We start from the raw sequence: 56,820 nt of genomic DNA, 5'->3' as shown, positions 1-56,820 counted from the left end.
CAGAGTACTGGGCACTCTGGAGGGTCTGGCGTTGCAGCGGAGCGGTGGCCTGTCCAGCCTGCGCCTTGATGTCCTTGACGGTGGGCAACTGGCCTTGTTGGGCAGCAGCAATCGCAGCAGGGGAGGCGTCGATCATGGCCAGAGAACCATCGGTGGTCACGATGAACAGGCGCTCGTTCAGGTACTGCATGGACAGGGCCGAGCCGCAGCCAGAGTTCAGTTTCCACAGGCGGGTGCCGTCTTTGGAGAAGGCATAAATGGCGCTGGAGTTGTCGCCAGCAAAGATGTACTCGCCGTCCGGACTGGAAGCGCAGGAGAACACCGCAGAGTCGCACTTGTAGGTTTGTTCCAGATTGCCTTTTTTGTCGAAGCGCTGCACAGCACGCATGGCAGTGGCGGCATACACGTGGGTTTCGTCCTGCCAGCCGAAGAGCACCGAGCCGTTGGTTTTGGCTTTCCAGAGTTCGATTCCGCTCTGGAGATCGTAAGCGGCCACGCCACCAGAGTGACCGTGGTACACCCCTGCATCGTCCATGCGAACCATCCAGCCTGCACTGCCGTTCTGGGAGATGTTGCCCCACTGGTTTTCGCTTTCAGGGTTGAAGGCATACACGTTTCCGCGTGAGTCAGAAACCCCGAGCACACCGTTGTGGATGTCCAGCCAGTAGATGTCCACGCTTTCATCGATGTTGTAGGCCACAAAGGGGATTTTTCCGGTCAGGTCGTACACGTTGCCGTCATCGCAGCCTGCGTACATGAACATGCCGTCGCTGACCAGACACTTGACCCCCTCGGGAAGCTGGAAGGTGCTGAGGGTTTCGCCGGTGTGGTCCACTGCGATGACTTTTCCGGCCTGGTTGCCCACCCAGACCCGCTCGGTGTCAGCATAAATCCCGAAAGCACTGGAGCCGGTTTTCATGCGCCAGAGCACCGGAGCCCGGTTGGTGGAGGTGGCTGGTCTGACTTCCTCCACGCTGCGCCGGGTGATGGAGCGCTTTTGGCGCACCCCCTGAACGGCGTCTTCGTAGCCTTTGCGTTTTTTCTCTTTGATTTTTTTGTCGGCCTCGGCTTTGGCTTTTTCGAAGCTCGGGAAGGCTTTTTGCTGGCTCTGTCCATCGGTGCCGATGCGGCCATAGCGGATGGTCAGATTGACATCGTCAATGGTGACTTCATAAAACTTGTGTTCTGCGCCGTTGGGGTCGGAATACTCGAGGTAGTGTTTTTCCATGGTTTTAAACTCCGTTGACTTCTGTGGATGTGGAATCCTTCAGATTACGAAATGGTAACATTTCTTGCTGTGGTTGTGCACAGGTAAAAATCCGCGTAAATCCTGCTTTGATTACGATTATAACATAACACGAGGACAAAAAGAAAGGAGGGCCGAAGCCCTCCCATTCGAACAAAGAGGATTACTCTTTGCCTTCTTCTTTCTTGCCACCGATGCCGAACTGGGCAAACAGGTCGGCGTACACGTCGCCGAGCTTGGTGGAGATTTTGCCGCTGGAAGCACTGGTGGTGCTTTCTTTGGCGTAGCTGTAGTCGTAGTCAAAGCCATCGCGCTTGCGACGGTTGCCGCCACCTTGACCACCGCGGTTGCCACCGGTGCCCATGGCACGGTCGCCACGCTCGCCGCCACCTTGTTTGGTGTAGTCGCGGGCAGGGCCGTCGTAGGGAATGGTGCGCTTGCGGCTCAGGCTGGCACGCTGCTCAACGGGATCGATGTTCAGGATCACAGCGTCGATCTCGTCGCCACGCTTGAACAGTTCAGCGGGGTTGGTGACGCGGTCGTGGCTGAGTTCGCTGATGTGGATCAGACCCTCGATGCCTTCTTCGATCTCCATGAACACACCGAAGTCGGTGATGCCAGTGATCTTGCCCTTGACGGGGGTGCCGGGGGGCAGACGGTCAGGCAGGGTGGACCAGGGATCTTCGGTGGTCTGGCGCAGACCGAGGCTGATGCGACGGTCTTTGTTGTCGATGCGCAGGACAACGGCCTCGACGGTGTCGCCGACTTTGACCATTTCCTGGGGATGACGGATGCGCTTGGTCCAGCTCATTTCGGTGACGTGGATCAGGCCTTCGAGACCGGGCTCGAGTTCCACAAAAGCGCCGAAGTTGGTCAGGTTGGTGACTTTGCCAGAGACGCGCTCACCAATCTGGTACTTCTCAACAGCACTCTGCCAGGGATCGTTCTGCAGGGACTTCATGCTGAGGTTGATGCGCTCGCGGTCGCCATCCAGATCAATCACTTGAACTTGGACTTTGTCGCCGAGTTTGACCACTTCTTTGGGGTGGTTGAAACGGGCGTGGGTCAGTTCGCTGCGGTGCACCAGTCCGTCCAGACCGCCGAGGCTGACGAACACACCGAAATCGGTGATTTCGACCACTTCGCCTTCGAGGACAGCGCCAGATTCCAGTTTGCCGAGGGTGTCGGCTTTGGCTTTGGCTTTGCGGTCTTCCATGATGGAGCGGTGGGAGATGATCACACGGTTGCGTTTTTTGTTGAGCTCGATCAGCTTGACTTCGAGGGGTTTACCCACGTAAGGGCTGAGGTCGTTCACGCGACGGGTGTCCACCTGAGAAGCAGGCAGGAACGCACGGATGCCTTCAATGGAAGCCACCAGACCGCCACGGACTTTCTCGAGGATGTCAACGGTGAATTCCTTGCCATCTTTGAACAAGTTATCCAGCACGCGCCAGCCGCGATCCTGATCAGCGCGACGTTTGCTCAGCACAATGGTGGAGTTGGGCAGATCCACGCGAACCACGTAGGCTTCGATTTGGTCGCCTGCTTTGAAGAGCTCCTGTGCTTGCTCTTGGGTGATGGGTTCATCGTGAATCTGGCTGAAGGGAATGACACCTTCAACTTTGGCCCCAACATCCACATGGATACCTTCGCTGGAAATGAACACCACGGTGCCATTCACCACGTCGCCGCGCTGGGGCTCTTTGTATTGAACTTCGGTGCTCAGCACGTCTTCCATGGTCATGGCGGGGTATTCGCGAGTGGTATCGGTGGTCTGAGCGGTCTCGTTGACCGGGGTCTGAGTAGCCTTGTCTTCCATTAACTATGTTCCTCCTTAAACCATCCTGGCCCAAAAGCCACAAATGGCAACATCTCATTGTACACAGTTGGACCCCCCTGAGTAAAGCCCTTTGCCCATGTGTACGCAAAATCTTCTCATTTGTAACAGAAAACCAAATTCGTCTGGAACAGAACGCCAGAGGACATTTGCCCGAACCATCCAGAGTAAATTGAAGCCACAAGAGGGCAGACAGGTCGGACCCTTTCCCTTCTCCCGACCTCGCAGGCAGTCACTCTCTTGGTAACATTGCATGCAACACCTCCTCGCGCAGGCAACACCCTCAGGTTCTCTGGGGGTGTTGCTGTTTTGGAGTCAGCTGTATTGACTTATCAAATCACCATTGCCATTGAACCCTTGCAGTATCATGACCGTACTTTCTGGAGGAGACCTTCTATGGAACACTACGACATCATCATCATTGGCGGCGGACCCGCAGGACTGACCGCCGGAATTTATGCCGGTCGCGCCAACCTCAAAACCGTGATCATCGAAAAAGGCCAACCCGGAGGCCAGATCGCCCAGACCGAAGAGGTCGAAAACTACCCCGGCTTCCCCGAGCCCATCAGCGGCTTTGAACTGTCCCAGCGCATGGTCCAGCAAGCAGAGCGTTTCGGCAGTCCTCTGGTCATGGACGAGGTTCAGGGCATCGAGAAAGTGGATGGTGGCTTCAAAGTCACCGGCTACGACACCACCTACTTCGGAAAAATGGTGATTGTGGCCACCGGAGCCAATCCCAAAGCCCTCCATGTCCCCGGAGAAGAAAAATTCTGGGGCCGTGGTGTGTCCACCTGCGCCACCTGTGACGGTTTCTTCTACCGTGGCAAAAACGTGGTGGTGGTGGGCGGAGGAGACGCCGCCGTAGAGGAGGGTCTGTTCCTCACCAAATTTGCAGACACCGTCACCCTGATCCACCGCCGGGACACCCTGCGTGCCAACAAAGTGGCCCAGCAACGTGCCCTGAACCACCCCAAAATGCGCTTCATCTGGGACACCGTGGTGGAAGAAGTCCTCGGGGATGAAGTCGTGAACGGGGTGCGCCTCAAAAACCTCAAAACCGGCGAAGTCTACGACCACCTGACCGATGGGGTTTTCGTGTTCATTGGTCACGTTCCCAACACCGCGTTCCTCGGAGATCTGGTGAAACTGCGTGAAGATGGATACATCGAAGTGAAAGACGACATCTTCACCTCCACCGACGGGGTGCTGGCCGCCGGAGACGTGAGCGATTACATCTACCGCCAATTGGCCACCAGCGTGGGTGCCGGAACCCGAGCCGCCATGACCGCAGAGAAACTGCTGGCCCACCTCGAAGTCGAACACGCCTGACCCTGAATGCTGATCTGAAAAGACCTCCTCTGAACCAGAGGGGGTCTTTTTTGGATGTGTGATGCGTGCAATCACGCTGGAATCATGCAGGCTTTTGTAACCTCTGGTCACTGCTGGAGATGGTGTCTGGCACAAAAAGAGGTGAATCGTGTCCATCAACGTGTTGAACAACAAAACATTCATGCTGGCTGTCCTGCTGTGTTGTGGGATGGGTCATGCACAGAAACAACCAGGACCTGGAACGGTGCAAGGACAGGTTCTGGATGCCCAGGGCCATCCTGTGGAAGGGGCACAGATCTGGATCAAGCCAGTGGTGACCACAGGTGTTGCTGAAGCCCTGACCGATGAAAAAGGCAGATACCGCATCGAGGGTTTGCCTCCGGTGGGGTATCGTGCTTACGCCTGGATGGAAGTGCCTTACCGGGGCAAAACATTTTGCGTCCGTCTGGCCCAGACCAGCACTGCAGAATACAACCCATTCAATCCACGAGAGGGTCTGGTGCGCAATTTCGTCTGGAAGACCTCTGGACGCATTCCCGATGTCGAACTTTACGACGACATGGGCTACTTCGGAGGCAGCATGCCCTTGATGGCGGCCTTCGGACAGGAGCGTTTTGCCACCCAGAACGACCAGATTGAAGTGGTGTTGACACCTGTGGCTCCCTTGTTGGATGGAAGTCAGGGAAAAACCCTGACCAGAGTGGCGCCAGCGAGGGGCTATGTGCTGGATGTGCCTGTGGGGCCTTACCGCGTGCAGGCGACTTTTATCTCTGCCAAAGGCAAACGTGAAGCGCTCGATGTTTCTGGGGCTGACGGCGATTATGAAAGCCAGACCGTGGTGGAATTCAAACCTGCTCCTGGTCCCTGCAAAGGCAACACCAGCAGTGGCGCAGGTCGTGCATACATTTACTGGAAATTCAGAAATTGAGGTCATGGGATGAAAAAGAGCCTCTTGCTTGTTTGCTTGCTGGTGGGTGCTGCACAAGCCACCCGATACGCCAACAACCTTTCCTTGCTGCAACCCTCTGAGGTTTGTGTTGGATTGCCCATGTTTTACATGGATGGTCGGTACACTTCGAATCCCACCCTCTCTGCGGAAGTGCAACGCATCCTGAGGGGAGAGGCCACCCGTTTGCAAATCAACATTGCAGCCACCCCAGAGGAAGATTGTGTCGGTTATGTCTACCTGACCGTCAACGTGCAAAAAACCATCCGGGGATTCATTTATGTGGCCCATCTGGATCTGGTGTTGCAACAGGCCCAGTTGAATGACCTCACCAGTGCCTACATGAAGACCACAGGCTCTTCTGGAAAAGCCATGTATGCCGACCTCTGGAACGTGGAACAAATGGGCATTTATGAACAAGAAAGCATGCTCAGACCCCTGACCATTGCAGACAGCCTGAACCTGTTTTCCCTCTTTGCAGAGGACTGGAAGGCGGTCCATGCATTCTCAGACCATGACCCTTTATGATGTTTTGAATGCTCGGGAAACTGAAGCGCCTTTCCAAATCGATTTCTGCTGCTCAGGCCCAGCCTGAAGACCAGTGGGCCAAAAGCATCCTCACCCCAGAGGAGTATGGGGTTTACATCCAGATGGACCCCAGAGACCGGGAACATGGCACCCGTGTGGCCCGCACCTTACAAAAGGACCATCCAGAGGCAGAAAATCCGCTGATCGCAGCAGCCATCTTGCACGATTGCGGAAAAAGCATTCGGCCTTATCGGGTGCTGGAACGTGTGCTGGTGGGGCTGGTGCCTTATCGACTGTCCAAATATGTGGCTTCAGAAGGGGTGAAAGTGCGTTTTGCCCACCCTGAAATGGGGTCGGACATGCTTCAAGAGGCTGGTGCCAGACCCGAGGTGGTCCGTCTGGTGCGCTTGCATCACCATCCAGAGTCAGATGCACAGGCTGCACTGCTGTACCAGTACGACCATCTGGAGTGAGCCACTGGAGCAGGGGTCAAAGGCCAAGGGCTTTTTTCAGATGGGTGAACACCTGACCGTGGCTGGCAAAGTGTTTGGCCGGAACCACAGAAGGATGGATGGGAATTTGAAACCGGGTGCCCAGCACATGGGTGCCTTTTTCCATGCCCAGAGCATCTGGCACAGGATCACCATCCACCACAAAATGCTGGAACCTTGAAAGAAGCTCGGGTTGGAGCAGTTGTCGTTCCATGGCTTCCTTCAAAACCAGTGTTCCCAGAGGTGCAGAGCTGAACCCAGTCACTTTGTTTCCTGTGATGAGGCCCGCCATCTGGGCCAGACCTCCACCCAGAGAGTGACCCACCAACTCCACATCGCCAAGTTGATGGTGGATGGTTTGGGCCAGCAAAGCAGCGGTCTGGTAACCGATGGCGTTCCATCCAAGGGTTTCTGCAATGTCCACCCCCGCCTGCAACAGGGCAGAGGGCAGGGTCAGCCACTGCTTTTCGCTGATGCCGCTGTTGGTGCCTCCAAAAACCAGTTTGGTCCTTCCCGTGATGCCACTGCGCACCAGCGTGAAAGCGGTTCCGGTTCCAAAATAGAGGTTCCAACCTGTTCTGCGAGAAGCCACCACCTGCGCTCCCAGCTTCAGGTTTTTGGTGGTCAGAAACATGCTGCCAAATTGCTCTTCCACCTGCGCTCTGGAGGGCATGCCGTACGTCTTTTTTTGCCACGCGGGATAACCTCCCATGCTGAGGGCACAGGACTCCAGAAGGTCCAGCTTCTCGACCAGAGCCCATTTCTGAAAGTGCAAAGAAAGGTGTTCACTGGACACCTGTTTGCAGACTGCAAAAAAAACATCTTGGTGGGGATCTGAAGCAAGGGCCATGTTCTGAGGTCCATGTTAGAGCATTTGACAGAAGCATCAGAGGTTGTCTTTCTGGAAATGGCTTTTTGAAATGGGAGGATTCAAACGAATCCTCCCATTTCACTGATAAACGCAGCAAAGGCTTTGTGTTGGAGGGTTCTTTTGCAGAGGCCTTGAGGGAGCCTCTGAACTTGAGGGTGACCTCAAACCAAACACCAACTTCCTTTTCTGGATTGGCTCCAGTGGGTTTGTGCACAGACATGGACAAAGGGGCAGTTGGATGCTTTTTGAGCTTGGCCTCTGGTCGTCTTCAGGGGGGGTTTACAAAACTCAAATTATTGTGTATCCTTTTTCTCGCCTTGAAGGGGGCCTATGGATGGCCCCATCGTCTAACGGTTAGGACACTACCCTTTCAAGGTAGCGATACGGGTTCGAATCCCGTTGGGGTCACCAAACAGCCCGCCAGCAATGGCGGGCATTTTTTTGTTTCTCGGGATTGGGGTTTTGGATTCAGCAAAAAGCCACCTGCAAAGGTGGCTTTTGTGTTTGAATGGGATGGGTTTTGCACCACGATCCACGATCAGTCGAGGGCTTTGACTTTCATGGGATCATCGTAGCGCTTGCTTTTGAAGGCCCAGATGGCAATGAAGGCCCCGAGCAACATCATGAAGGCCGCCACAAAGAAAGGCATGCCGGGAATGTAAGGGTTTCCAGCCTTCTGGTTGGTGAAGTAAGCGAAGATGCTGGTGGCCAGAATCGGACCAAAAATGCTCACCAGACTCCACAGGCCAGAGAGCGCCCCTTGAATGGCCCCCTGTTCTTTTTCAGAAACATGGCGGGAAACCAGACCCTGAATGGCAGGACCTGCAATGCCCCCGATGGCTCCAATCACGATGATGGCGTACACCATCCAACCCTGAGTGGCCAGACCGTAAGCCACAAACTGGGCCACCCCGATGAACAGGCCAATCAAGATGGCCCGTTTCTCGCCCAGTTTGGGAATCAGCAAGCCCACCAGCACCCCTTGCACCACTGCACCCACCACACCCACAGCCGTCAGGGAGAAGCCGTTGGCTTGAGGCCCCCAACCGTAACGCTCAGCGGTGTAAAGCACCCACACGTTTTGCAGCAACTGGTTGGCCAGGTTGGTCAGCAGGAACATGCCTGTCAGGTTGAACACCACAGGGTACTTCTTCAGCAACTTCAAAGAAGCCAGAGGGTTGGCATTGCGGATGTTGAAGGGTTTGCGGTTTTCGGGCTTGTGGGACTCTGGCAGGATGAAAAAGCCATAAAGCCAATTCAGGAAAGCCAGACCTGCAGCGAAGAAGAAGGGCAGTCGGGTGCTGTATTCACCCAGAAAGCCCCCCACCGCCGGACCGATGATGAAGCCCAGACTGAAGACGGCCCCCATCATGCCGAAGTTCTTGGCGCGGTCCTCGGGTTTGGACACGTCTGCAATATAAGCGGTGGCTGCGGTGATGTTGGCAGCGGTCATGCCTGCAATGATGCGGCCCACCCAGACCCAGCCCAGAGAAGGGGCAAAAGCCAGCAACAGGTAATCCAGTGCAAGGCCAAACAGAGAAACCAGCAAAATGGGTCTGCGTCCGTACTGGTCTGAAAGTCCTCCCAGAATCGGAGAGAAAATAAACTGCACCAGAGAAAACACCGCCACCAGATACCCCAGGGTCAGGGCAGCGTGGGCGGTGTCTTCATGGGCCACTTCTTTGATCAGCTCTGGAAAAATGGGAATGATCAGGCCAAAGCCCAATACATCCAGCAGCAGTGTGATCATGATGAAAGTCAATCCAGCCTGTCGCTTCATCCCTCCAGTACACCACATTATGGTCACAACATCTTGCGCCAATCAGCTTATGTAGGGAAATGGGTGCAAAGTCGAACATGTTTTGCAGGGGATGCTGTGCCTCAAAGACATCTGAATCGGCACCGTTTCAGTCCTGTGGTCTTTTGCTTTTTGCTTGTCTCAGGCCACTTTGAGCGTTCTCTTCCTGAAGCATGGCTGATGTTCGGATGCTTGTGTTAAACTCCCTACAGCCATGCGTGATCGTTTAATGCACACCACAGGTCACCTCGAAGTGATCGTTGGACCGATGTTCTCTGGCAAATCCGAGGAGTTGATCCGCCGGGTGACAAGGGCCGTGATTGCCCGCCAGAGCGTTGCCGTTTTCAAACCCGCCATCGATGACCGTTACCACCAGACACAGGTGGCGAGTCACAATGGGCGCAGCATCGAAGCGCATGCCGTGCAGTCCAGTGAAGACATCCGCAATCTGGTTTACGGAAACACCCCACTCTTGCCTTCAGAGACCGCTTTGCCAGATGTGATTGCCATCGACGAAGCCCAGTTCTTCGATGCCGGTCTGGTCCCTCTGGTCAATGAATTGGCCGATCAAGGGGTCCGGGTGATTCTGGCCGGTCTGGATCAAGATTTTCGCGGTGAACCTTTCAGCTTCATCCCGGAAGTGCTGGCCCGTGCCGAAGTGGTGGACAAACTGACCGCCATTTGTGTGGTTTGTGGAGGTCCAGCCACCCGCACCCAGCGCCTGATTGGCGGCAAACCTGCCCGTTACGATGATCCCATCGTGCTGGTGGGGGCCAGTGAGTCCTATGAAGCCCGTTGCCGTGCCCACCACGAAGTGTTGCAGGCTGTCCTGAGGTAAGCATGTTTTTTCAGCGCAGCAATGCCAGCAAAGATTCGGTCAAGCGCTTTTTGATGCAGGTGCTGGCACAGGACTGCAACACCGTTCCGCAGGCTTTTTCCACAGATGCCCTGATCGTCTGTGAGGCAGGACTGACCCCTGGACGCAGGCGTTTCCCGTTCAGGGACCCTTATTTTTTGATGGTCACTTGCGGTACAGGCACGGTGGTTTCCACCGTGGCCCCCAGAATTGCTGTGGTGCGCCGGATGCTGGAAGGCCTGCACCGAGATGAAATTTTCTCTGGAAAGGGCATGCATCTGCTTTCAGAGTTGGTGGGTCTGGATGGACAGTTTCTGGCCGGACCGGACCTCAAATTCAGTTGCTCCCAGCAGGATTTCACCCCCTGTAAGCCCCCCAGAGGCTTGCGCATGGAGGTGCTGCAAAACAGTGCCATCCACCAGCTTTACCAGACAGATGGGTTTCGCCATGCCCTCAGGTACTCAGAGCATTCCAGCAGACCAGACACCATTGCAGTGGCAGGTTACCTCGACAATGACCTGATCGGGGTTGCCGGGGCCTGCGCCGACACAGATGACCTCTGGCAAATTGGTGTGGATGTGCTGCCCGGCATTCAGGCCAAGGGGGTTGGGAAAGCACTGGTCAGCGAACTGACCCAGAAGGTGCTCAAAGTGGGCAAAATCCCTTATTATTCCACCAGCATTGCCAACCTCCACTCCAGGAATCTGGCCCATGCTCTGGGGTATTTTTCAGTCTGGACCGAGATTTACGCTGTTGCAGAGAAAAAACTGGAACCTGTGACCCGTCTGGGTAGGTACTGAACCAAAGGCATCATCCAGCAGCTCTGGCTTTTTGTGCGTGTTGTGTCTGGTGAATCCACAGGGCCATTTCGCAAAGCATTCCAGAGGCAAAAAACACTTCACCTCTGGGGTTTCTGGCTTTATTTTTTCTCTGCTGCCTGGTACTGTTCCAGCCCTCCAGCTTTGACAAATTCAGCCTGAAGGTCTTCCAGCTTTTGTGTGGGCTTGCTGCTGGGATCACCGGGCAGGGTGTGGGCGTACACCTCCAGAGCATCCCCATAACCATCATCATCGCTGTCGAGGTCCTTGGCGAGCACCAGATACAGGGCATCTGCCATGCTGCTGCTCGGGTTTTCCCTGAGGGTCTGCCTGAGGTTTTCGCCAAAGGCATTCCAGGGTGCACCTCCAGCATCTTTGACGTGGCAGAAGGTGCATCCCATGGTGCTTTTCTTGAGGGGACTGCCTTTGTAATGGAATTGCTTGATGGCCTGCAAGCGGTATTGGGGCAGGGCAAAAGCACTGCCCACCAGCAAAGCCCCGGTGCCCATCAGCAAGCAAAACCGGAGGAAGGGGCCAGAGGGATCAAATGAACGCCGGGCCATCGAAGTCCTTGCCCAGCACCTCTGCTGGATTGAGGTTCAGCCAGTTTTTCAGGGTGCGGGCATACACCCCACGGAAATCCACCTTGTAGCGCACATCCCCATCATCGAGGTTTTCCAGATCGGGGCTTTCACCGTGGATGCCCCCTTTGACCCCTTTGCCAAAGGCGAACATCACGCCACCCTTGCCGTGGTCGGTGCCTGCGGAGTTGTTCTCGTGGACCCGTCTGCCGAACTCACTGAACGCCAGCACCATCACCTTGTCGTACAGACCCTGCGCCATCAGATCGGCACGGAAGGCCGTCAGCCCTTCAGAGAGGATGGTCAGCAATTCATCCTGTTCGGCCCTCTGGGCAGCGTGGGTGTCAAAGCCCCCCAGAGAGGTGTACAGGATGCGTCCTGCCTCGCCCGAGGCAATCAGTTTGGCCAGATCCTGCAAACGGCTGGCAAACTTGTTGTCCGGGTATTTGGCCCCTGTGCGGTACTTTTTGAGGTTTTGCTGGGTGGCTCTGGTGTGTTGAAGCATGTTGAGGGTGCTCTGCTGGATGAATGCAGCCTCACCGCCCCTCCTCAGTTTGAGGAGCGTCTGGTATTCGTCTTCAAGGCCAGAGGGGAGGGTCACCTGATAGGTGTCGGGATCGTCCACCACAGGCAGGGTCAGGGTGTCGCTGCGCACGGCCAGAGGGGGAATGTCGCCCAAATAGGTGGCACAGAAAGGATCCCCGATGGTTTCAGCAATGCGGCCAATCCAGCCTTCTCTGGAGGCCCCTGTGGGATCTGCGGTGTGCCAGATCGCCATGCTGGCAAAGTGGCTGCGGTTGGGGTTGGGGTAGCCCACATTCTCAATCCATGCGAATTCATCATTTTCCAGAAGCGGCAGGAAGCTTCGCAGGTTTGGATTCATGCCCAGCACATCGGTGATGGGCAGCACGTCTTTTCTGGGAATGGCGATGTTGGGCCTTGCAGCGTAGTAGGCGTCGTTGCCATAGGGAACAAGGGTGTTCAGGCCGTCGTTTCCGCCAGAAAGCTGAATCACCACCAGGGTTTTCTCGCCTCCAGCCTGCGTGGCCGCTCTGGCCAGAAATTGTGGCATGCCCGAGGTGATCGCAAGGGCCATGCTGGTCATTTTCAGAAAGTCGCGTCTTTGCATTGTTGCTCCTTGATGGCCTCCCTGCACTGCAAGGAGGAAAGCGCAGTGGAAAGGGAGGGATGAAAGGTCAGGCCAACTGGTACTCGGGCGAGACCATCAACAGGTAAGCCTGTTTGTCGGCGGGCAAATCACGGATCAGGTTTTCCACTGCTGGATTGTTTCTGCCCATCAGGGCAAAATGCAGGTCTTTTTTGTTTTTGAGTGTCTTGCTGACCTGTGCAGCAAACCGCATGCGGGTGAGCAGGGTGGCATCGCTGATCCAGTCCCGGCCTCCGTGCCATCCGCTCACATCCGGAGGGGAGAGCGGCAGTTGCCCGAGGCGGGCCAGGGTTTTCAGCAAGGTCTCGTAATACTTGTCGTTCTCTGCGGGTGGTGTGTTGGCGGTTCTGAGGGTGCCCACAATGTAATCGATGGGTCCCTTGATGCGGCTTTCTCTGGCTTTCTGGCTGAAAAAAGCTTCGCTGAGCAGCACCTCCCGAATCACGGTCTTCAGATCGCCCCTTGTGCGGATGAACGTCTCGGCCAGAGCCCGCACATCCGACTCCTCGGGGGTGTCTGATACAAAATGGCGCAGGATTTTTCTGCTGATGAAGGTGGCGGTGGCAGGATGGGCACTGGCCATTTCGACGATGTCCTCACCACTGAAGTTGCCGGTTTTCCCGAGGTAGGTTTTGGTGCCTGTGTCGTGCTTGTTTTTGGCGTACACGAACTCTGCCCCTTCTTCAGGGGTGCCTTTGCCCACCCGTTTGATGGACCATCCGGTGAGGGCTCTGGCCCCCTCCTGAATGTCTTTTTCGGTGTAGTTGCCGATGCCCACTGTGAACAGTTCCAGCAGTTCTCGGGAAAAGTTTTCGTTCGGGCGGCCTTTGACGTTCATGTCGTTGTCCAGATACCGCAGCATGGCCGGGTGTTTGGAAACGGACAGGGTGAGTTCCGTGAAGTTGCCCAGAGCATTTTTGCGCAGGGTGTCCAGATAACTGGTCAGCACAGCTCCCGATTTCACCTTGTCGGTGGCCACCACAAAATGGTTGTGCCACATCAGGGTCAGGTTTTCCCGAAAAGGCTGGGGTCCGTGCAGCATCTCAAAAAGCCAGTTCAGTTGGGTGAGTTGAAATCCCCGTCCTGGATTGATGGAATCACGGTAATCAAAAGGATTTTTCTGGGCTGTGCCCCCTCTGGGGTTCAGCAGGTCATCCACGGTTTTCTGGAGGCCCTGTTCGGCAACCTGCTGGACGCGGGCCAGAGGTGCACCCCAACAGGTGCGTCTGAGCAGATGGGCCGCTTCCTCTGGTCGGAAAGGCCCTGCATGGGGTTTCAACATGTCATTCTCCTGTGTCTGGAAGTTGATCGGTCCTGATGTCTTTCAGATGCTCAATGATGTTCAAAAGTTCCATGTCCGGAAATTTGGCCACCACCCACACAAACTGCTGTTTCAGTTTGACCACGGCAACCCCTTCGGCCTTCTGGACCCCTTTGGAGGCAATGATCACAGGAATCAAATTGATGCCATCTGAAAGGTAGATTTCGGTGCTCTGGACATCCCGGAACTGGGTGGCTTTCAAACCCACCACCCGGTAAGGCTGGGGCAACTTCAAACCCGGCAGTGCCTTCAGGATGCTGGATTCGAGGGCTGCGTTGTACCGCAACTCCTGCTTGAAGGGGGTCTTCAGCCTTGTCAGGGTGCCTTTGAAGCTCTGGAAGGCTGCACGCCTGAGCACATTCCCCTCCAGATCCTGTTGCTGGTAGGCCACAGGGACCTGCCAGAGGTCATCGACCCAGATGGTCCATGCATTGGACAGGCGGTTTTTGGGCGACAGGGTGTACATGGTGCTGCTGCGTCCTGCCAACATCTGGCTTTCCTCAAAGGCCAGTTCAAAATTTTTGCGAACCAGTCCGGGCAGGAAACTCAACTGGGGCAGGTCTTTGCGGCTGCGCACAGGGTTGGCACTGGGTGGAAAATTCACCACCACCTCCACTGTTCCAGCAGGCATGAAGTTTCGGCCTTTTTGCATGGCTTTCAGCAAAGTGTCCCAGTCTGCGGCGTGGGCCATGCCAGAGACCAGCATCAGGAACACCAGACCCTTGATTCTGTTTTTGGTTAGGGGGTTCACCATGCGCCATTCACCTGACTGTAAGCCTCGTAAGCCACTGTGTGGGGCAGAGGTGCCGTTTGCTGTTGATACATGAAAGCCCCTCCGATCAATGCAAAGCATGCTGCTGCTGCGCTGAAGGTGTACCACAAGCGGTTTCTCTGGGCCTTCAAACGGGCATTGAACAGGGACAGGGCACGTTCACTGGCCTCCACATCTCGGGCACTGACTTTCAGGTGTTCTTGGAACAATTCATCCCACGGGTCCATAACCTGCTCCTAGGGTTTCACTCCACGCTGGAGGAGAAATTGCTTGAGGGCCTGCTTGGCCCGGTTGATTCTGGATTTGACCGTTCCGAGTTGCACCCCGAGCACATCTGCAATCTGCTGGTACTCCATGTCCAGAAATTCCCGCAAAGAGAAGGCTTCCCGTTGTTCTGCAGGCAGGGACTGCAAACCTTCCTGAATCAAATCCCGGACCTGCTGGTGTTCTGCGTTCGCTGCCACATTCTGTGGTGAGGCCGGATCCAGATCGTCCAGAGGGGTGATGTCGGCTTGGGGTTTCCTGAGGGCCTGATAACAGGCGTTCATGGTGATGCGGTACACCCACGTTGAAAACTCTGCATCCCCCCGAAAATTCTTGAGGTTGCGGTAGGTGCTCCAGAGCACTTCTTGCAGCACATCTTCAGCGTTGCTCTCTCCGACGATGCCACAGGCCACCGCATGCATTCTGGGCAGGTGTCTGCGCATGAGGGCCTCGTAGGCACGGTGGTCACGCCTCGCAAGGGGAAGAAGTTGTTGATCGCTCAGATGCTCGTACATGACCTCTGTACCCCTTAGAGTGCAGCTCCTGCCGAAAAGTTCCATGGTCTTTTGCAGAGGGTATGCTGTTCCCATGTTCACGCCCGAAATGGTCAAAATCAAGATTCACCTGAAATTGGAAAAGCTTGCTCAGCCTGTGTGTTTGCTCAGTGCCCTCAGCCAGTGGAAGCCCTCAGAGGCATTTGAGTTTGCATGGACCCCCTCTGGATATGTGCTGGAGTTTGAAATGCTGCAAGGTCAAATTCTGGAATGCCGCATCAGCAAAGGAGAACTGGAAGAAGTGGGGCCAGAGGGGCTCAAACGTTACCCCAGAGCCATTGCGGCCCAACAGGATCAAGAGCTGAATTGGGAGGTTCTGGGCTTCCTGACCGCTCTGGACCCTGAACACACCCGCTCGGGTCACATCGAAGAACACACCCTCTTTTCACCAGAGCTGGAAGCAGAGGTGAAGTTGCTGGTGTATTTGCCTCCGCAACACTTCACAGAGCCTGATCGGGTGTTTCCGGTGGTGTATCTGCATGATGGTCACAATGTCTTTGACCGGGCCACCAGCAGCTTTGGGTTTGAATGGCAGGCCGATGAAACCGCCGAACACTTCGCCCGAGCAGGACATCCGGTGGTTCTGGTGGGCATCTGGACCCCTGCTGAGAAACGCAACCAGTATTACGTGCCTTTCCATTCCAGACTGCACAACGGACAGGAACAGGGCACAGCATACGTCAGGTTCATTGCCACCACCCTGAAAACCCACATCCAGCAGCACTTTCCGGTCAGCAAAGAGACCGCCCAGACTGCCATTTGTGGATCAAGCCTTGGCGGATTGATCAGCATGTATGCCACCCTGCACCATCCAGAAGCTTTTGGTGTGGCTTGCCTCATGAGTCCTGCCCTCTGGGTCGGTGAGTATCTGGCCTTCGAGGAGGTGCAAAAACTCCCTCCTGCTGTGCGTTACTTCATCGACATGGGGGATCTGGAAACCGACACCCTCGAAGGGGCAGCCCTGCTGGTCCGGCAAGCCAAACAATTGGCCTTGCTGGTCTCCCAGCAAGGCTGTGATGTGGAACTTCTGATCGGACAGGGTCACCTCCACCATGAATCTGCGTGGGCAGAGCGTTTCCCTGCATTCCTGAAATTCTTCTTGCAGGTTTAAGCGTTTTTCAGGGCCTGTTCAATGTGGGCCAAATGGTGCTCGCTGTGCCACGCATAAAGCCCAGCCACCTGCCAGAGCGGCAATACACCCGACTCGGGGTGCTTGAAGGTGCGTTCAAATTGCTCTGGGGTCAGGCTGCGCAGCAGGTGCACCCAGCGGGTGTGAATGGCTTCCAGCATCACCAGAGAAGGTTCTACGGGCAGGCTGTAGTCGGCAAGGTGGGCCCAGGCGTGTTCATCGTAAGGTTTGATGGTGGGCTGGTTCTCGGTGAGGGCCAGCTTGAAACGGGTGTAAGCCTGTGCGTGGCTGTCTGGAACGTGGTGCACCACCTGACGGATGGTCCAGCCCCCTTCACGGTAAGGCAGGTCCAGAGCGGCTTCGGACAACTGTCCGGCCAGAGCCCGGTATTTGGCTGGAGCGGCTGCAATGGTGTCAATCCAACTTTGAACTTCCACAGGATTCTGGGATGCACTGGAGATGAAACGGCCAATGGGATATCTGCTGTCCATGCTGTATTTTGTCACATCCACTTGCAAAATCTGGAAGCAGTTGTTCTGATGCCTCTGAAAACATCCACTTTTGGGCCTTTCTTTTACATGGCCTCAGTCCAGACAGCCTGCCTGGAAACGCTCACAATCTTCAGTGGACGGTGTTATGATCGGCCCTATGGCACAGTTGCCCCCCCAGATTTCCAGACTGCTTGTGGTTGCCTGCATTTCTTTTCCTTTGCTGGGTGCCGTTCAGGCCCTGCTGGGTCCTTATTTTTCGGTGATCATGCAGCAATATGAAGTGAAGCAAGACGTGGTCAGTCAGGTGGTGAGCAGTCAATTCGCAGGGGTTGCTCTGGGAATGCTGCTCAGCATTGCAGCCCTGAGATACCTGAAAGCCAGAAAGACCCTGCTGTTCAGTGCTTTGCTGATGGTTCTGGGTCTGCTGGGCATGGCCTACAGCCCCACATGGACCATTCTGCTGCTTTCAGCTTTTGGGTTTGGGATTGCTTTTGGCCTGCATGCTTCTTCTGTGAACACCCTTCTGTCCCAGTATGGGGTGGCTGCGGCTCCCGTGCTCAATGCTGTGAACGCCACTTTTGGTGTTGGAAGCGTGCTCGGGCCACGTTTGATTCTCCTTTTTGAAGGGTATGGTTTGCCCTTTGTCATTTTGGGTGCCTGTGCCGTGGTGGTTGTGCTGCTCAGCCTGAGGGTGCAGGAACAGGAGTTGCCTCCCAGACCCAGAGCCGCCCCCGCAGGGTCTCTGATGGTGGTGGTTGCCTTGTTTGCCCTCAGCACGTTTGCCTACGTGTCTGCCGAAGTGGGTCCGAGCAACTGGATGGTCACCCACCTGACGGGCCTGTATTCGGCTTTCTGGGTGGGATGGGCACCCAGTCTGTACTGGGGTGCTCTGGCTCTGGGCAGGCTGGTTTTTGCACCGCTCAGTGCACGGCTCCGACCCAGTTATCTGGTGATGCTGGGCAGCATCGGGGCCACTCTGATGCTGCTGGGAACCCACAATCCCGGTCTGGCCCTTTACGCCTACACGGCAACAGGTTTCTTTCTGGCTCCCATTTATCCCACTTTGCTTGCATGGCTCGGTGAAATCCTCAAGGAACGCAGCCAGATTTTCACGCCCATTGTGAGCATGGTGGGTGCTTTTGGACCAGTGGTGACAGCCCCTCTGGTGGGATGGATTGTGAAAAATGCTGGCAATGACAGCATCCCCACCACCTTGACGGCTCTGGCAGGATTTTTGTTTTTGATGCTGTTGGTGACCTGGCTTACAACCCGGAATGTCGCGCGTGCACAGTGAAATAAGCACTGTGACTTATGCAATGTTTTTTTTCAAAAGCTTTTGTATACTGGTTTTACCACACAAAGGGGGTGATCCAACTGTTAAGAAAATGCGTTGGTGGAGGTACCCGAGCAGGGTAGTTTTAACAGAAGCAGTACCCTGAGACCCAACGGGTACCGGATCCCCCCGAGTGTACACTCGGGGGTTCTACATTTTCCCCTCACTGAGAAACCAGTCACCAAAAACCATCACTTTGAAATTTTGATCTCCTGACCCAGCACATTGCCTGACATCAAAAGTGTCAGGTAAAGTTTTTTGTTCTGCGGAACCGATTTGAAAAAGATCCGGTAGTTGCTGGAGGTCCCAAATGCGGTGGTCCCCATGTTGATGGGCAGTCTGGAAATTCTCTGGTAGCCTTTTGAAGTTTTGGCTTGCAAAACCCCGGTCTGGCCAGCCACCACTGCACTGCTCAGGACCACCAGTTCTTTTTCGTGGTACTGGATGCTGCCCACCAGAACGTACCCCCCAGTGACTTTCTTGAGGGCAGCCGATTGCAATTCCACATGCCCACCATGGGCCAGAGCAGTACCCAGCAAGAAGATGCCCAGAGCCAGATGTTTTTTCACAGTGAACCCCTGACCAGAGCAGGCAGATCCTGATCCAGCAGACCTTTGCCCAATTTTTCCTGGTTGTAAATCAGACGCATGCGGTTTTGTTCGTCCAAAACGGCCACTGTGTCGGTGTGTGTGACAATGCCATCCGGGTTTTCATTGAAGCCCACATAAAAAGCGTTGGCCAGTTTTGCAATGTTGTCTGCATCCCCAGTCAAACCCACAAAGTCACTCTGGAATTTATCAACGTAAGCTTTCAGAACCTCTGGGGTGTCTGTGTCCGGATCCACACTGACCAGAAACACTTTGACGTTTTGGGGTTTGCCTGCCCCTTCATAAGCCCGCTTGAGGATGCTCATGGTGGCCGGGCAAACGTCCGGACAACGGGTGAAGCCAAAGAACACCAGTTTGATGCCTTCAGAGTCCTGAATTTTTCTGGGTTGTCCGTTGGTGTCGGTCAGTTCGATCTCGGGAATGACGGGCATGGCCTGCACCGGGGTGCCTTGCAGCTGAACTGGAGCAAATTCACGGTAAGCCCAGATGCCCAGCAATACCAGAATGCCCAGAATCAGGGTGATGAGGGTGGGGTTGGCTTTCTTCATGGGAGAACTCACTGCACCATCTTCAAACATCCAGAGCGGGTCAAATGACCCTTCGCTTTCAATTGATGCCCTTTGATTGGCCCTCCATAACACGAGAGCACAAAAAAAGGACCGGCCATGGCCGGTCCTTTTTGCTGGTGTTGTTTTTACCAGATGTAGAAGATCGAGATGATCACCAACCACACGATGTCCACCAAGTGCCAGTACATGCTGGCAGGGGTGAGGCTGCCGTGTTCTTTGTGGTTCAGTTTGCCAGTCAGGGCCTGGTAGTAGGGGAGGGCAACGCCCACACCACCGATGATGATGTGCAAACCGTGCAGACCCACCAGGGTGAAGAAGGCAGAAGCCCAAACATTTTGGGTGTAATCCACTTCCAGTCCGAATTTCACAAACTCGTAGGTCTGGAACAGGAAGAACACGCCGCCCAGAATCATGGTCAGCATCAAGCCCAGACGGAATTTGGAGAAAATGCCTTTCACAAAATCCTGTTCGGCTTTGTGGATCACAAAGGAGGAGCTCACCAGAATCAATGTGTTGAGGGCGGCCAGCCAGATTTCAGGACGGGCCTCGGGTGGATCGGCTTTGCCCACCAGACGCAGGTAAACGTACCCAGAGATCAGCACACCGAAGAGGGTGACTTCGGAAATGATGAACCACCACATGCCCATGGGGCCGTTGGGAACGCTGGTCAGCACATGGTGGTGTGCAGGTTCAGCAAACTCGGGGGTGCCTGCCCATTTGAAGATGGAGTAAATGGTGAAGGCCAGACCCACCCAGATCATGATGGTCCATGGATCGGTGATGGGACCGTTGAACCAGCTGTAAGAGACACCCAGACCGAAAATCAGCAGACCCAGAGCGCTCATGAAAGGCCAGATGGTGGGTTGAGGCAGGTGAACATCTTTCATGTTCACAGGCTCAAACTTGATGCCAGCCTTCTTCCAGTCGTACAGGGGACGCTCGCTGGCAAAATGGGTGGGCAGCACCACTTCAAGGTTGTGGGGAGCAGGAGGACTGCTGGTCAACCATTCGAGGGTGTAACCACCCCAGGGGTTGTCATTGGCTTTCTGGCCGTTTTTCAGGCTCCAGACCATGTTGTACACCCACACGATGCCCCCAATCAGCAGAATGAAGGCACCAATGGTGGAAGCGTAGTTCAGCTCGTTCCAGAGGTAGTTGCCCTCGGGGTAAGTGTAGTAACGGCGGGGCATGCCCAGGAAACCCAGAATGTACTGGGGCATGAAGGTCAGCCATGAGCCGATCAGGAACAACCACAGGTGCCACAGGCCCATTTTTTCACTCATCAGGCGACCGGTGATTTTGGGCCACCAGTAGTACAGACCTGCCATCACGAGGTAAGAGGTACCGAACATCAGCACGTTGTGGAAGTGGGCCACCACGAAGTAACCGTCGGTCACAGCGTAGTCAAAAGGAATCAGACCCAGAGCCACACCGGTGATTCCACCGATGGTGAAGTTGAAGATGAAGGCGATCACCCAGTACAGGGGAGACTTCATTTGCAAGTGACCGCCCCACATGGTGCCGATCAGGTTGAACAGCTTCACACCGGTGGGAACACCCACAATCACGGTGGCGATGGCAAAGAAGATTTGCCATCCCTGGGGCAGACCCACTGCGAACATGTGGTGCACCCACACGATCAGACCCACCAGCACGATGCCCAAGATGGAGTACACCATCACCTTGTAACCGAACAGGGGTTTGCGGCTGAAGGTAGACACAATCTCAGCAGCGATGCCAAGGTAAGGCAGCAACATCACGTACACAGCAGGGTGAGAGTAGAACCAGAAGAACTGCTGGTACAGCACAGGCACGCCCCCCATGGCAGGGTTGAACAGGGAGATGCCCAGTTTCAGTTCCAGCAGGGTGGTGAGGGCTGCAGCAGTCAGTCCAGAGAGGGCAATCAACTGCAGGATGGAGGTGGCCAGAATGGACCACACGAACATGGGCATTTTGAAGACGCCCATGCCTTTGGCGCGCAGGTTCATCACCGTGGCAGCAAAGTTGGCAGCACCCAAGAGAGAAGCGATACCGTTCAACAGAATCGAGACCATCAGCACTTCCACACCGTGTGAACCGGGAACCGCATTCTTCATGGTGAGGGGGTAATAGAAGGTCCATCCAGCAGCAGCAGGTCCACCAATGAAGAAGGACACGGCCACCAGAATGAGGCTGAACAGGAACAGGTAGAAAGCAAAGGTGTTCACTCGGGGCAGGGCCACATCGCGTTCACCGAGTTGCAAAGGCAGCATGTAGTTGCCAAACCCCACCAGACCAAAAGGAATGATGAAGTAGAACAACATGATGGCACCGTGCATGGTGAGCACTTCGTTGTACTGTTGGCCCACCAGGAAGTCATTGTTTGGGACAGCAAGCTGCACACGAATGGCAACGGCCAGCAGTCCAGCGATGGCGAAGCCCAGCACCGAAGTCAGCATGTACATGATGCCGATCTTCTTGTGGTCTCCGGTGGTCATGTAATCCCACAGCACTTCAAAGAAGCCGGGTTTGCGGTTCTGTGCTGAGGAGGGTATGTTTACGGCCATTTTTGCATGTCCTCCTTATTGGTCCTTGTTCTCGGTGTTGAATTCGGCCATGCTTTTGAAGTCAAAGCCTTCAAGCTTGTGGCTGTGCAGGTATTTGGCCACAGCCTGAATGTCTGCATCGCTCAGCTTGACATAGGACTTCTCTTCCCATTTGCCGGTGTCTGCGTTTTTGACTTTGTAGGTGCTTCCATCAAAGGCGGGCATCAGGCTGCCAGGTTTGACCTGTGCAGAGTTGCGAATCCAGTCTTCAAGGGTGACCAGGCGTTCTTCACCGTTGAATTTGATGGCACGGTCACCTTTTTCTTTGCTGAGTTCGCTGTTGTTTTCCACGTTGCGGAAAATGCCTGCAGCATAAGTGGCATGGCTGCCAAAGTAACTCAGGTCTGGGAAGCTGGGTGCACCATTGGCCACACCTTTGATGGCGTGGCATCCAGCACAGTTGGCGAGGAACACTTCTGCCCCTCGGGCCAGTTCAGGATCGGTGGGCTTGGGTGCTTGGTACGCTTTGGCTTTGGAAAGCCAATCATCGTATTGGGCTTTGGGCAAGGCAATCACACGGAACAGCATGTTGGCGTGTGAAGCACCACACAACTCGAAGCACTGTCCGTAATAGATGCCAGCTTTTTCAGCGGTGATGATCAGTTTGTTGGTCTGACCGGGCAATGCATCGCGGCGACCCCCGAGGTTGGCCACACCAAAGGAGTGGATCACATCTTTGCCGCTGACTTTGAGTTCTACAGGCAGACCCACAGGAATGACCAGTTCGTTGGAGTTGCGAACCCCTTGCCCTTCGTATTCAAAGTCCCACCAGAACTGCCAGCCGTTGACTTGCACCGTTTGCACCACGTTGGCAGGTTTCTGGTTGATTTTGGCAAGTGCCAGAGCGGTGAACACACACAGCACAGACACGATCAGCACCGGAACCCCGATCAGGGCCACTTCAAGGGTGTTGTTGCCGTGGAACTGTGCAGGTTCGTTGGCTGCACCGGGCTTGGTGGGTTTTTCACCGGGACGGGTTTTGAATTTTTGCACCACCCACCACAGGGCACCCCCTGTGACCACCAGCACCAGAAACGAAAAAATGCCTGCGACCCACAGCAGGGTCTGCATGTTTTGGGTGGATTGTGCCTGTGGATCAAGAATGTGAATCCAGCGGTCGGCACCTCCCTGAGGCTGCTGCGCGTACGCTGCAGAGGTCAGGGCCACCAGCCCAAAGATGAACGATTGAAACGGTTTCAACATCACTCCTTTCCCTTCTCACGCTTGACTGAAACTTGTGCGAAAAGCCAGTGCTGGCATTTCAGATGCCGGGTCCATCTCTGGGGTTGGCCTGCCATCAAAAAACACTCCGATCAATGGCCATGGCAAGGAACAACAAAGCAAGGTAGAGCAGGGTGTACTTGTACAACGAGACAGCTTGCTTGCGGTTGATGTTCCGGTACAGCTCCAGAGAGCGCATCAACAAAATCATATTTAATACCAGTGCGCTTCCGAAGTAAATCCAGCGCACCTCACCCAGCAGCAAAGGAATCATAGACAACACGGCGGTCATGATGGCGTAGAGCCCAATTTGGGCCACGGTCATGCGTTCTCCGTAGACCACAGGCAGCATGGGGATGCCCACGGCAGCGTAATCGTCTTTGATCATGATGGCCAGTGCCCAGAAGTGCACAGGGGTCCAGAAGAAGATGATGAAAAACAGGTACCAGCTGAACAGGTTCAGGTCTCCAGTGACCGAAGCCCAACCCACCAGAGGTGGGAAGCAGCCTGCAGCACCACCAATGACAATGTTGTGCCAGGTGGCCCGTTTCAACCAGAGGGTGTAAATGAACACATAGGTCACCAGTCCGGCCATGGCCAGCAGGGCGGTGTTCAGGTTGGCGGCTTGCCAGAGCAAGAGAAATGAGCCCACGGTCAGGAGGCTTCCGAAGATGAAAGCATTGGTGGTGCTGATTTTGCCTGATGCACTGGGACGGGTGCTGGTGCGTTTCATGCGCTGATCGATGTCCCGATCAATGATCATGTTGAACACGCCCGATGCACCTGCACTCATGTAACCACCGATGAACACGGCCAGAAAAAGGTCCCAGGAGGGGAACCCTCTGGCAGCCATGATCATGGCCGTCATGGTGGTGAACAACAGCAAGCTGTTCACCTTGGGTTTGGTGAGGGCGAAATAGTCACGCCAGGTGGGTTTTTCCAGGGTTGACAGGGTGTGGGTCATGGGTTTACCTTCTCACGCTTCACCCAGCCATGATACCCGAGAAGAATCACCGCTAGCCACATGATGCAGGCCAAAAGCAAGTGCAAAAGCTGTAACCAGCCGGGTGCATGCAAGACATAATTGAAAATTCCAGCAATGACTTGCATCAAGATGATGAATTGCAGTCCACTGGCAGCGAGCCTGACTTCAGGAGCGGCCAGACGGCTGCCCATGGCTCTGGCCCAGATCACCAGAAAAACACTGGTCACAACGGTGAGGGTGGGGTGCATCAATTTCAGTTGGTCCAGATAGTATCTGGGATTGAAGGCCCGTTCAACCCCTTCCTGCAGAGAACCCACTGGATTGAGGGTGTTGCCCAGAGCAGCCACAGCTCCAGTCATGCCCATCAGGACCACCCCAACCACAGCCGCAATCAGACTGTATCTGACCCATGGGAGAGGTTGAATGGTGGCAGGCTTGACCTGACTGCGCAAGGCCGTCAGAGCCACTGTGCCTGTCAGCATCAGGGTGTTGGCCATGTGGATGGGCATGAACAGGGCACGCCCCAGAGATTGGTCTTGGCCCACCCATTCTTTTTTGACCAGCAGTGCTCCAACCAGACCTTCCAGAATCACAAAAAAGAGGTGCAGTCCTGCCCAGAAACGGGCAGGATGGGCTCTGGGGTAGCCCCTGAAGGCCCACACCACCAGGCCAATCGCACCCACCCCGCTGAGGGCGCTGGTGACCCGGTGCGCGAATTCGATCATGGTTTCTACACTCTCGGCCCTCGGGATGATCGTCCCGTTGCAATCGGGCCAATGGTCTCCACAGCCAGCGCCGCTTCCAGTGATGCGAACCCATGCGCCCCAGAGGATCACCAGCACGTTGTAGCCGAACAAAAACCAGGCAAACGTGGTGAAGTCGATCCGCACAGGACCCAGGGTGAGGGGTTTGATTCCTTGCTGCATAACATCCTCTATTCTAGTCAGCCAACAGGGGTTGACGCAGGACAATTGTCCTCAAACATCTGTGGTTTCAACTTTTATGCTGGAGGGTGATCTGTGGGGTGGAAACAGGTTCAGTTTGTTTCTGGGGCCACAGATTCCATGTTAGGCCATTTTTGCAAAGGTGGTCCTTTGGATACAGTAAGATGGTCGAACTCAGGAGGTTTGCAGCAGTGGGGGAACTCATTTCGGATCTTTCAGTGATTTTCATCGTGCTCAGTGGTGTGGCTCTGGTGCTCGGTGTTTTTTTCATCAAAACCAACCGCAAACAGGAACACATGGTTGCCATGTTGACGGCTTGTGGACTGGCCGTGGTTTTTCTGGTGCTGTACCTGACCAAACTCGCCCTCGGTGCAGGCAAGACTTATGCTGGACCTGAACAGTACAAAAATCTGTATCTGTTCATCCTGGTGACCCACAGCATTCTGGCTGCTGCCAACGGTCCTCTGGCCATCATGGCGGTCATCAATGCCCTGAAAGGCAGAAAAATGGCCGATGGCCGTCTGGAACGTTCCAGAGAGCGTGGTCCGGACACCTACTTTAAACGTCACCGCATGTGGGCCCGATGGACCGTCCCGGTCTGGATTTATGTGGCTGTGACTGGATGGGTGATTTACTGGGTGATGCACAACTACGGTGCGGTCAAAGGCACGGTTTAACCCCAATTTCTGTTCCAACAGGTGTACACCTCCCGCAAGGGAGGTGTTTTTGGTGTACTTCGCGCAGCAGTAGCGATACACCAGTTTTGGACTGCGTAAAATAAAGGCATGCCCAAGTACACAGTGCCTGATTTTGCAGCCATGCAGGGAAAACAGAAAATCGTGATGCTCACCGCTTACGATTATGCTGGTGCCGTGATGGCAGAAACTGCGGGTGTAGACGTGATTCTGGTGGGAGACAGCCTTGGAATGGTGGTTTTGGGCTACGAATCCACGGTTTTTGTCACCATGCAAGACATGATCCATCACACCCGGGCGGTCAAAAGAGGGGCAAAAGAGACCTTTGTTGTTGTGGATTTGCCTTTTGGAACTTTCCAGACAGGCTTGACCGATGCCCTGAGAAATGCCGTGCACCTGATCCGGGAAACCGGGGCAGATGCCGTCAAAATTGAAGGTGGAGAAGAAGTCACTGAAATCATCCGTCACCTCTCCCGCTCCGGCATTCCTGTGGTGGCCCATGTGGGTCTCACCCCTCAAACAGCTGTGAACCTTGGAGGATTCAAGGTTCAGGGCAAAACCGTGCAGGATGCCCAACAGATCATGCAAGATGCGCAGGCGGTTGCAGATGCAGGGGCTTTCATGGTGGTTCTGGAGGCGATTCCCGCTCCTCTGGCCCAGCGCATCACCGAGCGTTTGAAAGTGCCCACCATTGGCATTGGTGCCGGACCCCACACCGATGGTCAGGTGTTGGTTTACCACGACCTTCTCGGGCTCTTTGACCGGTTTACACCCAAGTTTGTGAAACAGTATGCCCAGATGGCCAAACTGGGCACCGAAGCCATCCAGAACTATGTCACCGAAGTCAAAGCAGGTGTGTTCCCTGCACCAGAGCACAGCTTCAGCATGAAAGAAGAAGTTCTGAGCAGACTTTACTGAAGGCTTGAATGAAAAATCCCCTCCATGGTGTATGGAGGGGATTTGATTTTGAAGATCAGCCCAGAGCTTTGAGGTCAGACAGGAGTTCCTGAGCGCGTTCACGCATGGTGGCGTCTTCGGTGGGGTCTCCCAGAGAGTGCAGGCCTCCGTGGTAGGCATCAGGATCACCAAACATGCGGCTGAGCAGCTCAAACTCTTGCTTGGAGCGCAAAGAGCCGTCTCTGCGGAAAGTTTCGGTGAAGTAAGCCTGATACATCTGGGGGCTCAGTTCGCCTTTCAGGAAGCGCTCGGTGAGGTCGATGTAAGGGGTGAGGTTCCCTTTGACTTCGCCTGCTTCGTCTTGACGCTCTGGAACGTACTGGTTGAACACCGGCCCCAGAGCTTCAGGGGTGATGTCCCAGTTGTCCACATCGAAGACCGCTTGTTGGTCTTTGAACAGGATGAACTGTGGGCTGTGGTGGATGATGCCCGTCAATTGGGCCACATGGTTGCTGGCGGGACGCCATTCCACCACGCGAATGAAACCCACAGGCAGATCGTGGTGCTTCAGGAACTGCTCCACAACACTGAAACCCTGCATGGTTTTGTGGCAGGTGCCTGCTTTGAACACAGCAGAGAGGGGGTTTTCGGTCAGAAAGGCATCGACTTCTTCGGGGGTGGTCAGAGGTACCAATTGCATACCTCACAGTTTAACCTGCTCCTCTGTGCACACTGTTATGCGGATTTCAAATGGTCAGGTGCCCCAGAGGGTGATTTTCAGGTGGCTTTCCTGCTCAAAAGGAAAGTCTGGTGCCACAGGAAGGCTCTGGACAAATTTAAGTTGGGGATTTTCTTTGCGGATTTGCTGCTTGAAATCCCGCAAGGTCAAACCCGAGTGGTTGCAACAGGCCAGAAGCAGACCGCCCCGACTCAGGACAGGTAGGGCTTCTGTGACCAGTCTGCCGTAGTGGGTTTCGGCACGCCAGATGCCCTGTTTTCCTCTGGAAAAGCTGGGAGGGTCCAGAATGACCAGATCAAAAAGATCACCCCGTTTGTGGAAGCGCCTGAGCCATTCCTGCACATCTCCATAAATGAAGTCCAGAGGGTCTGGTTCAAGGCCATTGAGCAGGTGGTTCTCTTTGCCCCACTCCAGCACTTTGCGGCTTGCGTCCACATTTTTGACTTTCTGACTGCCACCCAGACGGGCATTCAGACCGAAGCCACAGGTGTAACTGAAGGTGTTGAGCACCCTTTCAGGTGCATGCTGATGGACCCATTCTCGGGCCAGGCGCATGTCTGCAAAGAGCCCCACGCTCAGGTCAGAGCCGGGCCTGAACAGGTACTGGACTTTTTGCTCCACGCCAATCAGCTCGGGTTGAGGAGGGCCCCAGACTGGATCTGGTGGACTGAGGTGTTCCCTTGAAGTGTTGGCAAGGTGTCGGGCTTCCACAGGCCGTCTTTTCACATACAGGGTGTCCAGAGGCAACACATCCTGAAGGGTTTGAAAAATGACCTGTTCTTCTGGGTTAGAAAAGTGGCGGTACAGGCTGAGGATGCCTGTGCGGTCGACCACGTCCAGAGCCATGTCCTGCATTTCCGTGAGGTGCAATGCCCGGAAAAAGTTGGTTTCCGGAAGCAAGTGCAGGTTTTTCCGGTGGTTCCAAGCATGGGTGAGAACCGAAGCAAGCTCAGACATAAGCTTTTAATATACTTCAGACCCATCAAAATTTCCATTTTTAAAATTGTTTGGCCGAAACAGTCTTTGATCATTTTTTATATGGTTTAAACCTCAGATCAATAGCTTGTTTCAGGATGTTGCTCCTTTTTCAAGAATTTCCTCTGGTTTCTTGGATGCCCCTTGAAGACTAGGGTGAATACTTATGTTCTCTCTGTGTACAAACCCCTCAGGGAAAACATGTAGACATTTGCGGCGATGTCGTATTTTTCTAATATTCAATCTAGAAAACGATGTTTGGAAGAAGAAAAAAGTGATTCAAAATTTTCTTTCGGTATGTAAAAAAATTATTTTGTATATACAACTCATTCGGTTGTCATGCCTCAAAAACATCAAAAAATATGCATAAATATTCATTGACTTGTCTGTGAATTGCATGGATCTCTGGAAATTGTCAGGAATTTGTATCCAAAATAAGAGTAAACCCAGTTCAAAAAATGCATATCCTTACACTTCGATCCCAGATCTGACCTGATTGACAGCAATCAAGCAGAACGGTATAACCCTTTTCATCAATCTGGTTTGAGTTCGAACAATGTGCCTGAGAAGGCACAGGGAGGGATGTTGTATGCGCAAGTTACAAGTCGGAGTTGTTGTCCTCACTGCCCTGCTCGCAGCCTGCTCCAGTTCTGTCACCCCTGTGGTGGATGCCCCAGCCATGACGCTGGACAGCAAAGCTGAATTCGTGCCTGGCGAAGTGATTGTCAAGTTCAAAGAAGGTGTCTCTGCACAGGGCAGCAGCAAAATGGGCATTCAAGCCAGTGTGGACCGCACCCTTGGCGGTGGAGAAGTGGTTTTGAAACTGGACGGCTTCAGCAAACAAGGTCTTGATGAAGTGGCCACCCCAGAGACCAGTGCTGGAAAAGCTGTTCTGGCTGCCATTGCCAAACTGCAGGCACAGGGCGATGTGGAATACGCAGAGCCCAACTTCATCATGAAAGCCAATGCAGTTCCCACCGATCCTTACTACGCCACTTACCAGTGGGACATGCCCCAGATGAACCTGCCTCTGGCCTGGAATGTGACCACTGGAGTGGGCAGCCCTGTGGTGGCCGTGATTGACACAGGCAAAACCAACCACCCTGATTTGGCTGGTCGCTGGGTGACCGGATATGACTTCATCTCCAGTTCCACAGCTGCCAAAGACGGCAACGGACGGGACAGCGATCCCACCGACGTGGGCGATGGCGGTGTGTGCAGTGGTCAGACTTACCCCAACTCATGGCACGGCACCCACGTGGCTGGAACCATCGGTGCAGCCACCAACAACGGTGTGGGTGTGGCTGGGGTCAACTGGAATGCCAGAATCAGTGCCTTGCGCGTTCTGGGCAAATGTGGAGGCAGCACGACTGACATTGCAGATGCCATCCGCTGGGCTGCAGGCATTGCGGTGACGGGTGTTCCCACCAACCCCAACCCTGCCAAAGTGATCAACATGAGCCTCGGGGCATACACCGGCTCTGCATGCCCTTCCACCTACCAGAACGCCATCAATGCAGCTGTGGCCAGAGGCGTGACTGTGGTGATTGCAGCAGGAAATGACAACAAAACCGCCTCGGGTGCTGTGCCTGCCAACTGTGCCAACGTGGTGACCATTGCTGCCACCCGCAAAGATGGTGGACGCGCTTGGTACTCCAACTACGGCTCTGTGGTGGATGTGGCTGCTCCCGGTGGTGAAACCGATGACGCCAACGGTCAGATTGACCGTGATGGTGACGGTTATGTGGATGGCATCCTCTCCACCCTGCTGAACAGCACCGGTTCCAGCTACAACTACACCTTCTATCAGGGCACCAGCATGGCCACCCCCCATGTTGCAGGTCTGGTCAGCCTGATGTACGCCGTGAAACCCACCATCACCCCTGCACAGGTGGAAAGCATCCTGAAAAACACGGCCCGTCCCATCACCAGCACCACTTGCAATGTGGGCTGTGGTTCTGGCCTCGTGGATGCTTACGCTGCAGTCAACTCTGCCAAGAGCCTTCCCTGAGTGTAGGGTTGCAGAAAAGACGAGCAGGCCATCTGAACTGAAAAGTTGACAGTTCACAGCAGACAGCAAACCTCTAGACCCTACGCCACTCAAAGAGAAAGCAGGATCATTTTCTCCTGCTGAACATCAAAATCCCCCGAAAGGGGGATTTTTGTTTTGAGGAATCCTCAGATGGTTCAGATCTGGCTGTACCACGTTTTGAAAGCGTTCAGTCCACGGTCAAACATCAGAGGGCGTTTTTCCCGTTTACCCAGTTTTTTGCGGCCTTCAATGGTGAACTCTGGAACCAGAGCCCAGTTGGTGTTCATGGGCTGGAAGCCTTTGGGGTTGGCACTGGCCAGATAACGCACCAGACCGCCCAGCATGCTTTCTTCGGGTGGACACACCGGTTCCAGACCCAGAGCCAGCCTTGCGGCGTTGGTGCCTGCAAGCCATCCGGTGGCTGCGCTTTCCAGATAGCCTTCGGTGCCTGACAGACACCAGCCACCAGCACATTTGGGTCTTTTTGAAGTTGCAAGGTGTCCAGCAGGACTTTGGGTGCACACAGGTAAGTGTTGCGGTGCATCACCCCATAACGCACGATGTCTGCTTCTTCAAGACCGGGGATGCTCTGGACCATGGTTTTCTGGTCGCCCCACTTGAGGCCGGTCTGGAAGCCCACCAGACTCCACATCCGCCCGTCCTGATCTTCCTGACGAAGTTGCACCACGGCGTAAGGTTCGCGGTCGGTTCTGGGATTGTGGAGGCCTCTGGGTTTCATGGGGCCGAAACGGGGGGTGTCTTTGCCCCTCCGGGCAATTTCCTCAATGGGCATGCAGCCTTCGAAGAACTCCAGTTTTTCCCAGTCGTGGGGAGTGTGTTGTCTGGCTTCCTGAATGGTGTTGTACCAGTGGTCGTACTGGTCGCGGTCCATCGGGCAGTTGATGTAGTCGGCCTCCTGATCATAACGGCCCTTGCGGTAAGCAATGTCCATGTTGATGCTTTCAAAGGCAATCACAGGGGCAGCTGCATCGTAAAAAGACAGGTGCTCCCCGTCGGTGTAGCGCTTCAGGTCTTCGGCCAGAGCGTCTGAGGTCAGAGGTCCACTGGCCAGCACCACGATGCCCTCGGGAACCTGAGAGACCTCCTCGGCGTAAACCTTGATCAGGGGGTGGTTCTTGATCTGTTCGGTGATGTATTCGCTGAAGGACTCTCTGGCCACTGCGAGTGCGCCTCCGGCAGGCACCCGGGCTTTGTGGGCGGCTTCCATGATCAGGCTTCCTGCGTGTGCAATTTCGGCTTGCAAGAGGCCTTTTGCGTTGGTGTTGCCTTCGCCCCCGAGGCTGTTGGAGCAGACCAGTTCTGCAAAGTTGCCCGTGTGGTGGGCGGGAGTCATTTTTTGAGGACGCATTTCATACAGGTGAACCTGCACCCCGAGCCTTGCGGCGGCCAGAGCGGCTTCCGATCCACTGAGTCCTGCGCCAATGATGCTGATGCTTTTCACAGATGGTAGTGTACTGGTTTTTGGTTTCACAGGTTGTGCAACAAGGCAGATTTGCGGGCAGGACACTTGCAGTTGCAAAACCCACCAAGGATCTATATATTATTAGTGTACTAATTCCCTAGTACACTTATTGGGAGGAGGACAAGAATGACATGCACAGGCGAATTCATCTGTTGTCTCTGATTTTGCTGGGTTCAGCCCACGCCACCCCATTGCCTGCATTGATACAGCGTGTGGAAGAACAACCTGCGGTGAAAAGTGCCCTGCTGCAAGTGCAGCAAACCCGTTTGAAACTGTCTGCGCCGGGTGTGATGCCCACCCTTTCATTGGATGGCAGCGTGGGGACCGGACAATCTGCACTGACCGGAACCACAGACACTTCCAGTTCGGCTGGTGCAGGACTTGCATATGGATTCATCACTTCAGCACAACAGAAAGCCCAGATTGAACTGGACATTCAGAAGCTCGAAGCAGACCTGAACCGTGCCCGAGTTGCAGCCCTGAAAGACCTGCTGGCAGCAGAACATGCCCAGCGCAAAAACACGGTGCTGGTCAAGCAGGCAGAACTGGATTTGCGCATCCAGCAGCTCGAACTGAAAACCAGAGAGGCCCGCTTTGCGCTGGGTGCATCCACAGCAACACAGGTGTCCCAGAGCCAATTGATGGTCAAAAAGGCAGAACTGACCCTCAAACAACAACAGGCTGCCCTCAGGAAATCGGTGCAGGATTTGCAGCGACTCAAACTTGCGGATCCACAGACCTTGCCTGAATTGCCCACACCACCTCTGGATCAACCTTCATTTACGTCAGAAGTGTTACAAGCCCAGCAGAATGTTTTGCAATTGCAGTTGCAGGGATTCAAATTGGGCATGGAGGCTTTTCCTGAGCTTCAACTCTCAGGCAGTTATTCAAATGCGGGGAACACCCTTTCAGCAGGCATCAATCAAAATCTGGATGCCCAACTCAATTACAGCCGTGATTTTCAGGGGAATGTTCAGGAAAGCTGGAACCTCAAACTCTCAGCCAAATTCACACTGGACCTGACCCGAGGTGCAACGCAAGCCCTCAACCAGAGTCAGCTTGAACTGGCATTGCAAGACCTTGTCCTCAAACAACAACAACTGGCCGAGCGTAAAACCGAGTTCAGCCAGCAACTGCAAGACACCCTGAACCTGATCGAGGTGTCCCGTCAGGTGCAAGACCTCAGCCTGACCACCTTCAAACAGGAACAGGAACGCTTCAAGCAAGGTCTGGTGACCGAAGCCAGCGTGTTGCAAGCCGAAAGCCAACTTTTAAAAGAACAGCAAAACCTGCAAGACCTTTTTCAACAGCAGTTTGAACTGCAACTGCAACTCTGGGAGGCATCCACATGGTATCCGCAAAATGGCAAATGATTCTGGTTTTCATGGCATCCAGCGCTCTGGCCGTCAACACCGCTCCGCTTTACCCCTCCGCCATCCAGAAAAGCACCAGTTACCAGCAAGCGGTCTCTGAACTTCAGGAAGCCCAGAGCAGTTTGAACCGCACCCAGAGTGATCCCATCGCCCTGAAGCCCGAATTGCTCAGTGCCAAACAACGTCTGGACATGGCACAGTCTTCTCTGGTCTCACAGGGATTGCAGGTGCGTCAGGCTTTGTTTGCAGATCTGCAAAATCTGGAGGTCTTGCAAAACCAGCAAGAAACCCAGAGCCTGTCTTTGCAGGTGGCGCAACTGAATGCACAGGCTGCGCGGGCGAAATTCAAGGCCGGCGCAGCCACCCAGTTGGACCTGAACAAAGCCGAAAACGATCTGGAAGGTGCTGAGAAAGACCTTCAGGCGACCAAAAAACAGCTTCAGGATGCTCAGGAGCGTTTCAAGAAACGTTATGGCAAGACCCCAGATTTGACTGGCGACGAAAACATCAAATGGACCTCTGAAGCTTTGCAAAAAGCCATGGAAAACCATCCCAAACTGCTGAAAGATGCTGCTGCTCTGGAAAATGCTGAACTGCAGTACCTGATCAAATCCAGCGACCTGAGCCCCAGCATTGAAGTCCAGCAGGCCAAAAACACGCTGGACAACGCCAAGGGCACCCTTGCAGAAACCCGCAAAGAGCTGCAAGAAGGCCTTGAAGATGCCCTGAACCAGCACCAGAGTGCTGTGGACGCCCTGACCGCCAGAGAAAAAGCCTTGAAGCTGGCCCAGAGCAGTTACAGCACCCAGAACAGCCGGTTCCAGAAAGGCTTGATCTCCAAGTTGCAACTTTTGCAAGCTGAGCTGGAAGTCAAAAATGCTGAAGGCGCAGTGCTGCAAGCCAGAAACAACCTCGGGAAAGCTGCTTACGGGGTCTTGGTGGCAGCCAACCACTTCCCATGGCAGGAGGGGCAATGAAAGCCCGCAATGTGATCATCACGGTGCTGGTGATCGGCGGGGTGGGTGCAGCCGCTTTTGCCCTGATGCCCAGAAAACCGCAATTGCCTGAAGTGACCACCAGTCCGGTGGAAGAAAGCACTTTCGTGAAGGAAGTCAGTGCTGTGGGCACCGTGAAAGCCACCCGCAACCGGGCTCTGGCCTTCACCAATGCAGGCACTGTGCAAACCGTGACCATCAAAGTGGGCGATGGGGTAAAAAAAGGTCAGGTCCTGATGACCCTGGATGCCCGAGCCCTGCAAACCGACCTGACCAGTGCAAAAGCCAGTTTGCAGGCCGCTCAGGCAGATTTGCTGAAGGCAGAAGGGTCTGTGCAGTCTGACCGTCTGGATTCCCGAAAAACAGTGGCCCAGAGCAACAATGCCCTGCTCAGTGCCCAGAGCGCTTTGCGTGTGGCAAAAGAGCAATTCAAACTGCAAGACCAGCTTTACCAGATTGGCTCGGTGTCCAGAACCGAATGGGAACAATCCAGAACCACCCTGCAAGATGCCCAGATCAAAGTGGACAATTCCCAACTGGACCTGGAAAGTGCAAAGGTCAGGGAGCAAAGTGCACAGAAACTCTCTGCATCCATTCTGGAGAATGCGCGCAGCACTTTGCAAACGGCCAGAACCCGGGTTCAAACCCTTGAGAAGCAACTTCAGGATGCTGTGCTGAAAGCCCCCATTGATGGGGTGGTCAGTGTGCTGAACGTCACCTCGGGCGGTTTTGCTGGTGCTGGAACCTCGGTCATTGAGATCACCGACCTGACCGAACTGTACCTTGAGGTGCCGTTCAACGAAACCCGCGCCAGAGAACTGCAACCGGGTCAAAAAGCCACGCTGGAATTTGATGCTTTGCCAGGTCAGACCGTCCAAGGCTCGGTGAGTCGGGTGGACCCCACCGCCACCCGAGGTCAGAACAGCAACAGCACCATCAATGTGAACGCCCAGATTGCTTTCCAGAAATCCGAAGTCAAACCGGGTTTCACGGCCAGCGTCAAAGTGGAAACCCGCCGTTTGCAGAAAGCCATCACTGTGCCTCTGGAGGCCATCACCGAAGCAGAAAACACCTACGTTTACCGGATCAGACCGGACGCCTCTGGAGAAGGGCTGATCGAAAAAGTCAATGTGAAAATTCTGGACCGCAACCTCAAAGAAGCTGCCATTGAGGGATTGCAACCCAGAGATCAGGTGCTGACCCTGAATCTGGACACCGTGAAGGCAGGTGAAAGGGTCCGGGTGGCCCAACCATGAACGTCATCGCCCTCAAGAACATCATCAAAGTGTATGGCACAGGTGAGGGAGAGGTTCGGGCGCTTGATGGGGTCAGTCTGAACATCCAGAAAGGGGAGTATGTGGCCTTGATGGGCCCTTCTGGAAGCGGAAAGAGCACCCTCATGCACATCCTCGGGTGTCTGGATTTGCCTTCCAATGGGGAATACTGGTTGTCGGATCAGAATGTCTCTGGCCTGACAGAGGACCAACTCGCAGAGGTGCGCAACCGCAGGATTGGCTTTGTCTTTCAGGCCTTCAATTTGCTGGCCCGCACTTCTGCACTCGCCAATGTTGAATTGCCCCTTGCTTACCGGGGAACTTCCAGAGCAGAACGAACCAGACGAGCCAGAGAAGCCCTTGAGCGGGTGGGCTTGGGTGGTCGCCTCCACCACAAACCCAGTGAGCTTTCGGGTGGCCAAAAGCAGAGGGTGGCGATTGCGCGCGCTCTGGTTCAAAACCCCGATGTGCTGCTGGCAGACGAGCCCACCGGAAACCTCGATTCCAAAAGCACCCATGACATCCTCGCCCTGTTTGATGAACTGCACCGGGAAGGGCGGACCATCGTGCTGGTCACCCACGAAGATGAAGTGGGGGCCAGAGCTGGACGCATCATCCGCCTTCGGGACGGCAGGCTGGAGGAAAAAGCATGAATGCTCTGGAAAACCTCGCCACGGCATTTCAGGCGATTTTTGCCAACAAACTGCGCAGCGTCCTGACCATGCTCGGGGTGATCATCGGGGTGTTTGCGGTGTCCACGATGCTGTCTCTGGGCCAGATGGCCACGCAGGCCATCACTGGACAGTTGAATGACATTGGTGGAAAAACCATTTTCATTCAACCGGTGTATGAAGCTGGAAAACCTTACCAGCTTTTCACGCAGGCAGACATCGATGCCCTTCTGCGCCTGCCCATGAATGATGTGTCCACCAATGGATCCAGCCTGAACATCACTTATCGCAACAAAGAAGTGTCGGTCAATGTGCAGGGCACACGGTCCAACTTCAACCAACTCACCCGTGAAGCCAAAATCGTTCAAGGCCGCTACTTCAGTGTCTTTGAAGAGAAAAGTGCTTCTCAGGTGCTGGTCCTCAGTCAGAAAACCGCCAGCAAGGTTTTTGGCACTGAAAGTCCAGTGGGCAAGGTGGTCCGTGCCGTCAGAGACAACGGCAACCGCGAAGAGTACACCGTCATTGGGGTGACCCAGGACCTCGGAGCCCTCTTCAGCAATGGAGACTCTGGATTCATTCCCATCACCACCAGTTGGAGGGGGGGGTATCAGGACCGTGGAGAATACGGTTACCTGCAGTTCCGTCTGAATCCAGAGGCCAGCACCGAACAGGTGCAGCGTCAGGTGCAGTCCATTCTGGAACGTCGGCGCAGCCCAGAGTCTTTTTCGGTGACCAACGTGGACCAGTTTGTGCAGCAATTCAACCAGATCACCCTGATTTTGCAGGCTTTGCTGGCCGGCATTGGTGGGCTTTCCTTGTTGGTGGGTGGCATTGGCATCATGAACATCATGCTGGTGAGTGTCACCGAACGCACCCGAGAAATCGGCCTTCGCAAAGCCATTGGAGCCAAACGGGGAACCATCTTGCAGCAGTTTTTGATTGAAGCTGTGGCCCTGACCGCTCTGGGAGGTGCCATCGGGTATGTGCTCAGTTTGCTCACCATTGTGGGAATGGCAGCAGCCCTGCCCAGCATTTTCCCTCAGGTGATCATTTCTCCCACCACTGGGATCATTGCGTTGTTGGTCAGTGTCTTGACGGGAGTGCTTTTTGGCGTCTGGCCTGCCTCCAGAGCAGCAGCTTTGCCCCCCATTGAAGCCCTCAGGTACGAATGAAGAAATGCAAAAGAAAAACCGCCTTTTGGGCGGTTTTTGGTTTTTGGTTTTCAGCCTTCTGTGCGGGCAAAGATCATGCGACCCACGTTGGTCTGGATGTTGGAAAGCACCACCACATTTTTCAGTTGGCCTTTGTAGGGGGCACCATCTTCCACCACCACCATGGTTCCATCTTCAAGGTAAGCCACACCCTGTCCAGCCTGCTGGCCTTCTTTGGTGATGGTGACCTGCACCACATCTCCAGCGTTGTAACGGGCTTTGATGGCTGTGGCCAGAGCGTTCAGGTTCAACACATTGACGTCTTGCAGTTTGGCCACCCGACCAAGGTTGTAGTCATTGGAAATCAGTTTGGCCTGCGTTTCTTGGGCCAGTTTGACCAGTTTGTCATCGACGGTTTTGATGTTGGCATCGTCCCAATCGATGACCTTCAGGGTGGTGATGCTGTGCAGTTGCTCCAGAACCTCCAGACCACGTTTGCCTCTGGCCCGTTTGCTGGGGTCTGCATGGTCTGCCAGAAATTGCAGTTCGCGCAGCACAAACAGGGGAACCACCAATGTGCCTTCCAGAAACTGGCTTTGCAGCAGCTCAATGATGCGGCCATCGATGATGACATTGGTGTCCAGAATTTTGGGATTGGGAATTTTGGTGGGTTTGGGAGCATTGGTGTTGCCCACAAAAGAACCAAAGAAGTCGCTGTTTTTCAAGGAAAAGAAGATGAAAAAGCCAGCCAGCACACTGGTGGTCAGCAAACTGAAGCCCCAGTGGTAGAAAGGGGCATTGGACAGCAAATTGTTGAGGAGCACACTGACCAGCAAGCTGAGGATGGTGCCAACAGTGACAGCCATCACCCGTTTGGGCTGGAGGTTGACCAGAACTTTGATCCATTGCTCGACCCGGCGGGCAATGGGTATTTCCACACGCTTGGACAGCACATAACCCGTGAGGACCCCAGCAATCACCAGATACACCAGATTGGTGGCAGATCCCTGAGGGCCACCTTGCAAGATGGGGAACCACATCAGAAGAAGGTAAGAAAGGTATCCCCCGGAAAGCATGATGAGGATGCGGATGATTTGGGGTATCCAGTTCATTTTACCCGTCCATTATAGCCAAAGATTCGATGAAAAATGAGCGAAAGTCCGTTTCGAAAGTCAGACATGCTTTCATTTTCGCTTTTTGAACCTTTCTGTGACAAATGCCGATCAGGATTTGAGGCTCCAGAGGCTGGTCATGGCGCTCTGGATGTCCCTCACAGCAAACATGCTTCCCTGTACACCCGCCGGACAGAGCAACTGGTCGTAACCTGCACGGATGGCTTCTTCTGCCCGTCGGATGGCTTGCTGTACGGTGCGCACCTCTCCTGCCAGACCCACCTCTCCAAAAACCGCCACTTTCTCTGGAACGGCTTTCGAAACCACAGCACTGTAAATGGCCAGAGCCACGGCAAGGTCCAGTCCCGGATCGTTGATGCGGATGCCCCCTGCAAGGTTCACGAAAATGTCGAGGCCACTGAGGGTCAGATTGAAGCGTTTTTCCAGCACAGCGATGATCACATCCACCCGTTTGGGATCCAGACCCACCACCACCCGTCTGGGATTGGGATAAGGGGTTTTGGAGGCCAGAGCCTGCACTTCCAGCAGCAGGGGACGGTGTCCATCCACAGTGGCAGCAATCACACTGCCGGGCGCACCAATGGGACGCTCTGCAAGAAAAGCAGCACTCGGGTTTTCGACGGCCACCAGACCCTCTGATCGCATCTCAAACACCCCGAGTTCACCTGCTTGACCAAAACGGTTTTTGACACTTCTGAGCAGCCTGAACTGGCCCACCGACTCCAGAAACACAGTGGCATCCACGATGTGTTCCATCACTTTGGGACCGGCCACCGTTCCATCTTTGGTGACGTGACCCACCAGCACCACACTGGCCCCGGTTTCCTTGGCATAACGGGTCAGGGCAGCGGTGGCTTCGCGCACTTGTGAGATGCTGCCCGGCGTTCCATCTTCCGAAACCTGCACGGTCTGGATGGAGTCCACGATGCAGAGTTTGGGTTTGTGCTCATCCAGCAAACCTCCGATGTGGTCTGCCCGGGTGTCACGGGTCATCATGAAATCGCCTTTGACGCCCAGACGGTCTGCACGCAAGCGGATTTGCTCCAGAGATTCCTCTCCGGCCACATAAATCACGTTGTTGCCTCCCTGAGCAAGACATTCTGCAACCTGCAAAAGCAAGGTGGATTTGCCAATTCCGGGTTCGCCACCAATCAGGGTGACTGAACCTGCAACCAGACCTCCGCCCAGCACACGGTCCAGTTCACTCAGGCCGGTGGGGGTGCGGGGTTCTTCTCTGCGGCTGACTTCGGTCAGGCGGGTGATTTTGCCCCCACGGATGCCCCCGTAAGCCCCTCCTGCTGCTGTGGGCAGGGGAGAAGGTGCAAGTTCTTCAAAAGTGCCCCACGCCTGACAGTTCGGACACCGCCCGAGCAGTTTGGGGGATTGGTAGCCACAACTCTGGCATTGAAAAGTGGTCAGGTTCTTTTTGGCCACAACAGGTTCCTTCTGGACAGACAAAGTTGGAAGACGGTTGAATTCACCCTTCCATTCTACACATTATGTTTTGAACGTATTGGGGTGTGTATCAGGATTCTGCCGGAATGTGCATGAAGGACTTCCCCTCATGAGCATCCCAGCAAAAAAAACCCCTCTGGAGAACCAGAGGGAGAACTTTCACAACGGTTTGAAGCTCAAGCGAGGATCTTGGAATCCATGCTGGCCCGGTCGAAGGTCAGATGGTTGTCCTTGACGGTGACGGTCAGTTCGCTGCCGTCTTCCAGCAACTCAAGGGCCAGAGGATCTTCGATTTCTTCACGGACCACGGTGCGCAACTGGCGGGAAGAACCCAGAGCGTGCTTGCTGGAACGGGCTTTGAGTTTGGAGACCAGCCACGGAGCCACGGTTTCTGCAAAGCGCACTTTCAGATCGCGGGTGGCCAGTTCTTCTTGCATGTCGGCGAGCAACTGACGGGCGACCAGCACCAGTTCGGTTTCTCCGAGGGCTTTGAAGCGGATCACATCGTCCAGACGGTCGAGGAACTCTGGGGTGAAGATCTGGCGCAGGGGCTGGGTGTCCTCCACTTTGACGGGGCTGAAACCCACCCCGGGACCGGTGTTGAAGCCGGTGTTGGAGGTCATGATGATGATGGTGCGGCGGAAGTCCACAGTGCGGCCCAGACCATCGGTGAGGCGTCCATCGTCCAGCACCTGAAGGAAGGTGTTGTAGATGTCAGGGTGTGCTTTCTCGATTTCGTCGAGCAGGATCACACTGAACGGTTGACGGCGGACCGCTTCGGTGAGGCGTCCCCCTTGTTCGTGACCGACATATCCGGGAGGGGAACCGATCAGTTTGGAGATGCTGTGGGGCTCCTGAAATTCGCTCATGTCGATGCGAATCAGGCTGCGCTCACTGCCGAACAGGGTGCGGGCCAGAGCTTTCGCAAGGTGGGTTTTGCCCACGCCGGAAGGTCCGACGAACAGGAAGCTGGCTGCAACCCGGGTGCGACCTCCAAGGCCCAGACGGGCACGGCGCAGTGCACTGGAGAGTGCCTTGATGGCCTCTGGTTGTCCGTACACCTGATCCCTGAGGTTGTCTTCAAGGGTGGTGAGGGTGCTGGATTCACGTTCATCCACGTAAACCCCACCCATGCTGTTGATCACAGATTCGAGGTCTTCGCGGGTGACCATGGGCTCTCCAGCTTCGTCTTCGGAAACCGGGACCCCAAGGCTGAGGTTGATGCGCACCCGACTGGCGGCTTCATCGATCAGGTCGATGGCTTTGTCGGGGAAGTTGCGTCCGGGCAATGAGCGTTCACCAATGCGGACCGAGAGTTCCAGAATGGAATCTGGAATGATCACGCCGTGGTGCTCCTCATAACGGGGGCGCAGGCCTCGCAGAATCTCTAATGTTTCTGCGGGGTTGGGTTCCAGCACAATCACCGGCTGGAAGCGGCGTTCCAGAGCCGCGTCTTTCTCGATGTAGCGGTGGTACTCACCTGTGGTGGTGGCGCCGATCACCTGAATTTCGCCTCTGGACAGGGCAGGTTTGAGGATGTTGGCTGCGTCCAATGTTCCTTCTGCGCCACCGGCACCCACCAGGGTGTGCAGCTCGTCGATGAAAGCAATCACTTTCGCGTTGCGCAGTTCATCAATGATTTGTCTGAGGCGCTCTTCGAACTCACCACGGTACTTGGTTCCGGCCACCACGCCAGAGAGGTCAATGGACACCACCCTTGCCCCTTGCAGGTTTGCGGGAACACGCTTCTCGTGGATGGCCAGAGCAAGGCCCTCAACAATGGCGGTCTTACCAACGCCCGGATCACCAATCAACACAGGGTTGTTTTTGGTTCTGCGGGAGAGAATCTGGGTCACACGGCGAATTTCTTCGCTGCGTCCCACCACGGGGTCGAGCTTGCCTTCAGACGCTTGCTTGGTCAGGTCACGGCCATACTCGTCAAGGAAGGGAGTATGGACGGGTTTGGGGTTGTTGCGGGTGTCTGCACTGGCCATGATGCGCCAGCGGATGGTGTCCACATCACGGGCCTGCTCTTGCAGGATGCGGTATGCGACCCCATCACCTTCACGGATGATCCCCAAAAGAATGTGCTCTGTGCTGGTGACCTGTGCCCCGAGGGCTTTGGCTTCTGCTGAAGCCAGCTCCATCACCCTGCGAGCGCGGGGAGTGATTGAGGGCGCGTCGTTCAGGCGACTTCCTTCTCCGCGTCCTATGATCTCTTCCACCTTGCGACGTAAGCCTTCGAGGGTGAACCCGAAGTCTTGCAGGATTTGACAGGCGGTGCCCCCTTCACGCATCAGGCCGAGCAGCAGGTGCTCGGGACCCACCATGGCGTGGCCCAAGCGGTTGCCTTCTTCACGTGCGTAATGGAAAACCAGTCTTGCTCGGTCATCGTACCTGTTCACCGTAGACCCCCTTCGTGGTTGTGTGAGTGTTGGGGCGTGGTGTCGCCTGTTAACGCAAGTTTAGCAGATCTACCTCTTACAGTATTGTTGTCAAGATTAAAGTTATAGACTTGCTTCTTCAGGGAAACTTTAAGTGGAAACGGCAATTGTAATGTGTACAGGTCATCTTGAAAAATGCAGGTTTTGAAACGAAATTTTCAAGTCCTGAACATGTGTTAACCTGAGGTTGGGTCACAGCAGGATGGGAGCAGGGACGTTTTGCCCTCGAAAGCCTTCGACCTCAACCGGATTTGCCCTGAAAATCCACTGTGCCAAAGCATACGTCTGGAAAGGGCAGCCTGCTCTTGAGTTAAGAAATGTGTTAGATTGAAAATGATACCTGTGCCGGATTTTGTGTGTCGCGTTTTCTACCCGAGGTGCGTGAGTGGATAGTAGTGTGCTGTTCGGAACCCAGTTTCCTCAAGATGCCCCCCAGTTGCAGGGCCTGATCGGTGTCCCTGTGCGTGGGGCAGCGACCCCTGAGGAGTTGTTGCAATTCACCCACCAGGGGTTGCCTGCTGCCATTGTGCTCAGAGAAGGGTTCAGCACCAGTCTCGCTTTGCCAGACCTGATTGCCATCATGGCACGCAGACCAGATCTGGGCATCACCCGAATGGTGGTTGTGGCTCCACCTGCCCTCATGCAGGCCTGTTATGAAGCAGGAGCAGATGCGGTGTTGCCTCTGGATTCCAGTGTGCCCACCATTGCACAGGCGGTCAAGCGTGCTGTGTCACGGTTCACCCGTGAAGGCAAGTTCCAGACCGATGTGGAAGAACTTCAGAAAAAAGTCGAAAACCACATCAAAGACGAGCGCACCCGTGACCAGCTGGTGCACATGCTGGTTCACGACTTGAAAAATCCCATCACGGCCATTCTGGGCTTGCTGGAAATCGTCAAAGACGACGGTGAGCGTCTGATTCCACCGGACCTCATGAACATGATCGAATTGGCCCGAGAAGAATCCCAGCACCTGCTGTATCTGGCTGCCAACATGCTGGATGTCCGCAAAATGCAGGCTGGCAAGATGGTGCTTTCCCTGACCCACATTCGCCCCCATGAATTGGAGCAGGTCATCGAACTGGCCAAGATGGATGTGGGCATTGCCCTCAAAGAGCGTCGCATCACCGTAAATGTGGACAAACGGTTCAACCATGTGCCTGTGGACCGGGACATTTTGCGCCGCATTTTTGCCAACCTGATCAGCAATGCCGTCAAGCACACCCGCACAGGTGGCCTCATTGAAGTGGTGGTGCGCCACCTTGACAATGCCCTGGAACTTGCCGTGCGTGACAACGGCGAAGGGATTCCTGCCCAGGACATCCCCAACCTTTTTGCTGCTTTCGAGCAATCCCGCCTGACCATGCACTCCCGTTTTGACACTGGAATGGGTCTGGCCTTCTGCCGTCTGGCTGTGGAACAGCACGGTGGCCGGATCTGGGTTGAATCCGAGCGGGGCAAAGGTGCAAGGTTTTACTTCACGTTGCCTCTGGAGAAACACGAAGACGACGACATCGAAGTGCTGAGTTGAAATCCAACGCCCCCGAGAAGGGGGTGTTTGAATCTGGTGTTCATGACCCATCTCTCTTTCCTGAAAAACACCTTGCCTCTGGTCTGGTTGGACCAGCAGGAGGCCCTGAATCTGCTTTACCAGCATGAGGTTTTGAACCACAAGCTGATCTGGGCCTGTGCCCGCAACCGGGATCTGGAGGCCTATGCCTTGCCAGAGCACAGGGGAGTGCTGCTCTGGGACCCGGAAACCGGGAACCTGATGGTCTCGGTGTTGCCAGAGGGTGTATATATAACGCCTGATCTCCTCAAGGGGGTGAAAACCGTCGAAGGTCCCCATGCCTCCATGAAACCTTTTTTGGAAGCGAATCCAAATCAGGATGTGCTGCCCAGAACCAGTCTGATTTACACCCTTGAATCCCAGCACCTGACCCTTGATCGGGAATTCCGACGCTTGCGTGCCGATGATGTGGAGGCTGCCAACTGGTTGATCGAGTTCAATGAAGAAACCCGTGGGCGAACCCTGACCCGCGCTGAAGCCCTGCGCATGCTCTATGCAACTTACCGCGAATTCTACATTCTGGAACACCGTCAGAAAGCAGCTGCAGTGGCGGCAGTGAACCGATGGACGTTCAATTACCGCAGTGTGAGCTTTGTTTATGTGCCGCCCCAATCCAGAGGCAAAGGTTTTGGACGCAGGCTGATGGCTTCCCTGAGCGCTTTTCTGATTCAGGAAAAACAAAAGAAGGTGCTGCTGTTTGCAGATCCAGACAATCTGGCTGCCAACCAGTTGTACCGCAGCTTGGGATTTGAAGTGGCAGGGGAGTACACCTCTCTGGTTTTATCTGAAGGCTGAACCAGGGTTTTCTTGGGGAATGCAGGTGCTGGGATTTTGCCATCGAAGCATGAGCAATCAGGGGTTCTCCTGATTGAACTTGCAAATGTCCTTGAGGTCCATTGGACAGTTGTCTAAAACACATTCCTGAGCGTCCCTTGACGGGTGACAGAAGGGAAGCAAAATCACTTTGCTCGCTGTCAGAAAAAACTCATCCTGTAAAGCGTTTAAGTGGAAATTGTGCGTATCGGTGGGGAAATTCTTTTATTTTTGTGGGCTTTATGGTATTACTGTACTGATCGTTTTGTCGTGCATCTGGCGTAGGGCGAAAGTCCCTGTTTGGTCGTTCGAAAGTATTTGTGCTTTTTTTCCCTAAATTGGTGAAAAAAAGCACGAGAGTAGGAGGGAGAATGGAATATTTCAACATCCTGATCATGTTCCTCGTTGCCGGAGGGATTGGTGTGCTCGCCGTGGCAGTCAGCGCAATTCTGGGGCCCAAGAAGCCATCCCGCACCAAGCTGATGCCATACGAGTCTGGAAATGACCCCGAAGGCAGTGCCAGAGAACGTTTTCCGGTTCACTTCTATCTGGTGGCCATGCTGTTCATTGTCTTTGACATTGAGACCGCCTTCTTCTACCCACTGGCTGTGGCCTACAAAAAACTCGGGGTGTTCGCTTTCTGGGAAGCCCTGACTTTTGTGCTGCTGGTGCTGGTGGGGTATTACTACATCCTCAGAAAAGGAGTGCTGGAATGGCGCTGAACGATCTGTTTACCAAAGATGTGCAGGAACTGGAAAATGCGGGCATCCTCTTCAGCAGTCTGGAAAAACTGGTGGCCTGGGGACGCTCGAATTCCATGTGGCCTGCCACGTTTGGTCTGGCCTGTTGTGCCATCGAAATGATGAGCTCCACCGACGGACGCAATGACCTTGCCCGCTTTGGATCGGAAGTGTTCCGGGCCTCCCCGAGACAGGCCGATGTGATGATCGTGGCCGGACGCCTCTCCAAAAAAATGGCGCCCATCATGCGACGGGTTTACGAGCAGATGCCCGATCCCAAATGGGTCATTTCGATGGGGGCCTGTGCAAGCTCGGGCGGCATGTTCAACAACTATGCCATCGTTCAGAACGTCGACAGTGTGGTGCCTGTCGATGTTTTTGTTCCGGGATGTCCACCCAGACCCGAGGCCCTGATTTACGCCGTCACCCAGCTTCAGAAGAAAGTGCGTGGTGAAGCCTACGACGAGAACGGTGAAAAACTCAAGGCGGTGGACGCATGGACCCGCTGAACGAACTGCTGGACCGCCTGAGCCTGAAAGTCATTCAGGGGCAGTTGCAGCATGTGGTCGTGGACCGCGATGAAGTGCTGCGCATTGGCCGCGAGTTTCAGCGTGCGGGTTTCCACCTGTTTGATGTGGTGGGTGCAGATTACAAAGACTACACCGAATCCCGTCCCAAACGTTTTGCCCTGATCTACAACCTTTACCGTGTGGAAACCAACGAGCGCATCTTCCTGCGCACATATCTGCACGATGGGGAAGAGGCCCCAAGCGTGTACTCGATCTGGAAAGCCGCCAACTATCTGGAGCGGGAAGTTTACGATCTGCTGGGCATTGTGTTCCTGAACCACCCGGACCTCCGCAAAGTCCTCACCCCCGAGGACCTCGAAGGCCACCCCCTCCGCAAGGACTTTCCCCTCGGGGAAACGCCCACCCTGTTCAACGAGGGGCGTTTCATTGATCCACCTGCATTCCGGGCAGGCCTGAACGGCAAAGAAAAAGGCCTCACCGGATGGCGTGGGGGCGAACGGGTCGGAGACCAGAGCACCCCCAGCTTCCCACCCACTGTGGATGTGTTTGAACAGAACGTCTCCAAAGGAGGTCTGAAATGACCCTGCTTGATCAGGAAGCCTCCAGCCTGCTGCACACCGAGGAAATGATCCTCAACGTGGGACCGCAGCACCCCTCCACCCACGGGGTCCTGCGGTTGGTGGTGCACATGAACGGGGAGTACATCACCAAAGTGGTGCCCCACATGGGTTACCTCCACACCGGATTTGAAAAGGTGATGGAGAACCGCACCTACCACCAGAACGTGACGTTCGCTCCGCGCACCGATTACCTTCACTCCTTTGGACATGAACTGGCGTATGTCCTCAGTGTGGAAAAACTGATTGGTGCCGAAGTCCCAGAGCGTGCCCAGCACGTCCGGGTGATTTTGCACGAACTCGGGCGCATCCACTCCCACCTCGTGTTCTTCGGAACGGGGCTTTTGGATCTGGGCGCACTGACCCTGCTCTTTTACTGCTTTCGTGAAAAAGAACACGTGCAAGACCTCTTTGAGGAGATCTCTGGCTACCGCATGAATCAGGGGTACTTCCGGGTGGGCGGTCTTTCCAGAGACATTCCGGACGGCTGGACCCAGAGCGTCAAGGATTTTGCCGACCAATTCGACAAAGCCATCGACGAGTACGAAGCCATGTTCCGGGCCAACCCGATCTTTCTGGCCCGCACCAACGGCATCGGCAAAATCACCGCCGAACAGTGCCTTGACATGGGCGTGACCGGACCCAACCTGCGGGCCTCGGGTGTGGCTCTGGACCACCGCAAAGCCAACCCCTACTCGGGCTACGAGCATTACAAATTTGATGTTCCCACCGCCACCGAGGGAGACTGCCTTGCCAGATTCATGGTGCGCCTTGAGGAAATGCGCCAGTCTGTGCGCATCATCCGTCAGGGTCTGGATTTCCTGAAGCCCGGCCCGGTCAAAGACCCCAACCGCAAAGTCAGTTTGCCTCCCCGCTTTGAGCTGGAAACCAGCATGGAAGCGGTGATCCACCACTTCAAACTGGTCACCGAAGGGTTCCACCCACCCAAAGGCGAAGTGTACGTGCCTGTGGAAACCGCTCGGGGCGAAGTGGGCTATTACATCATCTCCGATGGCGGAAGCATGCCTTACCGCCTGAAAATCCGCGCACCCAGTTTCATCAACTTGCAGATGCTGGAAACCGCCGGGATTGGCTGTCAGTTTGCAGACCTGATCACCGTGCTGGCCAGCGTGGACCCCGTGCTCGGAGACGTGGACCGCTAACGTTCAGGAGGATCAATGCTTTATTTTGCCGACAAACAGGACCTTGTGCAGGACATCTTCTCCAGGTATCCGGAGACCGAGCGCGGCAGACGAAGCGCCCTGATGCCGCTCCTCAGAGAAGTCCAGAACGCCTTTGGTTATGTGCCAGAGGAAAACATTGAAGAAATCGCCTCCTTGCTGGGCACCACCGCCACCGAAGTCAAATCGGTGATGAGTTTCTACTCCACTTACCACACCATCCCCACCGGAAAATACCACCTGCAGGTGTGCGCCACCCTGAGTTGCGCCATCGCAGGCAGCGATGAGTTGTGGGACCACCTTGTGGACGAACTGCACATCCAGCAGGGTGAAGTGACCCCGGATGGCCTGTTCTCCATTCAAAAAGTGGAGTGCCTTGGAAGCTGTGGAACGGCCCCCATGATGCAAATCAACGACGAGGGCTACCACGAATGCGTCTCCAAGAAGCGCATCCGCCTGCTGCTGGAAAAATTCCGCAGGGGCGAAAAATTTGATCCCGACATCCTGCCTCCCATTCCGATCAGAGAAGGGCAGCAGGAACTGGCCAACGGACTCCCTGCAGGTGGCGTGGCCACCACAATTCCCTCACTGGTGGAAGGTGAAGCATGACCCAGGCCCCTCCCAGACCCATCACCTCGGGCATTGACCCACGGTTCAAACCCACCCTGTACGCCAGAGTGGGCAAACCAAACAGTTACACCATCGACTCTTACAAGCAAGATGGAGGCTACACCTCCCTCAAACGGGCTTTTCAGATGGGCCCGGATGCCGTCATTGATGAAGTCAAAAAGAGCGGTCTGCGTGGGCGCGGAGGTGCGGGTTTCCCCACCGGTCTGAAGTGGAGCTTCATGCCCCTCAAGGACGGAAAACAGCACTACATCATCTGCAACGCCGACGAGTCCGAGCCCGGAAGCTTCAAAGACCGCTACCTGCTCACCGAAGATCCCCACCAACTGATTGAAGGCATGATCATTGCTGGATACGCCATGCGGGCCACCGTCGGATACATTTACATCCGCGGTGAGTACGTGCTGGCGGCAGAACGCATGTGGTCGGCCATCAAAGAAGCCAGAGCCGCAGGCTTGCTGGGCAAAAACATTCAGGGCAGCGGATTTGATTTCGACCTGCAGGTGCACCGTGGCGCAGGGGCTTACATCTGCGGTGAAGAGACTGCACTCATGAACTCTCTGGAAGGTCTCAGGGCCAACCCCCGTCTGAAACCGCCCTTCCCTGCAGCGGCAGGTTTGTATGGTTTGCCCACCACCATCAACAACGTGGAATCCTTCTGCGCAGCCACCCACATCATCAAGTACGGCCCCGAGTGGTTCGCCAGCATGGGCACCGAAAAGTCCAAAGGCACCAAACTGTATCAGGTCTCGGGTCCGGTCAAGCGTCCCGGCGTGTACGAACTGCCCATGGGCACCACCTTCCGCGAATTGCTTTACGACTGGTGTGGAGGTCCCACCGAAGAGATCAAAGCGATCATCCCTGGCGGATCCAGCACCCCCATGATGCCCTGGACCGACGAGATTCTGGACACCCCCATGGATTACGAAAGCGTGGCTTCCAAAGGCTCCATGCTTGGAACCGGCGGAGTGATCCTCCTGCCCAAAAGCATGTGTGCCGTGAACGCCACCTGGAACCTCGTGCGCTTTTACGCCCACGAATCCTGCGGTAAGTGCACCCCCTGCCGTGAAGGCATCTCGGGCTGGATGGTCAAGATGTACGAAAAACTCGTGCGTGGACGGGGCAAACCCGGCGATGTGGAACTGATTTTGGACATGAGCGACAACATCTCGGGCAAGAGCTTCTGTGCCCTTGCGGATGCTTGTATGGGCCCAGTTCTCAGCTCCATCAAGCTCTTCAGGGACGAGTACGACCACCTTGTGGTGAACGGCAAACCCATGTACCCCACCCAGTCGCGCTGGGCAGAGGAGTAAACATGGCCACTTTCAGGGAGAGAAAATGACGCAGCAGAACATGATCACCGTGATTGTCGATGGCAAGGAAGTGCAGGTTCCCGCCGGAACCAGTGCCATCGATGCCGTCTTTCAGGCAGGCCGGGATGTGCCGTACTTCTGCTCCCAGCAATACCTGAGCCCCATCGGGGCCTGCCGCATGTGTCTGGTGGAAGCTGGAACCCCCAGAAAGAATCCCGATGGAAGCTGGATTCTGGACGACGAAGGCAACAAGAAAATCTTCTACTTCCCCAAACCCATGGCGTCCTGCACCCTCGGGGCCAGCGACGGAATGGTCATCAAGAGCCAGACCGATTCCGTGAAAAAAGCCCAGGCGGGCATGATGGAGTTCACCCTCATCAACCACCCTCTGGACTGCCCCACCTGCGACAAAGGAGGCGCTTGCGAACTGCAAGACCGGGCTTTCGAGTACGGTTATGGGGTCAGCCGCTTCCAGTTTGACCGCAGACACGCCGAGAAGCACTACGAGCTTTCTGAATTTGTGATTCTCGATCAGGAGCGCTGCATCCACTGCAAACGTTGCGTGCGCTACTTCGAGGAAATCCCCAATCAGGAAGTGCTGGACTTCATTGAGCGTGGAGGACACACCTTCATTGACACCCTTGAAGGGGGCCTCCCGAGCAACTTCTCTGGCAACATCACCGACATTTGCCCAGTAGGGGCACTGCTGGACAATGTGGCCCGTTTCCGTGGCCGCAACTGGGAGTACGAGCACACCTCCACCACCTGCACCGCTTGCCCGGTTGGATGCTCCATCACCGTGGATTCCCGCAACGGACGTCTGGAACGCATCGTGGGCCGCGACAATCCCGAGGTCAACGAACAGTGGCTTTGCGATGCTGGCCGCTTCGGACACCCTTACGTGGATGAAGACCGCCTGACCCAGCCTCTGGTCAAGGTCAACGGAGAATTCCAACCCGCCACCTGGGAACAGGCCATCGCTGCCATCAAAACCGGTTTGCAAGGGGTGCCTGCCCAGAGCATCGGTTTTTACACCAAAGCCGACATCACCCTTGAAGAGGGAATCGCTCTGGAAAGCTTCGTGAAGCAAATTGGCACACCCAACGTGGACCACGCTCCCCGCTATGGCGTGGTCGTGAATGCACCTGCTGCCACCCTCACCGATGTGGCCACTGCAGATGCCGTGGTGGTGATCGGTGCAGACCTCACCGAAGAAGCTCCGGTGGTGGATCTGCGCATTCAGGAAATGCTCAAAGGGGGCATCCTGCCGCAGCAGTACGACTTTGGAACCGCCATTGCAGACTTGCGCCTGACCGAGCGGATGCACCGCCACCGTGAACGCCTCGCGGTGTTTTACCCCACCCGCACCCGCATGCATGATGTTGCTGGCATTGCTGCCGAGATGAACTCTGTGCAGGTGCTGGAACACCTGTCCAGTGTGGTGAGCGGCCAGTATGCCGGAGGGGCCATCGAAGAAGCAGCCAGCCTGCTGAAAAACGCCAAAAAGCCTGTGATTGTGCTGGGCTCCGATGTGCTCAAAGGGGGACAGATTGGCCTTGATATTGCTGCACACATCGCCCTGTCCGTGAATGCCAAAGTGTTGCCCATCCCAGCAGACGCCAACGGCTTCGGTCTCTCCAGACTGGAAATCGTGCCCCAGAACGGTGCAGACCTTTCCAGCATGGGCACCCTCAAAGCTGCTCTGGTCTCCAGAGTCACCAAAATCCCTGAGGATTTCGCAGGGTTTCTGGTGGTCCACGAAACCCAACTCACCGAAGTGGCCAGACGGGCCAACGTGGTGCTCCCCGCCCTCACCAATTACGAGAAGCGCGGAACCACCGTCAACCTCGAAGGTCGCCTCCTGAAACTGGATCCTGCTGCCATCTCCTCTGGAGAATCCGCAGACCTGATCACCGCTCTGGGAGCCGTTGCAGAAGCTCTGGACCTCAAAGCCCCCATCCGGGGTCAACGCAGCGCCCAGAAAGCCCTGAAAGACCGCTTCGGGGTGGATGTCGCCAACCTGCCCGAGCAAGGCCTGATTGCCGATCTGGGCAGACAGTACAACGCCCGGACCAGCCGTTTCCACCGCCCTGAAGTGGGCATGTGGAAAGAGGTCATGCTGCGTTCCAAACGCCTGAAAGAAAAGCTGGGAGGAGAGACGCATGCCTCAGTGGCTGATTGAAGTGCTGATTACCCTGCTGAAAGCCGTGCTGGTGGTGCTCGGGCTTTTGACCACCTTCGCCTACATGACCCTGATCGAGCGCCGTTTGCTGGCCCGCATGCAGATCCGCCTCGGTCCCAACCGGGTCGGTCCCATGGGGCTGTTGCAGCCCGTTGCTGACGCCATCAAGTCCATCTTCAAAGAGGACATCAACGTCACCATGGCCGACAAAGCCGTGTTCATTCTGGCCCCCATCGTTTCGGTGAGTGCTGCCCTGATGGCCTTCGGAGCCATTCCAGCAGGCCCACCCAAATCCCTGTTTGGTACCGATCCCTGGGTTTTTGATCTGGACATCGGCATCCTGTTCATTCTTTCGGTGACCTCCATTGGGGTGTACGGAATTTTCCTCGCAGGATGGGCCTCTGGTTCCAAATACCCCTTGCTGGGTGGTTTGCGTTCCAGTGCCCAGATGATCTCCTACGAACTCGGGATGGGCCTGTCTTTGCTGGGTCTCCTGATGATCGTGGGCAGTGCCAACCTGCGTGACATCGTGGAATGGCAATACCAGAATGGTGCGATGGCCCTGTTCCAGATCTTCGGATTTGCCCTGTTTGCGATTGCCTCTACAGCAGAGGTGAATCGCACCCCCTTTGATCTTGTGGAAGCCGAACAGGAACTGGTGGCCGGTTACATCACCGAATACTCCTCCATCAAGTGGGCCCTGTTCCAGATGGCCGAGTACATCGCCATGATCACCGCCAGTGCTGTGATGTCCACCCTGTTCTTTGGTGGATACCGTGGTCCAGCCTTCCTCGATGCAGTGATTCCCGGCATCAGCGAGTGGCCTCTGGTGTGGCTGATTTTCAAGATCGCGATTTTCCTGTTCATCTTCATCTGGATTCGCGCCACCCTGCCCCGTTACCGTTACGACCAGCTCATGCGTTTTGGCTGGAAAGTGATGTTCCCGCTTTCCCTGTTCAACACCATGCTGGTGGCCTTCTATCTGGCTTACTTCCCCAAAGCCAGCCTGTGGCCCCTTGCCCTCATCGAGGCTGTTCTGCTGTTCGCTGCTCTGGCGTACAGCACCCGATACAATCCGCAAACCTTGCGAAAACCAGAGATTCAGGGAGGTGACTGATGAGCGTTCTTGAAATTGCCAAGGGCATGGGTGTGACGCTGAGCAAACTGTTCCAGAAGCCCGTGACCGTGTCCTACCCCGAGCAACGGGTGCAGCTCAAGCCCCGTTTCCGTGGCAGGCACATCCTGACCCGCCACCCCAACACCGGGCTGGAGAAATGCATCGGATGCTCCCTGTGTGCAGCGGTGTGTCCTGCTTACGCCATCTATGTGGAGGCAGGCGAAAACGATCCGGCCAACCCCGTTTCACCCGGCGAGCGTTACGCCAAAGTCTACGAGATCAACATGCTGCGCTGCATTTTCTGTGGACTGTGCGAAGAAGCTTGCCCCACCGGTGCTGTGGTGCTCGGCAATGAATTTGAAATGGCCGATTACCGCTACCGTGACTTTGTTTACGGCAAAGAAGACATGCTGGTGGGCCATGTGGGTTCCCGTCCCCAACGCCGTGAAGCCAAACGCAAAAACAAACCCGTACGCGTCGGCTTTGAAGTGAAACCCAGAGAAGAACTGGAAGGAGTGAAGTACGAATGACCGCCATCTTCATCCTTTTCGCCCTGATGGCCATTCTGGGGGGATTGCTCACCATTCTGGCCAAAAACGCAGTGCATGCTGCGCTCGGGTTGGTGGGCTGCTTGATCAGCGTGGCAGGTCTGTATGTCACCCTGAACGCCCACTTTCTGGCTGCAGTGCAGGTCATTGTGTATGCCGGGGCGATCATGGTGCTGTTCCTCTTCGTGATCATGCTCTTGAATGCCGCCAAACCGGTCACCGAAGAAAACCCGGTGCCCTTCGTGACGGAAATTGCAGGGGTGGCTGCCTGCGTGGTGATTTTCGCCATGGTCGTGATCATGAGCTCCTTCAAAGCCCCAGTGCTGCCCAAAGGTGCAGTGGAAGCCATGCAAGGCGGAGGTCCCGGTCCCATTGGCGAAGTGCTGTTCACCAAATTCCTGCTTCCCTTTGAAGCGGTGTCCATCCTGCTTCTGGTGGCTGTGATCGGATCGGTTGCTCTGGTCAAACGCCCCGAGCAGCAACAGGAAAACCTTCCCGATGGAGAACTGGTGGGCACTTTCGAAAACGACCGTCAGGAGGTGAAGGCCTGATGGAAGGCGTCACCCCTTACCTGATGCTCTCTGGAATCCTGTTCAGCATGGGCCTGATCGGTGCCCTGACCCGCAGAACCGCCATTCTGGTGTTCCTGAGTGTGGAATTGATGCTCAATGCAGCCAACCTTGCCTTGGTGGCTTTTGCCCAGGCGTGGGGAGATCTGGTTGCCCAATCTGCCGTGTTTATTGTCATGACACTTGCTGCCGCCGAAGTTGCGATTGGTCTGGCGATCATCGTGACCATTTTCCGTAAGCGGGTTTCTACCAACGTAGACACCCTGGCTGAACTCAAAGGGTGAAACCATGCCACTTTATCTGATGCCCCTGATTCCCTTCCTGGGATTTTTGATCCTGATCACCTTCGGTGGTCGGGTGTTCAAAGGTGCCTCTGGAGGCTGGATTGGCTCACTGGCCGTGCTGGGTGCTTTTGTGGTTGCGGTCAGCCACTTCATGGGTCTCAAAGACCCCATCCACGAGCAGTACTTCACATGGTTGCCCTATCTGGACAACGGCAAAGACCTCAAAGTGGGTTTTTATCTGGATCAAGTGTCCAGCATCATGACCCTGGTGATCACCGGGATTGGTTTCCTGATTCACGTGTTCTCCATCGGGTACATGCAGGACGATCCCAAGTACACCCGGTTCTTCGCTTTCCTGAACTTCTTTGTGGCCCTGATGCTGATTCTGGTGCTCGCAGACTCCTACCCCCTGATGTTCGTGGGCTGGGAAGGTGTGGGTACGGCATCGTTCCTTTTGATCGGCTTTTGGTACAACAAGCGTGAATACGCCAATGCTGCCCGCAAAGCCTTCATCATGAACCGCATTGGTGACTTGGGATTCATGTTGGGCATGTTCTTGCTGTACAAGAACTTCGGAACCCTCGTGATTCCCGATCTGGCCGAAAAAGTGGAAGCCCTGACCGTGGTGATGCCCGCTCTGGAACTGGTGGGTCTGTTCCTGCTGCTGGGTGCTGCCGGAAAAAGCGGTCAGTTGCCCCTCACCACCTGGCTTCCAGACGCCATGGCAGGTCCGACCCCCGTGTCTGCCCTGATCCACGCAGCCACCATGGTGACCGCCGGGGTCTACCTGATTGCCCGCAGTTACTTCCTCTATGAAAAAGCCCCCATGGCCCACGAATGGGTGGCATGGGTCGGTGCCCTGACTGCGCTGTATGGTGCCCTGTCTGCCCTGAACCAGTACGACATCAAAAAGATTCTGGCGTACTCCACCGTTTCCCAGATCGGTTACATGATTCTGGCCGTCGGGGTGGGTGCTTACTGGGCCGGGATGTTCCACCTGGTCACCCACGCTTTCTTCAAAGCCCTCTTGTTCCTCACGGCAGGCAGCGTGATTCACGGCTGCCACCACGAACAGGACGTTCGCCAGATGGGTGGCCTTGCCAAGAAGATGCCCATCACCCATGCTGTGGGATTCATTGGTTGGCTCTCCATTGCCGGAATTCCGATTTTCTCGGGTTTCTTCTCCAAAGACGCCATCCTGACCAGCGCTTACGAACACAACATCTACATGTACGCCATCGGCCTGTTTGTGGCCCTGTTGACCGCTTTCTACATGACCCGCTGGTATGTGCTGGTGTTCCGCGGTGAATACCGTGGCCATGCTCACCCCCACGAGTCTGGCCCCATCATGACCGTGCCCCTGATGGCTCTGGCTGCCCTCTCCACCGTGGGTGGTTTCATGGGCCTGCCCCACATTCTGGGCACCAACCAACTGTCCCACTTCCTTGAAAAAGTGCTGCCCGTAGAAGAAGCCAAGATTTCGGCCAGTCTGGAATGGACCCTGATTGGTGTGGCTGTGGCCACCTCAATCCTCGGGATCATCGTCGCGGTGACCCTGTACCGCCAGAGGCGCATCGAGAAACTGGGCAGCTTGGAAGAGGTCAGCCATCAAGCCCTTTACCTGAACACCCTGTATGACACCCTGATCGGTGCACCCTCCAGAGCGCTTGCCAAAGGTCTGGACACCATGGACCGTGGCGTGGAAGGCGGTCTGGAAACCACCGCCAAAGTCTCCACCGAGCCCGGCGGATGGCTCACCTACCTGCAAAACGGCTATGTGCGTGCTTACGCCAGCCTGATGCTTTTGGGCACCGCTGCACTGCTGCTGTATCTGGCCCTGAGGGTTCTGGGAGGCATGCAATGATTCACCTGTTGATGTACCTGCCCGCTCTGGCTGCCCTGCTGCTGATCTTCACACCCGGAGCCACCAAAAAATACATTGCCATTGCAGGTTCCCTGCTGGCTTTCGTGGTGAACCTCCTGCTCTGGCAACAGGGTGGGGCAGAGGTGACCACCACCCCATGGGTGCCTGCTCTGGGCATCACCTACAGCATTGGTCTGGATGGGGTGAGCCTGCTCTTGACGCTGGTCACCTCGTTCATGAGCCTGCTCTGCGTGCTTTACGCTGCCTTCCAAGTGGAGCGTCCCGGTCCCATGCTGGCCAACGTCC

General features: G+C 55.2%; 53 protein-coding genes, 1 tRNA gene and 1 pseudogene (2 of these 55 running past the window's edge). 32 read left to right on the top strand and 23 right to left on the bottom strand.

Translation table 11 applies throughout. From position 1 onward, the window contains the following. Positions 1-1,228, bottom strand: the 5' portion of a protein-coding gene (locus Q371_RS07860; RefSeq protein WP_034338483.1) for a WGR domain-containing protein. The gene continues 197 nt to the left of window position 1, outside the view; only the first 1,228 of its 1,425 coding nucleotides appear in the window; it begins with the start codon at positions 1,226-1,228; its stop codon lies off the left edge, out of view. A 181-nt stretch (positions 1,229-1,409) separates the two neighbouring features. After that, positions 1,410-3,065, bottom strand: a complete 1,656-nt coding sequence (locus Q371_RS07855) for a 30S ribosomal protein S1 (protein WP_034338481.1) — start codon at positions 3,063-3,065, stop codon at positions 1,410-1,412. Between the two features lie 414 nt (positions 3,066-3,479). Here Q371_RS07855 and trxB point away from each other — a divergent pair, with 414 nt between their 5' ends. The 4 genes from trxB to Q371_RS07835 all read left to right on the top strand — a co-directional run bounded on the left by trxB (position 3,480) and on the right by Q371_RS07835 (position 6,359). Further along, complete coding sequence (gene trxB / locus Q371_RS07850) at positions 3,480-4,412, top strand: thioredoxin-disulfide reductase (protein ID WP_034338478.1); 933 nt, start codon at positions 3,480-3,482, stop codon at positions 4,410-4,412. A 148-nt stretch (positions 4,413-4,560) separates the two neighbouring features. After that, a complete protein-coding gene (locus Q371_RS25505) occupies positions 4,561-5,340 on the top strand; it encodes a carboxypeptidase-like regulatory domain-containing protein (protein ID WP_051963655.1) in 780 nt (259 codons plus the stop codon). A gap of 9 nt (positions 5,341-5,349) precedes the next feature. After that, positions 5,350-5,886, top strand: a complete 537-nt coding sequence (locus tag Q371_RS07840) for a hypothetical protein (RefSeq protein ID WP_034338475.1) — start codon at positions 5,350-5,352, stop codon at positions 5,884-5,886. Between the two features lie 8 nt (positions 5,887-5,894). After that, positions 5,895-6,359: an HD domain-containing protein gene (locus Q371_RS07835; RefSeq protein WP_034338473.1), complete on the top strand. Its 465-nt coding sequence runs from the start codon at positions 5,895-5,897 to the stop codon at positions 6,357-6,359. A 16-nt stretch (positions 6,360-6,375) separates the two neighbouring features. Here the strand turns inward: Q371_RS07835 and Q371_RS07830 are convergent, their stop codons facing one another. Next, positions 6,376-7,227, bottom strand: coding sequence for a lipase family protein (locus tag Q371_RS07830; protein WP_034338470.1), 852 nt, complete (start codon positions 7,225-7,227; stop codon positions 6,376-6,378). A gap of 357 nt (positions 7,228-7,584) precedes the next feature. On the opposite strand from Q371_RS07830, the gene Q371_RS07825 reads away from it, so the two are divergent. Beyond that, positions 7,585-7,659: transfer RNA gene (locus tag Q371_RS07825), tRNA-Glu, on the top strand. Positions 7,660-7,786: 127 nt separating this feature from the next. Here the strand turns inward: Q371_RS07825 and Q371_RS07820 are convergent. Beyond that, positions 7,787-8,998, bottom strand: a complete 1,212-nt coding sequence (locus Q371_RS07820) for a TCR/Tet family MFS transporter (protein WP_245618279.1) — start codon at positions 8,996-8,998, stop codon at positions 7,787-7,789. Positions 8,999-9,260: 262 nt separating this feature from the next. Between Q371_RS07820 and Q371_RS07815 the strand changes: the two genes are divergently transcribed. Both Q371_RS07815 and Q371_RS25500 read left to right on the top strand, forming a co-directional pair. Further along, positions 9,261-9,884, top strand: coding sequence for a thymidine kinase (locus Q371_RS07815; protein WP_034338464.1), 624 nt, complete (start codon positions 9,261-9,263; stop codon positions 9,882-9,884). 2 nt (positions 9,885-9,886) lie between these two features. Continuing rightward, on the top strand, positions 9,887-10,702 hold the full coding sequence (locus Q371_RS25500) for a GNAT family N-acetyltransferase (RefSeq protein WP_051963650.1): 816 nt from the start codon (positions 9,887-9,889) through the stop codon (positions 10,700-10,702). 119 nt (positions 10,703-10,821) lie between these two features. Here Q371_RS25500 and Q371_RS07805 read toward each other — a convergent pair whose 3' ends face one another. From Q371_RS07805 to Q371_RS07780, 6 genes are all read right to left on the bottom strand, one after another. Further along, a complete protein-coding gene (locus Q371_RS07805) occupies positions 10,822-11,283 on the bottom strand; it encodes a hypothetical protein (RefSeq protein ID WP_245618277.1) in 462 nt (153 codons plus the stop codon). Beyond that, a complete protein-coding gene (locus tag Q371_RS07800; protein WP_034338461.1) occupies positions 11,264-12,430 on the bottom strand; it encodes a DUF1501 domain-containing protein in 1,167 nt (388 codons plus the stop codon). The genes Q371_RS07805 and Q371_RS07800 overlap by 20 nt, the downstream gene beginning before the upstream one ends. A 67-nt stretch (positions 12,431-12,497) precedes the next feature. Continuing rightward, positions 12,498-13,751 (bottom strand): DUF1800 domain-containing protein, encoded by a 1,254-nt coding sequence (locus Q371_RS07795; protein ID WP_034338458.1) that lies wholly within the window; start codon positions 13,749-13,751, stop codon positions 12,498-12,500. 1 nt (position 13,752) lies between these two features. Continuing rightward, on the bottom strand, positions 13,753-14,544 hold the full coding sequence (locus tag Q371_RS07790) for a hypothetical protein (RefSeq protein ID WP_034338455.1): 792 nt from the start codon (positions 14,542-14,544) through the stop codon (positions 13,753-13,755). After that, the gene (locus Q371_RS07785; protein ID WP_034338450.1) at positions 14,538-14,789 is read right to left on the bottom strand and encodes a hypothetical protein; all 252 of its coding nucleotides are present in this window, start codon (positions 14,787-14,789) and stop codon (positions 14,538-14,540) included. Before Q371_RS07785 ends, Q371_RS07790 begins: the two co-directional genes overlap by 7 nt. Positions 14,790-14,798: 9 nt before the next feature. Next, positions 14,799-15,341: an RNA polymerase sigma factor gene (locus Q371_RS07780; RefSeq protein WP_034338447.1), complete on the bottom strand. Its 543-nt coding sequence runs from the start codon at positions 15,339-15,341 to the stop codon at positions 14,799-14,801. Between the two features lie 73 nt (positions 15,342-15,414). Between Q371_RS07780 and Q371_RS07775 the strand changes: the two genes are divergently transcribed. After that, on the top strand, positions 15,415-16,491 hold the full coding sequence (locus Q371_RS07775; protein WP_034338444.1) for an alpha/beta hydrolase: 1,077 nt from the start codon (positions 15,415-15,417) through the stop codon (positions 16,489-16,491). Here the strand turns inward: Q371_RS07775 and Q371_RS07770 are convergent. After that, the gene (locus Q371_RS07770) at positions 16,488-17,000 is read right to left on the bottom strand and encodes a YfiT family bacillithiol transferase (RefSeq protein WP_034338614.1); all 513 of its coding nucleotides are present in this window, start codon (positions 16,998-17,000) and stop codon (positions 16,488-16,490) included. The two genes, Q371_RS07775 and Q371_RS07770, sit on opposite strands and share 4 nt — an antisense overlap. Positions 17,001-17,157: 157 nt before the next feature. Here Q371_RS07770 and Q371_RS07765 point away from each other — a divergent pair, with 157 nt between their 5' ends. Beyond that, complete coding sequence (locus Q371_RS07765; protein WP_034338441.1) at positions 17,158-18,294, top strand: MFS transporter; 1,137 nt, start codon at positions 17,158-17,160, stop codon at positions 18,292-18,294. Positions 18,295-18,524: 230 nt separating this feature from the next. Here the strand turns inward: Q371_RS07765 and Q371_RS07760 are convergent, their stop codons facing one another. From Q371_RS07760 to Q371_RS07735, 6 genes are all read right to left on the bottom strand, one after another. After that, entirely contained in the window at positions 18,525-18,902 is a 378-nt protein-coding gene (locus Q371_RS07760; RefSeq protein ID WP_034338439.1) for a hypothetical protein, read from the bottom strand. Beyond that, positions 18,899-19,489: an SCO family protein gene (locus Q371_RS07755; protein ID WP_169743805.1), complete on the bottom strand. Its 591-nt coding sequence runs from the start codon at positions 19,487-19,489 to the stop codon at positions 18,899-18,901. Before Q371_RS07755 ends, Q371_RS07760 begins: the two co-directional genes overlap by 4 nt. 146 nt (positions 19,490-19,635) lie before the next feature. Next, entirely contained in the window at positions 19,636-22,056 is a 2,421-nt protein-coding gene (locus Q371_RS07750) for a cbb3-type cytochrome c oxidase subunit I (protein WP_034338437.1), read from the bottom strand. A 15-nt stretch (positions 22,057-22,071) separates the two neighbouring features. Next, positions 22,072-23,298 carry a cytochrome c oxidase subunit II gene (coxB, locus tag Q371_RS07745; protein ID WP_051963645.1) on the bottom strand — a complete coding sequence of 409 codons (1,227 nt, stop codon included), beginning with the start codon at positions 23,296-23,298 and terminating at the stop codon, positions 22,072-22,074. Between the two features lie 94 nt (positions 23,299-23,392). Next, positions 23,393-24,280, bottom strand: coding sequence for a heme o synthase (locus Q371_RS07740; RefSeq protein WP_034338434.1), 888 nt, complete (start codon positions 24,278-24,280; stop codon positions 23,393-23,395). Further along, the gene (locus Q371_RS07735) at positions 24,277-25,227 is read right to left on the bottom strand and encodes a COX15/CtaA family protein (protein WP_051963642.1); all 951 of its coding nucleotides are present in this window, start codon (positions 25,225-25,227) and stop codon (positions 24,277-24,279) included. Before Q371_RS07735 ends, Q371_RS07740 begins: the two co-directional genes overlap by 4 nt. 209 nt (positions 25,228-25,436) lie before the next feature. On the opposite strand from Q371_RS07735, the gene Q371_RS07730 reads away from it, so the two are divergent. Next, entirely contained in the window at positions 25,437-25,922 is a 486-nt protein-coding gene (locus Q371_RS07730) for a DUF420 domain-containing protein (RefSeq protein WP_034338603.1), read from the top strand. A 108-nt stretch (positions 25,923-26,030) separates the two neighbouring features. Then, positions 26,031-26,858 carry a 3-methyl-2-oxobutanoate hydroxymethyltransferase gene (gene panB / locus Q371_RS07725; RefSeq protein WP_034338431.1) on the top strand — a complete coding sequence of 276 codons (828 nt, stop codon included), beginning with the start codon at positions 26,031-26,033 and terminating at the stop codon, positions 26,856-26,858. Positions 26,859-26,913: 55 nt separating this feature from the next. Here the strand turns inward: panB and abxC are convergent, their stop codons facing one another. Both abxC and Q371_RS07715 read right to left on the bottom strand, forming a co-directional pair. Beyond that, positions 26,914-27,537, bottom strand: coding sequence for a monothiol bacilliredoxin AbxC (gene abxC, locus Q371_RS07720; RefSeq protein WP_034338428.1), 624 nt, complete (start codon positions 27,535-27,537; stop codon positions 26,914-26,916). Positions 27,538-27,591: 54 nt separating this feature from the next. After that, on the bottom strand, positions 27,592-28,533 hold the full coding sequence (locus tag Q371_RS07715) for a class I SAM-dependent rRNA methyltransferase (protein WP_034338424.1): 942 nt from the start codon (positions 28,531-28,533) through the stop codon (positions 27,592-27,594). A gap of 607 nt (positions 28,534-29,140) precedes the next feature. Here Q371_RS07715 and Q371_RS07710 point away from each other — a divergent pair. After that, positions 29,141-30,562 carry a S8 family peptidase gene (locus Q371_RS07710; protein ID WP_051963636.1) on the top strand — a complete coding sequence of 474 codons (1,422 nt, stop codon included), beginning with the start codon at positions 29,141-29,143 and terminating at the stop codon, positions 30,560-30,562. A gap of 176 nt (positions 30,563-30,738) precedes the next feature. Here the strand turns inward: Q371_RS07710 and trmFO are convergent. After that, positions 30,739-32,030: pseudogene (gene trmFO, locus Q371_RS07705) on the bottom strand (methylenetetrahydrofolate--tRNA-(uracil(54)-C(5))-methyltransferase (FADH(2)-oxidizing) TrmFO). 167 nt (positions 32,031-32,197) lie between these two features. Between trmFO and Q371_RS07700 the strand changes: the two are divergent. The 5 genes from Q371_RS07700 to Q371_RS07680 are packed head-to-tail and all read left to right on the top strand — an operon-like array spanning position 32,198 to position 37,551. Next, positions 32,198-33,439: a TolC family protein gene (locus Q371_RS07700; protein ID WP_034338421.1), complete on the top strand. Its 1,242-nt coding sequence runs from the start codon at positions 32,198-32,200 to the stop codon at positions 33,437-33,439. Continuing rightward, entirely contained in the window at positions 33,415-34,416 is a 1,002-nt protein-coding gene (locus Q371_RS07695) for a TolC family protein (RefSeq protein WP_084571306.1), read from the top strand. The genes Q371_RS07700 and Q371_RS07695 overlap by 25 nt, the downstream gene beginning before the upstream one ends. After that, a complete protein-coding gene (locus Q371_RS07690) occupies positions 34,413-35,690 on the top strand; it encodes an efflux RND transporter periplasmic adaptor subunit (RefSeq protein WP_034338415.1) in 1,278 nt (425 codons plus the stop codon). Before Q371_RS07695 ends, Q371_RS07690 begins: the two co-directional genes overlap by 4 nt. Further along, complete coding sequence (locus Q371_RS07685; protein ID WP_034338412.1) at positions 35,687-36,361, top strand: ABC transporter ATP-binding protein; 675 nt, start codon at positions 35,687-35,689, stop codon at positions 36,359-36,361. The genes Q371_RS07690 and Q371_RS07685 overlap by 4 nt, the downstream gene beginning before the upstream one ends. Further along, positions 36,358-37,551, top strand: coding sequence for an ABC transporter permease (locus Q371_RS07680; protein ID WP_034338410.1), 1,194 nt, complete (start codon positions 36,358-36,360; stop codon positions 37,549-37,551). The genes Q371_RS07685 and Q371_RS07680 overlap by 4 nt, the downstream gene beginning before the upstream one ends. Before the next feature lie 50 nt (positions 37,552-37,601). Here the strand turns inward: Q371_RS07680 and Q371_RS07675 are convergent, their stop codons facing one another. The 3 genes from Q371_RS07675 to Q371_RS07665 all read right to left on the bottom strand — a co-directional run bounded on the left by Q371_RS07675 (position 37,602) and on the right by Q371_RS07665 (position 42,523). Further along, positions 37,602-38,642, bottom strand: coding sequence for a PIN/TRAM domain-containing protein (locus tag Q371_RS07675; RefSeq protein ID WP_034338407.1), 1,041 nt, complete (start codon positions 38,640-38,642; stop codon positions 37,602-37,604). A gap of 111 nt (positions 38,643-38,753) precedes the next feature. Next, positions 38,754-40,097: a DNA repair protein RadA gene (radA, locus tag Q371_RS07670; protein ID WP_034338404.1), complete on the bottom strand. Its 1,344-nt coding sequence runs from the start codon at positions 40,095-40,097 to the stop codon at positions 38,754-38,756. A 197-nt stretch (positions 40,098-40,294) separates the two neighbouring features. Beyond that, a complete protein-coding gene (locus Q371_RS07665) occupies positions 40,295-42,523 on the bottom strand; it encodes an ATP-dependent Clp protease ATP-binding subunit (RefSeq protein ID WP_034338401.1) in 2,229 nt (742 codons plus the stop codon). Between the two features lie 424 nt (positions 42,524-42,947). Here Q371_RS07665 and Q371_RS07660 point away from each other — a divergent pair, with 424 nt between their 5' ends. From Q371_RS07660 to Q371_RS07590, 15 genes are all read left to right on the top strand, one after another. Further along, positions 42,948-44,090 (top strand): sensor histidine kinase, encoded by a 1,143-nt coding sequence (locus tag Q371_RS07660; RefSeq protein WP_157442589.1) that lies wholly within the window; start codon positions 42,948-42,950, stop codon positions 44,088-44,090. Positions 44,091-44,132: 42 nt separating this feature from the next. After that, on the top strand, positions 44,133-44,924 hold the full coding sequence (locus tag Q371_RS07655) for a GNAT family N-acetyltransferase (RefSeq protein WP_157442588.1): 792 nt from the start codon (positions 44,133-44,135) through the stop codon (positions 44,922-44,924). Positions 44,925-45,337: 413 nt separating this feature from the next. Next, positions 45,338-45,664, top strand: coding sequence for an NADH-quinone oxidoreductase subunit A (locus tag Q371_RS07650; RefSeq protein ID WP_034338595.1), 327 nt, complete (start codon positions 45,338-45,340; stop codon positions 45,662-45,664). Beyond that, entirely contained in the window at positions 45,655-46,191 is a 537-nt protein-coding gene (locus Q371_RS07645) for a NuoB/complex I 20 kDa subunit family protein (protein ID WP_034338396.1), read from the top strand. Before Q371_RS07650 ends, Q371_RS07645 begins: the two co-directional genes overlap by 10 nt. After that, a complete protein-coding gene (locus Q371_RS07640) occupies positions 46,179-46,793 on the top strand; it encodes an NADH-quinone oxidoreductase subunit C (RefSeq protein ID WP_084571304.1) in 615 nt (204 codons plus the stop codon). The genes Q371_RS07645 and Q371_RS07640 overlap by 13 nt, the downstream gene beginning before the upstream one ends. Next, a complete protein-coding gene (gene nuoD, locus Q371_RS07635; RefSeq protein ID WP_034338393.1) occupies positions 46,790-47,992 on the top strand; it encodes an NADH dehydrogenase (quinone) subunit D in 1,203 nt (400 codons plus the stop codon). The genes Q371_RS07640 and nuoD overlap by 4 nt, the downstream gene beginning before the upstream one ends. A 15-nt stretch (positions 47,993-48,007) precedes the next feature. Beyond that, a complete protein-coding gene (nuoE, locus tag Q371_RS07630) occupies positions 48,008-48,619 on the top strand; it encodes an NADH-quinone oxidoreductase subunit NuoE (RefSeq protein ID WP_034338391.1) in 612 nt (203 codons plus the stop codon). Beyond that, positions 48,616-49,950, top strand: a complete 1,335-nt coding sequence (gene nuoF, locus Q371_RS07625) for an NADH-quinone oxidoreductase subunit NuoF (protein ID WP_034338389.1) — start codon at positions 48,616-48,618, stop codon at positions 49,948-49,950. The genes nuoE and nuoF overlap by 4 nt, the downstream gene beginning before the upstream one ends. Before the next feature lie 25 nt (positions 49,951-49,975). Beyond that, entirely contained in the window at positions 49,976-52,132 is a 2,157-nt protein-coding gene (gene nuoG, locus Q371_RS07620; protein ID WP_051963626.1) for an NADH-quinone oxidoreductase subunit NuoG, read from the top strand. Further along, positions 52,113-53,249 (top strand): NADH-quinone oxidoreductase subunit NuoH, encoded by a 1,137-nt coding sequence (gene nuoH, locus Q371_RS07615; protein WP_034338386.1) that lies wholly within the window; start codon positions 52,113-52,115, stop codon positions 53,247-53,249. The genes nuoG and nuoH overlap by 20 nt, the downstream gene beginning before the upstream one ends. Then, complete coding sequence (nuoI, locus tag Q371_RS07610) at positions 53,249-53,779, top strand: NADH-quinone oxidoreductase subunit NuoI (protein ID WP_034338383.1); 531 nt, start codon at positions 53,249-53,251, stop codon at positions 53,777-53,779. The genes nuoH and nuoI overlap by 1 nt, the downstream gene beginning before the upstream one ends. Further along, entirely contained in the window at positions 53,776-54,348 is a 573-nt protein-coding gene (locus tag Q371_RS07605; RefSeq protein WP_034338380.1) for an NADH-quinone oxidoreductase subunit J family protein, read from the top strand. The genes nuoI and Q371_RS07605 overlap by 4 nt, the downstream gene beginning before the upstream one ends. Continuing rightward, positions 54,348-54,650, top strand: a complete 303-nt coding sequence (nuoK, locus tag Q371_RS07600; protein ID WP_034338377.1) for an NADH-quinone oxidoreductase subunit NuoK — start codon at positions 54,348-54,350, stop codon at positions 54,648-54,650. The genes Q371_RS07605 and nuoK overlap by 1 nt, the downstream gene beginning before the upstream one ends. A gap of 4 nt (positions 54,651-54,654) precedes the next feature. Further along, positions 54,655-56,514 (top strand): NADH-quinone oxidoreductase subunit L, encoded by a 1,860-nt coding sequence (nuoL, locus tag Q371_RS07595; RefSeq protein WP_034338374.1) that lies wholly within the window; start codon positions 54,655-54,657, stop codon positions 56,512-56,514. Next, on the top strand, positions 56,511-56,820 hold the 5' end (the start) of the coding sequence (locus Q371_RS07590; RefSeq protein WP_034338371.1) for a complex I subunit 4 family protein. Its footprint extends 1,112 nt past the window's final position; 310 of the gene's 1,422 nt are visible here — the first part of the coding sequence; it begins with the start codon at positions 56,511-56,513; its stop codon lies beyond the right edge, outside the window. Before nuoL ends, Q371_RS07590 begins: the two co-directional genes overlap by 4 nt.

The sequence above is a fragment of the Deinococcus misasensis DSM 22328 genome (assembly GCF_000745915.1).
GTDB classification, from domain to species: Bacteria; Deinococcota; Deinococci; order Deinococcales; family Deinococcaceae; genus Deinococcus_C; species Deinococcus_C misasensis.
This window is presented reverse-complemented; position numbering and strand designations above follow the sequence as displayed.

What these genes read in the sequence shown, in the direction of transcription:
- Q371_RS07855 (WP_034338481.1), bottom strand. Translation starts at nt 3,065, where the DNA reads ATGGAAGACAAGGCTACTCAGACCCCGGTCAACGAGACCGCTCAGACC.
- trxB (WP_034338478.1), top strand. Translation starts at nt 3,480, where the DNA reads ATGGAACACTACGACATCATCATCATTGGCGGCGGACCCGCAGGACTG.
- Q371_RS07840 (WP_034338475.1), top strand. Translation starts at nt 5,350, where the DNA reads ATGAAAAAGAGCCTCTTGCTTGTTTGCTTGCTGGTGGGTGCTGCACAA.
- Q371_RS07835 (WP_034338473.1), top strand. Translation starts at nt 5,895, where the DNA reads ATGCTCGGGAAACTGAAGCGCCTTTCCAAATCGATTTCTGCTGCTCAG.
- Q371_RS07830 (WP_034338470.1), bottom strand. Translation starts at nt 7,227, where the DNA reads ATGGCCCTTGCTTCAGATCCCCACCAAGATGTTTTTTTTGCAGTCTGC.
- Q371_RS07820 (WP_245618279.1), bottom strand. Translation starts at nt 8,998, where the DNA reads ATGATCACACTGCTGCTGGATGTATTGGGCTTTGGCCTGATCATTCCC.
- Q371_RS07815 (WP_034338464.1), top strand. Translation starts at nt 9,261, where the DNA reads ATGCGTGATCGTTTAATGCACACCACAGGTCACCTCGAAGTGATCGTT.
- Q371_RS25500 (WP_051963650.1), top strand. Translation starts at nt 9,887, where the DNA reads ATGTTTTTTCAGCGCAGCAATGCCAGCAAAGATTCGGTCAAGCGCTTT.
- Q371_RS07805 (WP_245618277.1), bottom strand. Translation starts at nt 11,283, where the DNA reads ATGGCCCGGCGTTCATTTGATCCCTCTGGCCCCTTCCTCCGGTTTTGC.
- Q371_RS07800 (WP_034338461.1), bottom strand. Translation starts at nt 12,430, where the DNA reads ATGCAAAGACGCGACTTTCTGAAAATGACCAGCATGGCCCTTGCGATC.
- Q371_RS07795 (WP_034338458.1), bottom strand. Translation starts at nt 13,751, where the DNA reads ATGTTGAAACCCCATGCAGGGCCTTTCCGACCAGAGGAAGCGGCCCAT.
- Q371_RS07790 (WP_034338455.1), bottom strand. Translation starts at nt 14,544, where the DNA reads ATGGTGAACCCCCTAACCAAAAACAGAATCAAGGGTCTGGTGTTCCTG.
- Q371_RS07785 (WP_034338450.1), bottom strand. Translation starts at nt 14,789, where the DNA reads ATGGACCCGTGGGATGAATTGTTCCAAGAACACCTGAAAGTCAGTGCC.
- Q371_RS07780 (WP_034338447.1), bottom strand. Translation starts at nt 15,341, where the DNA reads ATGTACGAGCATCTGAGCGATCAACAACTTCTTCCCCTTGCGAGGCGT.
- Q371_RS07775 (WP_034338444.1), top strand. Translation starts at nt 15,415, where the DNA reads ATGTTCACGCCCGAAATGGTCAAAATCAAGATTCACCTGAAATTGGAA.
- Q371_RS07770 (WP_034338614.1), bottom strand. Translation starts at nt 17,000, where the DNA reads ATGGACAGCAGATATCCCATTGGCCGTTTCATCTCCAGTGCATCCCAG.
- Q371_RS07765 (WP_034338441.1), top strand. Translation starts at nt 17,158, where the DNA reads ATGGCACAGTTGCCCCCCCAGATTTCCAGACTGCTTGTGGTTGCCTGC.
- Q371_RS07755 (WP_169743805.1), bottom strand. Translation starts at nt 19,489, where the DNA reads ATGAAGAAAGCCAACCCCACCCTCATCACCCTGATTCTGGGCATTCTG.
- Q371_RS07750 (WP_034338437.1), bottom strand. Translation starts at nt 22,056, where the DNA reads ATGGCCGTAAACATACCCTCCTCAGCACAGAACCGCAAACCCGGCTTC.
- coxB (WP_051963645.1), bottom strand. Translation starts at nt 23,298, where the DNA reads ATGTTGAAACCGTTTCAATCGTTCATCTTTGGGCTGGTGGCCCTGACC.
- Q371_RS07740 (WP_034338434.1), bottom strand. Translation starts at nt 24,280, where the DNA reads ATGACCCACACCCTGTCAACCCTGGAAAAACCCACCTGGCGTGACTAT.
- Q371_RS07735 (WP_051963642.1), bottom strand. Translation starts at nt 25,227, where the DNA reads ATGCAGCAAGGAATCAAACCCCTCACCCTGGGTCCTGTGCGGATCGAC.
- panB (WP_034338431.1), top strand. Translation starts at nt 26,031, where the DNA reads ATGCCCAAGTACACAGTGCCTGATTTTGCAGCCATGCAGGGAAAACAG.
- abxC (WP_034338428.1), bottom strand. Translation starts at nt 27,537, where the DNA reads ATGCAATTGGTACCTCTGACCACCCCCGAAGAAGTCGATGCCTTTCTG.
- Q371_RS07715 (WP_034338424.1), bottom strand. Translation starts at nt 28,533, where the DNA reads ATGTCTGAGCTTGCTTCGGTTCTCACCCATGCTTGGAACCACCGGAAA.
- Q371_RS07710 (WP_051963636.1), top strand. Translation starts at nt 29,141, where the DNA reads ATGCGCAAGTTACAAGTCGGAGTTGTTGTCCTCACTGCCCTGCTCGCA.
- Q371_RS07700 (WP_034338421.1), top strand. Translation starts at nt 32,198, where the DNA reads ATGCACAGGCGAATTCATCTGTTGTCTCTGATTTTGCTGGGTTCAGCC.
- Q371_RS07695 (WP_084571306.1), top strand. Translation starts at nt 33,415, where the DNA reads ATGGTATCCGCAAAATGGCAAATGATTCTGGTTTTCATGGCATCCAGC.
- Q371_RS07690 (WP_034338415.1), top strand. Translation starts at nt 34,413, where the DNA reads ATGAAAGCCCGCAATGTGATCATCACGGTGCTGGTGATCGGCGGGGTG.
- Q371_RS07685 (WP_034338412.1), top strand. Translation starts at nt 35,687, where the DNA reads ATGAACGTCATCGCCCTCAAGAACATCATCAAAGTGTATGGCACAGGT.
- Q371_RS07680 (WP_034338410.1), top strand. Translation starts at nt 36,358, where the DNA reads ATGAATGCTCTGGAAAACCTCGCCACGGCATTTCAGGCGATTTTTGCC.
- Q371_RS07675 (WP_034338407.1), bottom strand. Translation starts at nt 38,642, where the DNA reads ATGAACTGGATACCCCAAATCATCCGCATCCTCATCATGCTTTCCGGG.
- Q371_RS07655 (WP_157442588.1), top strand. Translation starts at nt 44,133, where the DNA reads ATGACCCATCTCTCTTTCCTGAAAAACACCTTGCCTCTGGTCTGGTTG.
- Q371_RS07650 (WP_034338595.1), top strand. Translation starts at nt 45,338, where the DNA reads ATGTTCCTCGTTGCCGGAGGGATTGGTGTGCTCGCCGTGGCAGTCAGC.
- Q371_RS07645 (WP_034338396.1), top strand. Translation starts at nt 45,655, where the DNA reads ATGGCGCTGAACGATCTGTTTACCAAAGATGTGCAGGAACTGGAAAAT.
- Q371_RS07640 (WP_084571304.1), top strand. Translation starts at nt 46,179, where the DNA reads ATGGACCCGCTGAACGAACTGCTGGACCGCCTGAGCCTGAAAGTCATT.
- nuoD (WP_034338393.1), top strand. Translation starts at nt 46,790, where the DNA reads ATGACCCTGCTTGATCAGGAAGCCTCCAGCCTGCTGCACACCGAGGAA.
- nuoE (WP_034338391.1), top strand. Translation starts at nt 48,008, where the DNA reads ATGCTTTATTTTGCCGACAAACAGGACCTTGTGCAGGACATCTTCTCC.
- nuoF (WP_034338389.1), top strand. Translation starts at nt 48,616, where the DNA reads ATGACCCAGGCCCCTCCCAGACCCATCACCTCGGGCATTGACCCACGG.
- nuoG (WP_051963626.1), top strand. Translation starts at nt 49,976, where the DNA reads ATGACGCAGCAGAACATGATCACCGTGATTGTCGATGGCAAGGAAGTG.
- nuoH (WP_034338386.1), top strand. Translation starts at nt 52,113, where the DNA reads ATGCCTCAGTGGCTGATTGAAGTGCTGATTACCCTGCTGAAAGCCGTG.
- nuoI (WP_034338383.1), top strand. Translation starts at nt 53,249, where the DNA reads ATGAGCGTTCTTGAAATTGCCAAGGGCATGGGTGTGACGCTGAGCAAA.
- Q371_RS07605 (WP_034338380.1), top strand. Translation starts at nt 53,776, where the DNA reads ATGACCGCCATCTTCATCCTTTTCGCCCTGATGGCCATTCTGGGGGGA.
- nuoK (WP_034338377.1), top strand. Translation starts at nt 54,348, where the DNA reads ATGGAAGGCGTCACCCCTTACCTGATGCTCTCTGGAATCCTGTTCAGC.
- nuoL (WP_034338374.1), top strand. Translation starts at nt 54,655, where the DNA reads ATGCCACTTTATCTGATGCCCCTGATTCCCTTCCTGGGATTTTTGATC.